General features: G+C 61.3%; 38 protein-coding genes (2 of these 38 only partly in view). 16 read left to right on the top strand and 22 right to left on the bottom strand.

What is annotated here, in order from left to right:
* On the bottom strand, positions 1-193 hold the 5' portion of the coding sequence (locus ACMDB8_RS14445; RefSeq protein WP_056727575.1) for a hypothetical protein. The gene continues 161 nt to the left of window position 1, outside the view; 193 of the gene's 354 nt are visible here — the first part of the coding sequence; its start codon is at positions 191-193; the stop codon falls past the left edge of the window.
* 505 nt (positions 194-698) lie between these two features.
* Between ACMDB8_RS14445 and ACMDB8_RS14440 the strand changes: the two genes are divergently transcribed.
* Positions 699-5,594, top strand: coding sequence for an NAD-glutamate dehydrogenase (locus tag ACMDB8_RS14440; protein WP_409079253.1), 4,896 nt, complete (start codon positions 699-701; stop codon positions 5,592-5,594).
* A gap of 115 nt (positions 5,595-5,709) precedes the next feature.
* Here ACMDB8_RS14440 and ACMDB8_RS14435 read toward each other — a convergent pair whose 3' ends face one another.
* From ACMDB8_RS14435 to ACMDB8_RS14425, 3 genes are all read right to left on the bottom strand, one after another.
* On the bottom strand, positions 5,710-6,276 hold the full coding sequence (locus ACMDB8_RS14435; protein WP_056727571.1) for a hypothetical protein: 567 nt from the start codon (positions 6,274-6,276) through the stop codon (positions 5,710-5,712).
* 341 nt (positions 6,277-6,617) lie between these two features.
* On the bottom strand, positions 6,618-6,911 hold the full coding sequence (locus ACMDB8_RS14430; protein WP_046037161.1) for a putative quinol monooxygenase: 294 nt from the start codon (positions 6,909-6,911) through the stop codon (positions 6,618-6,620).
* 123 nt (positions 6,912-7,034) lie between these two features.
* Positions 7,035-8,468 (bottom strand): PLP-dependent aminotransferase family protein, encoded by a 1,434-nt coding sequence (locus ACMDB8_RS14425; protein ID WP_056727570.1) that lies wholly within the window; start codon positions 8,466-8,468, stop codon positions 7,035-7,037.
* Between the two features lie 205 nt (positions 8,469-8,673).
* Between ACMDB8_RS14425 and ACMDB8_RS14420 the strand changes: the two genes are divergently transcribed.
* The 4 genes from ACMDB8_RS14420 (at position 8,674) to ACMDB8_RS14405 (ending at position 11,381) form a co-directional block, all read left to right on the top strand.
* Complete coding sequence (locus ACMDB8_RS14420; RefSeq protein ID WP_056727569.1) at positions 8,674-9,114, top strand: carboxymuconolactone decarboxylase family protein; 441 nt, start codon at positions 8,674-8,676, stop codon at positions 9,112-9,114.
* A gap of 73 nt (positions 9,115-9,187) precedes the next feature.
* Positions 9,188-10,168, top strand: coding sequence for a LysR family transcriptional regulator (locus ACMDB8_RS14415; RefSeq protein ID WP_056727567.1), 981 nt, complete (start codon positions 9,188-9,190; stop codon positions 10,166-10,168).
* Positions 10,169-10,249: 81 nt separating this feature from the next.
* Positions 10,250-10,771, top strand: a complete 522-nt coding sequence (locus tag ACMDB8_RS14410) for a GNAT family N-acetyltransferase (RefSeq protein ID WP_056727566.1) — start codon at positions 10,250-10,252, stop codon at positions 10,769-10,771.
* A gap of 115 nt (positions 10,772-10,886) precedes the next feature.
* Positions 10,887-11,381 (top strand): hypothetical protein, encoded by a 495-nt coding sequence (locus ACMDB8_RS14405; protein ID WP_223541479.1) that lies wholly within the window; start codon positions 10,887-10,889, stop codon positions 11,379-11,381.
* A gap of 231 nt (positions 11,382-11,612) precedes the next feature.
* Here ACMDB8_RS14405 and ACMDB8_RS14400 read toward each other — a convergent pair whose 3' ends face one another.
* The 13 genes from ACMDB8_RS14400 to ACMDB8_RS14340 all read right to left on the bottom strand — a co-directional run bounded on the left by ACMDB8_RS14400 (position 11,613) and on the right by ACMDB8_RS14340 (position 29,436).
* The gene (locus ACMDB8_RS14400; RefSeq protein ID WP_409079254.1) at positions 11,613-13,973 is read right to left on the bottom strand and encodes a tetratricopeptide repeat protein; all 2,361 of its coding nucleotides are present in this window, start codon (positions 13,971-13,973) and stop codon (positions 11,613-11,615) included.
* 238 nt (positions 13,974-14,211) lie between these two features.
* Positions 14,212-16,725: a fused MFS/spermidine synthase gene (locus ACMDB8_RS14395; RefSeq protein WP_409079255.1), complete on the bottom strand. Its 2,514-nt coding sequence runs from the start codon at positions 16,723-16,725 to the stop codon at positions 14,212-14,214.
* A 183-nt stretch (positions 16,726-16,908) separates the two neighbouring features.
* Positions 16,909-18,489 carry an arylsulfatase gene (locus tag ACMDB8_RS14390; RefSeq protein ID WP_056727559.1) on the bottom strand — a complete coding sequence of 527 codons (1,581 nt, stop codon included), beginning with the start codon at positions 18,487-18,489 and terminating at the stop codon, positions 16,909-16,911.
* Positions 18,490-18,565: 76 nt separating this feature from the next.
* Complete coding sequence (locus tag ACMDB8_RS14385; RefSeq protein WP_409079256.1) at positions 18,566-19,594, bottom strand: HAD family hydrolase; 1,029 nt, start codon at positions 19,592-19,594, stop codon at positions 18,566-18,568.
* Positions 19,591-21,036 carry a hypothetical protein gene (locus ACMDB8_RS14380; protein WP_409079257.1) on the bottom strand — a complete coding sequence of 482 codons (1,446 nt, stop codon included), beginning with the start codon at positions 21,034-21,036 and terminating at the stop codon, positions 19,591-19,593. Before ACMDB8_RS14380 ends, ACMDB8_RS14385 begins: the two co-directional genes overlap by 4 nt.
* Entirely contained in the window at positions 21,033-22,613 is a 1,581-nt protein-coding gene (locus ACMDB8_RS14375) for a VWA domain-containing protein (RefSeq protein WP_056727554.1), read from the bottom strand. The genes ACMDB8_RS14380 and ACMDB8_RS14375 overlap by 4 nt, the downstream gene beginning before the upstream one ends.
* Position 22,614: 1 nt before the next feature.
* On the bottom strand, positions 22,615-23,607 hold the full coding sequence (locus ACMDB8_RS14370; protein ID WP_056727552.1) for a vWA domain-containing protein: 993 nt from the start codon (positions 23,605-23,607) through the stop codon (positions 22,615-22,617).
* Positions 23,594-24,178, bottom strand: coding sequence for a DUF4381 domain-containing protein (locus ACMDB8_RS14365; RefSeq protein WP_056727550.1), 585 nt, complete (start codon positions 24,176-24,178; stop codon positions 23,594-23,596). The genes ACMDB8_RS14370 and ACMDB8_RS14365 overlap by 14 nt, the downstream gene beginning before the upstream one ends.
* A complete protein-coding gene (locus ACMDB8_RS14360; protein ID WP_409079258.1) occupies positions 24,175-25,119 on the bottom strand; it encodes a DUF58 domain-containing protein in 945 nt (314 codons plus the stop codon). The genes ACMDB8_RS14365 and ACMDB8_RS14360 overlap by 4 nt, the downstream gene beginning before the upstream one ends.
* On the bottom strand, positions 25,119-26,099 hold the full coding sequence (locus tag ACMDB8_RS14355; protein ID WP_056727548.1) for an AAA family ATPase: 981 nt from the start codon (positions 26,097-26,099) through the stop codon (positions 25,119-25,121). Before ACMDB8_RS14355 ends, ACMDB8_RS14360 begins: the two co-directional genes overlap by 1 nt.
* A gap of 8 nt (positions 26,100-26,107) precedes the next feature.
* Positions 26,108-27,058 (bottom strand): SphA family protein, encoded by a 951-nt coding sequence (locus ACMDB8_RS14350; protein WP_056727546.1) that lies wholly within the window; start codon positions 27,056-27,058, stop codon positions 26,108-26,110.
* Positions 27,059-27,070: 12 nt separating this feature from the next.
* The gene (locus tag ACMDB8_RS14345) at positions 27,071-28,474 is read right to left on the bottom strand and encodes a DUF1254 domain-containing protein (RefSeq protein WP_056727545.1); all 1,404 of its coding nucleotides are present in this window, start codon (positions 28,472-28,474) and stop codon (positions 27,071-27,073) included.
* A gap of 536 nt (positions 28,475-29,010) precedes the next feature.
* On the bottom strand, positions 29,011-29,436 hold the full coding sequence (locus ACMDB8_RS14340) for a YciI family protein (RefSeq protein WP_056727543.1): 426 nt from the start codon (positions 29,434-29,436) through the stop codon (positions 29,011-29,013).
* A 308-nt stretch (positions 29,437-29,744) separates the two neighbouring features.
* Here ACMDB8_RS14340 and tpx point away from each other — a divergent pair, with 308 nt between their 5' ends.
* From tpx to ACMDB8_RS14305, 7 genes are all read left to right on the top strand, one after another.
* A complete protein-coding gene (gene tpx / locus ACMDB8_RS14335; protein ID WP_409079259.1) occupies positions 29,745-30,245 on the top strand; it encodes a thiol peroxidase in 501 nt (166 codons plus the stop codon).
* 177 nt (positions 30,246-30,422) lie between these two features.
* Positions 30,423-31,739 (top strand): MdtA/MuxA family multidrug efflux RND transporter periplasmic adaptor subunit, encoded by a 1,317-nt coding sequence (locus ACMDB8_RS14330; RefSeq protein WP_056727538.1) that lies wholly within the window; start codon positions 30,423-30,425, stop codon positions 31,737-31,739.
* Entirely contained in the window at positions 31,736-34,831 is a 3,096-nt protein-coding gene (locus ACMDB8_RS14325) for an MdtB/MuxB family multidrug efflux RND transporter permease subunit (RefSeq protein ID WP_409079260.1), read from the top strand. The genes ACMDB8_RS14330 and ACMDB8_RS14325 overlap by 4 nt, the downstream gene beginning before the upstream one ends.
* 148 nt (positions 34,832-34,979) lie before the next feature.
* Positions 34,980-38,087: an efflux RND transporter permease subunit gene (locus ACMDB8_RS14320; protein WP_056727534.1), complete on the top strand. Its 3,108-nt coding sequence runs from the start codon at positions 34,980-34,982 to the stop codon at positions 38,085-38,087.
* Entirely contained in the window at positions 38,084-39,565 is a 1,482-nt protein-coding gene (locus ACMDB8_RS14315; RefSeq protein WP_056727532.1) for an efflux transporter outer membrane subunit, read from the top strand. Before ACMDB8_RS14320 ends, ACMDB8_RS14315 begins: the two co-directional genes overlap by 4 nt.
* A 281-nt stretch (positions 39,566-39,846) precedes the next feature.
* A complete protein-coding gene (locus ACMDB8_RS14310; RefSeq protein WP_223541470.1) occupies positions 39,847-41,964 on the top strand; it encodes a putative bifunctional diguanylate cyclase/phosphodiesterase in 2,118 nt (705 codons plus the stop codon).
* 98 nt (positions 41,965-42,062) lie between these two features.
* A complete protein-coding gene (locus ACMDB8_RS14305; RefSeq protein WP_056727529.1) occupies positions 42,063-42,809 on the top strand; it encodes an SDR family oxidoreductase in 747 nt (248 codons plus the stop codon).
* A 152-nt stretch (positions 42,810-42,961) separates the two neighbouring features.
* Here ACMDB8_RS14305 and mapR read toward each other — a convergent pair whose 3' ends face one another.
* The 3 genes from mapR to ACMDB8_RS14290 all read right to left on the bottom strand — a co-directional run bounded on the left by mapR (position 42,962) and on the right by ACMDB8_RS14290 (position 46,356).
* A complete protein-coding gene (mapR, locus tag ACMDB8_RS14300) occupies positions 42,962-44,371 on the bottom strand; it encodes a GntR family transcriptional regulator MpaR (RefSeq protein ID WP_056727527.1) in 1,410 nt (469 codons plus the stop codon).
* 143 nt (positions 44,372-44,514) lie between these two features.
* Positions 44,515-45,927 carry a cytochrome c oxidase accessory protein CcoG gene (ccoG, locus tag ACMDB8_RS14295; RefSeq protein WP_409079261.1) on the bottom strand — a complete coding sequence of 471 codons (1,413 nt, stop codon included), beginning with the start codon at positions 45,925-45,927 and terminating at the stop codon, positions 44,515-44,517.
* Between the two features lie 195 nt (positions 45,928-46,122).
* The gene (locus tag ACMDB8_RS14290; protein WP_056727524.1) at positions 46,123-46,356 is read right to left on the bottom strand and encodes a DUF3203 family protein; all 234 of its coding nucleotides are present in this window, start codon (positions 46,354-46,356) and stop codon (positions 46,123-46,125) included.
* A 120-nt stretch (positions 46,357-46,476) separates the two neighbouring features.
* Here ACMDB8_RS14290 and ACMDB8_RS14285 point away from each other — a divergent pair, with 120 nt between their 5' ends.
* Positions 46,477-46,974, top strand: a complete 498-nt coding sequence (locus ACMDB8_RS14285; RefSeq protein ID WP_409079262.1) for an MgtC/SapB family protein — start codon at positions 46,477-46,479, stop codon at positions 46,972-46,974.
* A gap of 41 nt (positions 46,975-47,015) precedes the next feature.
* Here the strand turns inward: ACMDB8_RS14285 and ACMDB8_RS14280 are convergent, their stop codons facing one another.
* Complete coding sequence (locus tag ACMDB8_RS14280) at positions 47,016-47,183, bottom strand: hypothetical protein (protein ID WP_409079263.1); 168 nt, start codon at positions 47,181-47,183, stop codon at positions 47,016-47,018.
* A gap of 215 nt (positions 47,184-47,398) precedes the next feature.
* On the opposite strand from ACMDB8_RS14280, the gene ACMDB8_RS14275 reads away from it, so the two are divergent.
* From ACMDB8_RS14275 to glgB, 3 genes are read left to right on the top strand one after another with little or no spacing between them, the layout of a single operon-like run.
* Positions 47,399-49,396, top strand: coding sequence for an alpha-1,4-glucan--maltose-1-phosphate maltosyltransferase (locus ACMDB8_RS14275; RefSeq protein WP_223541468.1), 1,998 nt, complete (start codon positions 47,399-47,401; stop codon positions 49,394-49,396).
* A 56-nt stretch (positions 49,397-49,452) separates the two neighbouring features.
* On the top strand, positions 49,453-52,794 hold the full coding sequence (gene treS, locus ACMDB8_RS14270) for a maltose alpha-D-glucosyltransferase (RefSeq protein ID WP_409079264.1): 3,342 nt from the start codon (positions 49,453-49,455) through the stop codon (positions 52,792-52,794).
* Positions 52,795-52,796: 2 nt separating this feature from the next.
* Entirely contained in the window at positions 52,797-55,028 is a 2,232-nt protein-coding gene (gene glgB, locus ACMDB8_RS14265; protein WP_056727516.1) for a 1,4-alpha-glucan branching protein GlgB, read from the top strand.
* Between the two features lie 116 nt (positions 55,029-55,144).
* Here glgB and ACMDB8_RS14260 read toward each other — a convergent pair whose 3' ends face one another.
* Positions 55,145-57,671, bottom strand: the 3' portion of a protein-coding gene (locus tag ACMDB8_RS14260; protein ID WP_056727515.1) for an autotransporter outer membrane beta-barrel domain-containing protein. 2 nt of this gene lie beyond the right edge of the window; the window shows 2,527 of its 2,529 coding nt (coding positions 3-2,529); its start codon straddles the right edge of the window (only 1 of its three bases is visible, at position 57,671); the stop codon is at positions 55,145-55,147.

Below are 57,671 nucleotides of genomic sequence, written 5' to 3'. Positions count from 1 at the left end.
AAGGGCTCAGGGTAACTTTCACGCCATCAAGGGTCGAAGGTTCGCCATCGAGGGTGATTTCCAGCTCGTCTTCATCCGGGTAGCGGCTCATCAGGAACATTTCGCCCTGTTCGCTGTGGCAGCACAGCATGGCCATGTTGTCTTCTTCGTCGTCGCAAGGGTTGACGATCAAGAGGGCGGTTTTCATTTTCATGGGGAATTCCTGGCTTGACGGGCGTGGTTAACGCAGCAAAGGGCGATTCTGCCAGCCCGCGCACATTTCTGCTCGTCCGGGTGTCAGGGGGATGTGTCGTGACCGAGCAAAGTGTTGCTGGTCATTTCTGGTACGGATGTCCCGTAAAACCGGACGGAAATCCGCCATTTTTCTGTGCGAATGCTAGTGTTGTTCGAGGCGCATGCCTTGAGCTGCGTACCGTTGACCGAATATGTCGCAGCACCGCAAGCACGGGCCTTGCCGCACTGGTTAAGCTGCGCAACGGATGAGCACCCGTAAAGACATTGCGCTGCACGCAGCCCAGTCGTTTTTGCAGATGCCCATTCACGGAAGGTGAATGTGACCTGAGTGTCTCGTCCAGCTTCACCCACCTGTCACCCTGTTTCCTCTGCCCGAGAATCAGGAACGGGGTGACGGGTAGCCCCGAACAGGGGCTTTGCACGCGACGCTTCCATCAATAACAAGCCCAAGCGGAGTACCACAGATGGCGTTCTTCACCGCAGCCAGCAAAGCCGACTTCCAGCACCAACTGCAAGCGGCACTGGCGCAGCACATCAGTGAACAGGCACTGCCACAAGTGGCGCTGTTCGCTGAACAATTCTTCGGCATCATTTCCCTTGACGAGCTGACCCAGCGTCGGTTGTCCGACCTCGCTGGCTGCACCCTTTCTGCATGGCGCCTGCTTGAGCGCTTTGATCACGCGCAGCCACAAGTGCGCGTCTACAACCCCGATTACGAACGCCACGGCTGGCAGTCGACCCACACCGCGGTCGAAGTGCTGCACCACGACCTGCCTTTCCTGGTGGACTCGGTGCGTACCGAGCTGAACCGCCGCGGCTACAGCATCCATACCCTGCAAACCACCGTGCTGAGCGTGCGTCGTGGCAGCAAGGGCGAGTTGCTGGAAATCCTGCCTAAAGGCACCCAGGGCGACGATATTCAGCAAGAATCGTTGATGTACCTGGAAATCGACCGCTGCGCCAACACCGCCGAGCTCAATGTGTTGAGCAAAGAGCTGGAGCAGGTGCTCGGTGAAGTCCGCGTGGCCGTCGGCGATTTCGAGCCGATGAAGGCCAAGGTCCAGGACATCCTGACCAAGCTGGACAACAGCCAGTTCGCCGTCGATGGCGACGAGAAGAATGAAATCAAGAGCTTCCTGGAATGGCTGGTGGGCAACCACTTCACCTTCCTCGGTTATGAAGAGTTCGTGGTCAGCGATGAAGCCGATGGCGGCCATATCGTCTACGACAAGGATTCCTTCCTCGGCCTGACCAAGCTGCTGCGTGCCGGCCTGACCTACGATGACCTGCGCATCGAAGACTACGCCGTGAACTACCTGCGCGAACCGACCCTGCTGTCGTTCGCCAAGGCCGCGCACCCAAGCCGCGTACACCGTCCGGCTTACCCGGACTACGTGTCGATCCGCGAGATCGACGCCAACGGCAAGGTCATCAAGGAATGCCGTTTCATGGGCCTGTACACCTCGTCGGTGTATGGCGAGAGCGTGCGGGTGATCCCGTACATCCGCCGCAAGGTCGAGGAAATCGAACACCGTTCCGGCTTCCAGGCCAAGGCTCACCTGGGCAAGGAACTGGCACAGGTGCTCGAAGTGCTGCCGCGCGACGATCTGTTCCAGACCCCGGTGGACGAACTGTTCAGCACCGTGATGTCGATCGTGCAGATCCAGGAACGCAACAAGATTCGCGTGTTCCTGCGCAAAGACCCGTACGGCCGTTTCTGCTACTGCCTGGCCTACGTGCCGCGTGACATCTATTCCACCGAAGTGCGCCAGAAGATCCAGCAAGTGCTGATGGATCGCCTGAAAGCCTCGGACTGCGAGTTCTGGACCTTCTTCTCCGAGTCCGTGCTGGCCCGCGTGCAGTTGATCCTGCGCGTCGACCCGAAAAACCGCCTCGACATCGACCCGCTGCTGCTGGAAAAAGAAGTGGTGCAGGCCTGCCGCAGCTGGCAGGACGACTATGCCGCCCTGACCGTTGAAAGCTTTGGTGAAGCCCACGGCACCAACGTGCTGGCCGATTTCCCGAAAGGCTTCCCGGCCGGTTACCGCGAGCGTTTCGCAGCCCACTCGGCTGTGGTCGACATGCAGCACTTGCTGAGCCTCAACGAAAAAAATCCGCTGGTGATGAGCTTCTATCAGCCGCTGGGCCAGGTCTCCGGCCAGCGCATGCTGCACTGCAAGCTGTACCACGCCGATACCCCGCTGGCGCTGTCCGACGTCCTGCCGATCCTGGAAAACCTCGGTCTGCGCGTGTTGGGTGAATTCCCGTACCGCCTGCGCCACAACAGTGGCCGCGAGTTCTGGATTCACGATTTCGCCTTCACCGCCGCCGAAGGCCTGGAACTCGACATCCAGCAACTCAACGACACCCTGCAGGACGCCTTCGTCCACATCGTGCGTGGCGAAGCCGAGAACGACGCGTTCAACCGTCTGGTACTGACCGCCGGCCTGCCATGGCGCGACGTTGCACTGCTGCGTGCCTACGCCCGCTACATGAAGCAGATCCGTCTGGGCTTCGACCTGGGCTACATCGCCAGCACCCTGAACAACCACACCGACATCGCTCGCGAGCTGACCCGGTTGTTCAAGACCCGTTTCTACCTGGCGCGCAAGCTGACCGGCGACGATCTGGATGACAAGCAGCAACGCCTGGAACACGCGATCCTCAGCGCACTGGACGACGTCCAGGTACTGAACGAAGACCGCATCCTGCGTCGCTACCTGGACCTGATCAAGGCCACCCTGCGCACCAACTTCTACCAGACCGATGCCAACGGCCATAACAAGTCGTACTTCAGCTTCAAGTTCAACCCGCACTTGATCCCTGAACTGCCGAAGCCTGTACCGAAGTTCGAAATCTTCGTTTACTCGCCGCGCGTCGAAGGCGTGCACCTGCGCTTCGGCAACGTGGCCCGTGGTGGCCTGCGCTGGTCCGACCGTGAAGAAGACTTCCGTACCGAAGTCCTGGGCCTGGTAAAAGCCCAGCAAGTGAAGAACTCGGTGATCGTGCCGGTGGGTGCGAAGGGCGGCTTCCTGCCGCGTCGCCTGCCACTGGGCGGCAGCCGTGACGAGATCGCGGCCGAGGGCATCGCCTGCTACCGCATCTTCATTTCGGGCCTGTTGGACATCACCGACAACCTGAAGGACGGCGCGCTGGTTCCGCCGGCCAACGTCGTGCGTCATGACCACGATGACCCGTACCTGGTAGTGGCCGCGGACAAAGGTACTGCGACCTTCTCCGACATCGCCAACGGCATCGCCATCGACTACGGCTTCTGGCTCGGTGACGCGTTTGCGTCCGGTGGTTCGGCCGGTTACGACCACAAGAAGATGGGCATCACCGCCAAGGGCGCGTGGGTCGGCGTACAGCGTCACTTCCGCGAGCGCGGCATCAATGTCCAGGAAGACAACATCACTGTTGTGGGCGTCGGCGATATGGCCGGTGACGTGTTCGGCAACGGCTTGTTGATGTCCGACAAGCTGCAACTGGTCGCGGCCTTCAACCACCTGCACATCTTCATCGATCCGAACCCGGAGCCGGCGTCGAGCTTCGCCGAGCGTCAGCGTCTGTTCGACCTGCCGCGTTCGGCCTGGTCGGACTACGACACCAGCCTCATGTCCGAAGGTGGCGGCATCTTCTCCCGTAGCGCCAAGAGCATTGCGATTTCCCCGCAAATGCAGGAACGCTTCGACATCCAGGCCGACAAGCTGACCCCGACCGAACTGCTGAACGCCTTGCTCAAGGCGCCGGTGGATCTGCTGTGGAACGGCGGTATCGGTACTTACGTGAAAGCCAGCAGCGAAAGCCACGCCGATGTCGGCGACAAGGCCAACGATGCACTGCGCGTGAACGGCAACGAACTGCGCTGCAAAGTCGTGGGCGAGGGCGGTAACCTGGGCATGACCCAACTGGGTCGCGTCGAGTTCGGCCTCAATGGCGGCGGTTCCAACACCGACTTCATCGATAACGCCGGTGGCGTGGATTGCTCCGACCACGAAGTGAACATCAAGATCCTGCTGAACGAAGTGGTTCAGGCCGGCGACATGACCGACAAGCAGCGTAATGAGTTGCTGGCGAGCATGACCGACGAAGTCGGTGGTCTGGTGCTGGGTAACAACTACAAGCAGACTCAGGCCCTGTCCCTGGCAGCCCGTCGCGCCTTGCCGCGGATTGCCGAGTACAAGCGCCTGATGAATGACCTGGAAGGCCGTGGCAAGCTGGATCGCGCCATCGAGTTCCTGCCGGCCGAAGATGCAATCAACGAGCGCATCGCCGAAGGCCATGGCCTGACCCGTGCCGAGCTGTCGGTGCTGATCTCGTACAGCAAGATCGACCTCAAGGAGCAGTTGCTGGGCTCCCTGGTGCCGGACGACGACTACCTGACCCGCGACATGGAAACCGCTTTCCCGCCGACCCTGGTGAGCAAGTTCTCCTCGGCGATGCGTCGTCACCGCCTGAAGCGTGAAATCGTCAGCACCCAGATCGCCAACGATCTGGTCAACCATATGGGCATCACCTTCGTTCAACGACTCAAAGAGTCGACCGGCATGAGCCCGGCGAACGTGGCTGGCGCTTATGTGATCGTGCGTGACATTTTCCATCTCCCGCACTGGTTCCGTCAGATCGAAGCCCTGGACTACCAGGTCTCCGCCGACGTGCAACTGGAGCTGATGGACGAGCTGATGCGTTTGGGCCGTCGCGCTACGCGCTGGTTCCTGCGTGCCCGTCGCAACGAGCAGAACGCTGCCCGTGACGTCGCGCACTTCGGTCCGCATCTGAAGGAGTTGGGCCTCAAGCTCGACGAACTGCTGATCGGCCCGATCCGCGAAACCTGGCAGGCGCGTTATCAGGCCTACGTCGAAGCCGGTGTGCCGGAGCTGTTGGCGCGCATGGTGGCTGGCACCTCGCACCTGTACACCCTGTTGCCGATCATCGAGGCCTCCGACGTGACCGGCCAGGACCCGGCGGACGTAGCCAAGGCGTACTTCGCCGTGGGCAGCGCGCTGGACATCACCTGGTACCTGGCGCAGATCAGCGCTCTGCCGGTTGAAAACAACTGGCAGGCCCTGGCCCGTGAAGCGTTCCGCGATGATGTCGACTGGCAGCAACGTGCGATCACCATCTCGGTCCTGCAACAGGGCGACGGCACCCAGGACGTGGAAGCACGGCTCTCCCTGTGGATGGCTCAGAACGAGAGCATGATCGAGCGCTGGCGTGCCATGCTGGTGGAAATCCGTGCCGCCAGCGGCACTGACTACGCCATGTACGCGGTGGCCAACCGCGAACTGCTGGACCTGGCATTGAGCGGTCAAGCGGTAGTGCCTGCCGCTGTCGCCGTCGAGCTGGAACCGGCTGCCTGATCAGGCGTTGAATGAAAAACCCCGCATTGAAAGATGCGGGGTTTTTTTTATTCAAGAGCTTGTGATTGGCTTAAATATAAATCGATGCGTCAAGGATAAGTGTCGCGAGCTTAGTTTAGAACGCATGCCTTTTCAGTATGGTTAAATTGAATTTCACAATATCGCCCACACGATCGTGGAAAAAGGAATGGCGTTCTGGATGTTCATGTATTGATTTTCTGATTATTCTCGCATTGCGTGCTTTCAAGTAGACCGTTGGCGTGTCAGTGCTCAAATCATCCAGTGTGATGATGTTGTGGTCGGCATCCAGCAAGTTGAATGATGTAGTATCCCCTCCGGCGGCTGGAAAAGCACCCAGACAGCCTTCGTCGTTCTTGCTGACATACATGTAGCTATAGGGGGTGCTGAGGATTTGCATGTTGTAATAGTCGTCATAACACCAGAAGTGCACAACTAAGGGGTCTATATTTCCAAAAGAAAAACCAAGGTTTTCCATTCTTTTTGTTATAGGGTTGTACGCTTTCGTGATTTTTGGTGAATAGTCACGTTGAACCGTGAGAATATTTTTCGGCACGGCTGCATCTTCGAGGAAGTTACTACGCAGAACTTCCTGGAGAAAAGTAATGGTGTCGCCGTTGCAGGATACGCGGGCTGTAAATGATCGTTCTTCGTTCTTGTTCATAAATAGTCCATTATTTAAGGTGTGGTGTTCCCCTGTACGGGTGCCCAGAATAATGCCAGTTGCATTTGTGGCGTGGTTGGTAATTGTTTCTTGTGGTTTCGCAGTAGAGTCCGGTTGTCCGGCTTGTGTGTTGTGCAATCTTTATTTAAATGGCTGATGTCCGAGTTTTTTGGCGGTCAACAGTTTTGTTTGGTTTAAGAGTTTGCGGTTAATTACGTCGGGAAATTAAAAAGGCCCGAATTCGCGATTCGAGCCGTTTTATTTATAGCCGTACGTTCAGCCATCAGTCAACGGAGAAAAAATGATGGTGAGGGAGCAAGCGCCCTCACCACAGGAAATGATTAAACGATCGGAAAACTGTTGAAGTCCACGGCATTGGCCAGTTGGCTATCGATCAGGCTGATGAAGCCCTGGACTTCCGGGCAATTGAAATGCGATCGCATGGCCGCTTCGGATTGCCAGTGGGCGCTGACGGTCCAGCGATTGGTGTCCTCGGGGCAGCGGTCGACCATATAGGATTCGCAGCCGGGCAATTCACGCAGGGTTTCGACAATCTTCTGCAATTGCTTGCCCAGTTCATCCGAGCGGCCGGCGGCGGCCTGCACCTGTACGGTATTGATCACTTCATGGGACATTGCTCACACTCCTGAATCAGGCCGGACGAATCCTGCTCATTGAGGGATAACGCCTATGCAGGATAGGCCGGGCCCCCGGGACCGCCAATAGCCAATCGCCGGATAAAACCGCATGCCAATCCGTCAGGCCACCTGCTGCAGGATGTCGCGCAAACGGTCCAGGGCGATGTCGATGTCGAGGGTTTCGATGGCGCCAAAACCGAAGAAAAGCCCGGCCCTTGGGGCTTGCTGATAGAAAAAGCTGTCGATGGCATAGAGCCCGACTTCGACTTTTTTCGCCAGTTCGATCACCAATGCAATATCCATCGGCACTTTGCACATCACCACCATGTGGAATCCGGCGGTGGACGGCACCGCCTCCAGCCAGGGCGAAAGATCGCCCGCCATACGCGTCAGGATCCGCTCGCGGCGTCCGGCATAGACCGTATGGCAGCGCCGGATGTGCTTGAGCAGGCAGCCTTCGGCGATGAACTTGGCCAGCGCCCATTGCGGCAGGGTCGAGGTGTGCAGGTCGGTGAGTTGTTTGGCGCGCACCACCGCCTCGAGGATCGCTGGCGGCAGGATGGCATAACCGAGCCGCAGTTCCGGCAACAGGGTTTTGGAGAATGTCCCGACGTACGCGACGATCCCCCGTTCATCCATGCTCTGCAGGGAATCGGTGGGGCGGCCTTCATAGCGGAACTCGCTGTCGTAATCGTCCTCGATGATGATCGCGCCCAACTCATGGGCCTTGGCCAGCAGCGCTTCCCTGCGCGCCTGGCTCATGGGCATGCCCAGCGGGAACTGGTGCGACGGGGTGACATGGATCAGGCGCGTGCCGCGAGGAATCCGGTCCACCACAATGCCTTCGGCGTCCACCGGCACACCAATCACCGTAGCGCCGTGGGTGCCGAACAGCAGGCGCGCCGGCGGGTAGCCGGGGTCCTCCATGGCGACCAGGCTGCCCGGACTGATCAGCACCCGGGCAATCAGGTCCAGCGCCTGCTGCGCGCCGTTGCACACCACCACATCCTCATCCTGACAATTGACCCCGCGGGAGAACGCAATGTGCTGCGCAATGGCGTTACGCAGCGCCGGCAAGCCCTCGGGCAAGCTGTACAAGCCCTTGGAGCCGGCAATCTGGCGCAGTGCGTGAGCGGTGCAGCGCCGCCAGTCATCCTGGGGGAACTGGCCCTTGCTGGTGGCGCCACCAATGAAGTCGTAGCGTAGTGAACCTTCCAGGGTCGGATGACGCAGAAACACCGGCAGGTTGCGCCAGGACTCGATCACCTCGAAGCCGCCAAGCTCGGTGTGGCTCCGTTTACGCTGCACCTTGGACGAGCGTGCGTTGACGTAGGTGCCTTTGCCGACCACCCCGGTGAGGAAGTTTTCGTAGGTCAGCTGGGCGTAGGTATCGGAAATGGTCTTGCGCGAAATACCCAGTTGTTCGGCCAGCAAACGGCTGGGCGGCAGTTGCGTCCCGGCAGTCAGGCGACCGGACTCGATGGCGCTGCGCAGTTGGTTGTACAGCTGGCCGGCCAGGTCCTTGCGGCCGTTGATGACAACATGTAGTTCCATACCGGCGAGGCTCCGGGGCTGTTGAGGCGCGTGTGCGTCGCGCAAGATTACCCCTATCCGCTTGTGGTACAGAAGTTGCGCAGTGGAAAAACCGTCGATTGGCCTGGCGGCGGTGGTCCCCGGGAAAATCGCCTGATTGGATCTGTCATGCCTGTGCGCCAGCGACTACCGTGAAGATCACTTCAGGGTTGCACGAGATCGCTCCATGACCCCCCGACTGGATTACTACAGCGCGTCCCCCAAGGCGATGAAAGCCATGATTGCCATGGAGGCCTTGAGCAGCAGCCTGAGCATTGAGCAGGCGCTGCTGCACCTGATCAAGATTCGTGCTTCGCAGCTCAATGGCTGTGCCTTTTGCACCGATATGCACTCGGTGGATGCACGGCGCCTGGGCGAAAGCGACCGGCGTCTGTATTCCCTTGTGGTCTGGCGCGACAGCAACTTTTTCAATCCCCGGGAAAGAGCCGCGCTCGCCTGGACCGAGGCGGTCACCTTGCTCTGCGAAAGCCATGTGCCGGACGATGTCTATGCCCAGACCCGGGAGCAGTTCAGTGAAAGCGAAATGGTCGACCTGACCATCGCCGTTACCACCATCAACAGCTGGAATCGCCTGGCCGTGAGCTTCCGGCAGACACCCAGCGCCTGAGTCATTGTCACAGCAGGTTCATGAAGGATCCGCAGGATGCAATTGTCAGTGTCAGATCGACAGGGAGTCCTCGATGTCATTCATGCAAACCAGCGCCCGCCAGGGAGCTGCCGAGTATCGCGTAGCCATTGATAAAAACGCGTCCTGGCGCCAGCTGGCAGCGGGTATCGACCCGGAACTGGCGCTGTGTTTCACCGTCAGTGCCCGTTGCGGTTGCTTCATGCAGGCCGCCCGCAGTCTCAATATCAAGGCCACCCGCCTGCGCAGGCAACTGGTGCTGCTGGAATCGCAGCTGCAGTGTTCGCTGTTCAGCCATTCCGACAATGGTTTCAGCCTCAGCCGCGATGGCTTGCGCTTACACGCACAATTGATCGCCCTGGCCCATGAGCGCGATTTGCCGGTGATCGAGCAGCCGTTGATTCGCCTGGCGGTGGCGGATTCGATACTGCATGACATTCTTGGTCGTGACCTGGTTGCACTGCTGCGGCGCAACGCCAGTGTGCGGCTGGACATCATGACCCTCGACAGCGAGTTGGCCTTGCAGGCGGTCAGCGCCGACGTGGTGGTGTGGCTGGGCGAGAGCGGATCGCCGTTACCGGGGCCGAGCTTTGCCATCACCGAACCCCGGCGCCTGGCAGAACTCGATTACCTGCCGCACATTGCCAAGCGCTATTGCCGGGTTGCATCCAGGCCGGAATGCCTGGATGACCTGGCCGATTTTCTCCTGGTGCAATGGCGGCAGGACAGCCAGGTTCAAAGCTTCAGGCCATGGAATGCACTGGTGGATCAGCGCTTGGCCGGGTCGGTGCACTTGCAATCCTGGGAACTGATGCTGGAGATGATTCGTTGCAGTGCCTGCATCGGCCTGCTGCCGCACTACATGAGCCACTTCGACCGCGGGCTGATTGCCTTGCCGGGCCTGTTCGACCAGCCGATGCGGCGTCAGGTGTGGATGGCGGTCAACGCCCATTCCGGGGGCGACGCGCAGGTGCGGATGATCGTCGAATTGATCGAAAACACCTTCAACGAGCGCCGGGAGTGGTTCCAAAGCTGAGCGCTCCCACATTGGTTCTCGCCACAGCCGAAGGTAGCGTTATAGAGTGAACGGCCATGTCTGCTTCAAGGATGATTCACCATGCCAACCACCGAACCTGTCATCACCCTCGAACGTTTCAACGAATCCCATATCGAAGGCATCACGGCGCTGTACAACGATCCGGCAATCGCCCGTCAAACCCTGCAGATGCCGTTTCAGTCCACCGAACTCTGGCGCAGTCGCCTGGCGCTGGATAACGAACGCCTGGTGAAAGTGGTGGCTTTGCATCAAGGGACGGTCATCGGCAACATTGGCCTGGAGCAGTTCTCACGCATTCGTCGCAGCCATGCCGGCAGTTTCGGCATGGGTGTTGCGGTGGCGTGGCAGGGCAAGGGCGTAGGGTCGAAGCTGCTCGTGACAGCGCTGGATATCGCCGACAACTGGATGAATCTGCAGCGTGTCGAGCTGTCGGTGTATGCCGACAACGAAGCGGCCATTGCCCTGTACCGCAAGTTCGGCTTCGAAACCGAGGGTCTGTTCCGTGATTACGCCGTGCGCGACGGCGTATTGGTGGACACCTTGAGCATGGCGCGCCTGCGTCGCACGCCCAAGGCCGGTTGAGTCAGTCGCCCAGGGCAAACCCCAGACGTACCTCCTGGCTGTTAGTCGCACACCGGCTTCACGCTTCTGCCATGCTCAATATCCGTAGTACCGCTGCAACCAAAGGAACACCGCAATGGACGATGTACAGCAACTGGGTGAAATGCTGCGCCACTACGCAGAAAGCGAAGCGCACAAGAAACAACTGTTCGAGTCCCAGTCCGCGGATTGGGCTGCGCGTATTGGTGAGCTGTTCGATCAGATCGGGCAATGGCTGGAGCCGGTGCAGGCGCCGCACCTGCTGGAGGTGAGCCGCGAAGCCTATGTCGCCTCGGGCCCTAGCGTTCCTGTCGAGACATCGACATTCAAGACCGAGAAGCTGTCCATTGTGATTGCTGGCAGAGCAGTGGAGTTTGTCCCGGAAGTGATGGGGGCGGGGGGGCAGATTTCATTGGCGGTGATGGGTTTGACCGCTGCGCGTTTCGGCAGTGTCTCGCTGGTTTGCCAGCCACCTTCCAATAGCTGGCAATGGCGCAAGACCAACGGTTTGAAGGACCCGGATGTGTTTCCCTTCGATGCGAACTTTCTGGCGCAGCAGTTGCAGGGTTTGATTCCCCGGGATCGCGGTTGAGCCTTTGATCAACGACACATGACCCTGTAGCTGGCTTGCCTGCGATGGCGGAGAGTCAGGCGATATTGATGCTGAATGGACCGGCCTCATCGCGAGCAAGCTCGCTCCCACAGGGTTTGTGTCGTACCCAAATGTTGTGGTCGACACCGAACCTGTGGGAGCGGGCTTGCCCGCGAAGACGTCAGTGTTGCCGATAGAAAGCACTGATCAGACAGCGCTTTCAGCCCGGTTTCATTTCAACGCCGGATCCCCCATGTTCATTTTCTTCCAGCCCTGCAACAGCACCTGCGCCTTTGGCTCCTGGCCGTTGTCCAGGTAGTACTGGATCAACGACAAGCGGGCATTGCGGTTGGACGGTTGTTCTTTCAACAGCCGTTCCAGTTCTGCGCACGCCTGGTCAATCTTGCCGCTGTCATGCAGGGCCACCGCCAGCACATAGCCGAATTGTCCGCTCTGTGGTTCCAGTTGCGCGGCCTTGCGCAGGTACGGCATGGCCTGGGCGGCCTGGCCCGCACGAATCAGCGCCAGGCCCTGGGTGTGTTGCAGCAGGCCTGAGTCGGGGTGGTCCTTGAGGCTTTGCGCCAGCAGGGCATGGGCTTCCTGGCTGCGACCGTTGGCCTCCAGCCACTGCACCAGGGTGACCAGCGCCGGGTAGAAGTCCGGATCGCGCCGCAGGGCTGTACGCAGCAAAGCTTCGACTTCGGCGCTGCGGCCATCGGCCTGATAGAGCATGGCCAGGTTCAGGTTGGCCTCTGCACGCTCGGCCAGGTTCTTTTGCACCGCCTCGTATTCGGCAATGGCGGCATTCCAGCTGTCCTGGGCGCTGCCCAGGCCATTGCGTGCCACGCTGAGCAGGTCCCGGGCGACGGCGATGCGCACGGCCCGCACCGGGTCGCTCAACAACGGGGTCAGCAATGGCGCACGCTCTGCTGGCGGCAGGAACGCGCTGATCGCTCGCACCGCGCTCTCGCGGACTTGCGGCGCCGGATTACCCAGGTCCTTGGTGGCCAGTTTCAACGCCTGTTCGCTGGGGTACGCCGGCAGTTCGGCCAGCAGTGTCGCGCGCTGGATCGCCGGCAGGTTGCTGCGTTGCAATTGCTCGAACAAGGCCTCGGCAGCGCCGGCCTGACCGTTGCGAATCAGCCACAGGCTTTCGTCGTAGCGAGGGGCCTGTACCGCGCTGGCGTTGGCGGTGTTCCACAGCTTGAACTGCTCGGTGACCTTGTCGCCGGCCTTGCCTTGGTGGCAGGTCAGGCAGGCGTCAGGCGTCCCCAGTTTTTTCGCCCGTTCGGGGTTGGGGATGCTGAAGCTGTGGTCATGTCGGAAGTCGTTGCCCATGTAGAACTTGCCGGGCATGTGGCAATCCACGCACTGCGAACCCGGCTGGCCCATGGTGTGGCGAGTGTGTTCGATGGAATCGTAGTTTTTTGCTTGCAGGCCCTTGCCATCGACACCCTCCACAGTGGTGTTGCCGGCGGTGTTGTGGCATTGCAGGCACACACCGTTGCCAGGCGCTTTCAACTGCGTGCTGTGGGGGTTGTGGCAGTTGCTGCAACGCACGCCCTTATCGAACATTTTGCTCTGGGCAAAGGAGCCGTGTTCGAACACTTCATCCTTGATCTTGCCGTCCAGCGCGTACAACTCGCGGGTCAGGACGCTCGGCAGGTAGTCGTCCATCAACCGCTTGCCGACCGTGTAGCCATCGTCCAGGGGCGCGCGGCGCGAGTGGCAGCGGGCGCAGGTTTCGTTTTCGACGGTGGCGTTCTTGTCCTTGAGATCGACGGCAAACCCGGCATGGATCAGGTCGGTTTTCTTCGCGGTCCATTCCAGGTGACTGGACGCCGGGCCATGGCAAGCCTGGCAGCCGACGCCGAGGCTGTTCCAGTGGCTGTCGAAGGTGTTTGTCGCCGCATCGAAATTGCGCTTGTAACCGGTGGTGTGGCACTCGACGCACATGAAGTTGGCGTTCTGGCTCGGTTTACTCCAGTGCAGCGGGTTCTTGAAGGTCACGCCCTGGCCCGGATAGAGGTGGAACCAGCGGTGCTTCTCGGTATCCCAGGCCACGGCGAGGGCCTGCAAGCGGCCTTCGCCGACCTCGATCAGGTATTGTTGCAAGGGGGCGATGCCAAAGGTGTAGGCCACCTTGAAATCGGCATTCTTGCCATCGATACCCGGCGTGTTGACCCAGAATTCGTCGCCTTTGCGCGAGAACACCGTGGTCTCCTTTTCGGCCTTGAAGGTGACGTTGTTGAAGTCGCCGAGCAGGGTGTCCGCGTTGGCTTGCTGCATCGCCAGTTGGTGATGGGAGCCTTGCCAATCCTTGACCTGCTCGCCGTGGCAGCCCTGGCATTGTTTCTCGTCGACCATTTTCGCAGGTGCGACGGCGACCGGTTGCGGTTTGGCCGGTTGCACGGCAGGGGCGCTGACCGGGACTGGCTTGAGCTGCGTCGGTGAGTTGTCCAGCAAAAACCAGCCAATACCCGCCACAGCCAGCAGCAGGATGCCGATGGTGACAGGGAACAGGTAACGGTTGATCAGGGTCGGTTGCGAATCAGGGTTTGGGGTTGCAGCTTTATTTTTATGGTTCGGCATTACGACTTCCATGGTCCAGGTGCGATTGCCGTCAGGGCGCGTTCAGGCTGGGTGCAGCTTTGCCGGATGGCCGGTGTGTGTCAAATGACATTGTTTCGAGGCTGATGGCCTCTTCGTCGGAGCGCCGCCCGGAGCAAGCCCGCTCCCACAGGGTTTGGTGTTGTTCACAGCAATTGAGTACGACACAACACCTTGTGGGAGCGGGCTTGCTCGCGAAGGCGGCCGCCAAGGCGCCACATCACTCCCCGACAAACCACCGGTAATACGGATTCCCGGAATCCCCGCGCATCACCTCGCGCATCTCCCGGGCCCAGGCGTCACGATTTCCGTTGTAGGCATGCAGGCTCGCCCGATAGAACTGCATCAGGCGTTGTTGCTGGGTGTTCATGCGCTCGATGAACCCGGCGTCGGCGTTCAACACGGCTGGCGGCTGGTGCAAGTCGAGCAGGGCGGGCAATACGCGGCTGATCTCTTTCGAGCGAACCCAGGGCGCATATTCAATCTTCGGCTGATCGTCCGTCACCGGTTGCGCATCGCCAGCGAAGCGTTCCAGCCCCGCGCGATCAGTCACCCAGGTGGCAAGCAACGCCGCGGCCGAGCCGACGCCGACATCCTGCAAGGCGCTGCGAACGCTGTCCTGCTGGAAGCGTGCGCTGATCTTCGCCGCATCCAGTTCAATCGGCTCCATCGAACCCACCAGCAGCATCTCGTGGAATTCGCTGGTCCACAGGGTCGCGTACGGGAACACGTCGAGGAAGCTGCGCACCAGTGAGCGCGAGTCGTCGATGTTCTGCGTTGGCAGCGGCAGCCATTGGGCAACCAGGCCTTGTTTGTGCAAACGGCTGGCGGCCAGTTGGTAGAAGTCCCGGGAGTACAGGTTGACCACGCCGGCAGCGGAAGGGGGTGGCGGCTCGAGGGTGATCAGGTCGTAGTGCTGCGGATTGCGCAGCAGTTCCTGGCGACCGTCACGCAAGCGCACATCGACCCCCGGATCGGCCGCGGCATCGAAATTGCCCTTGAACAAGGGGGCCGCCTTGACCACCGAAGGCAGCAGTTCGGCGACCACGCGATGTTCCAGGCCGGGGTAGCGGGTCAGGGCGCCTGCGGTGATGCCGGTACCGAAACCGATCACCAGTGCCGAGCGCGGCTCACCGTTGTGGATCAACAGGGGCAGCAGCGCCTGGATCCGCATGTAGCGCAGGGACGGCATGGCGTCGCCGGTATTGGACACGCCCTGGATGTACAAACGCTGGAACGCTCTTTCGCCTTTGCCCTGGGTGACCACGGCGACGGTGCCGCCACGGCCTTCTTCGTAGAACGTCAGCGTGCCATTGCGCGCCCCCGGCAGCAGGCTGGCGAGCTTGTTGACCGGCGTGAACACGGCAAGTGCCAGCGACACCAGGCCAATGGCAACCACCGCCTGACGCCTGCCTTTTTTCACGCCATGGCCCTTGCGCACGGCGAGGCAGGCGATAGCGGCGGCGACCATCGCCAGCAGGCCCAGGGTTCGCACCAGACCCAGCATCGGGATCAGGACAAAACCGCAGAGCATCACGCCGACAATCCCGCCAAGGGTATTGAACGCGACGACTTCGCCGACATTACGCCCCACCTGTTCGCCGCCGACGCTCAAGCGCAGGGCCAACGGGAACGCCGCGCCCAGCAACAGGGTCGGTACAAACACGATGCTCAAGGCAGCCACGGCAAAGCGCGTGCTCATGCCCGCCAGTTCACTGCCGCCCAGTGACAATACCCAGCTTTCCGCCAGGGTTTGTGCAATCACCAGCCAACGTCCGAGCAACGCTACTTCCAGCAAGGCAATCGCGCCGGCTGCGGCAATCAGCAGACCGAACACCCCCCAAGGATCGCGCAGGCGATCGACCCGACGGGCCAGCAGCATGCTGCCCAGGAACAAGCCGGTGAGGTAGGTCGCCAGCACCACGGCAAAGGCATAGGTGCGGGTGCTCATGAATTGCACGATCGATTGCGACCACACCACTTCGTAGCCCAGGGCCACACCGCCGGCAATGGAATACAGCCACAGGGCCAGGCGGTCGGGGGCTTTTTCACTGTGATGTTTCACCGGGGCATCGACGGGGGCCACGCGCTGGCGCTGGAACCACAAAGCCCCTGCGGCGGCCAGCAGGTTCAGCATGGCGGCGGCCAGTGCGCTGCCGCGCACGCCAAGGGTGGCAATCAGCACGAACGCGGCGAGCAGGGTACCGGCGATGGCCCCGGCGGTGTTCGCCGCATACAGTTGTCCGCCGGCCTTGCCCAGGTGTTGCGGTTCAGTGGCCAGGGAGCGAACCAGCACCGGCAGGGTGCCGCCCATCAGCAGCGCGGGAATGCCCACCAGCGCGAACGGCAGCACCCAGGCCAGCAAACCCAAGTGTGCTTCCAGCCAGGCAAACGGGCTGGCCGCCAGGCTCATGGCAAAGGTCGCCGCGACACCGAGCACGGCCACCAGTACTTCCAGCCCGGCGTAGAGCACAACCGGTTGCTGCATCCGGTCCGCCCAGCGGCCGAACAGCAAGCCACCCAGGGCCAGCCCGGCAAAAAAAGCGCTGATCCCGGTGGTGATGGCATAGACCTCGACGCCCACCACCAGCGACAGCTGCTTGATCCACAGCACCTGATACACCAGCGCGGCGGCGCCGGAGACAAACAGCAACAGGGCGGGGATCAACAGCGCCGGGGAGGCGACTTGAGGGGCAGGTATGGCCGACGACTTGCTGGCGACACGTGAGGTCATTGCGGATTGCCTTGTTCCAATTCGAAATAGCCTGTGACTGCACCGGCCCTTCGCGAGCAGGCTCGCTCCCACATTTGCAATGCAGTCCCTGTGGGAGCGAGCCTGCTCGCGAATGAAGTCGATGCGGTCACAGATCGAAAATAAGTCCGCTCGCCAATGAAGGCGAGCGGCGGTCCAGCGGTCTTACTGTGCAGCTTTCATTTTTTCAGCGATTTTGGCGTCTACCGCAGCACGGATCTGGTCGATGCTGAAGCTGGCCGGTCTCTGGCTAGGTGGATACTCGATGAAGGTCTGCAGGAACGTCGCCGATTTTTCGACGGCTACAGCCGCCAGGTAGACGTTCTTGGTTTGCCAGTCGTAATACTGATCGGACACCACGTCGGCACGTTCATACGGGTCCATACGCAGGTTGAAGATCTTCGGTACGCGCAAGCATACGAAGGGTTCGCTCCAGACCTTGAAGCCGCCGGGTGCGCGCTGTTCGCAGAACACGGCTTTCCAGTTGTCGAAACGCATCGACACCAGCACGCCGTCATCGTTGAAGTAGTAAAACTCCTTGCGCTCACCCTTGGGCGCCTGGCCGGTCAGGTAGGGCAACTGGTTGTAACCGTCCAGATGCACCTTGAAGTTGGTGCCGCCGGAAGTCGGTGCCCAACCCTTGAGCAGCTTGGTTTTCACGTCGGCATCGCCAGCGGCGGCCAGCAAGGTCGGGAACCAGTCCATGCCCGAGAACATCTCGTTGGACACTTCGCCCGGCTTGATCTTGCCCGGCCAACGCACAATCGCCGGTACCCGGTAGGCGCCTTCCCAGTTGGAGTTCTTCTCGTTACGGAACGGCGTGGTTGCCGCGTCCGGCCAGGAGAACTGGTTCGGGCCGTTGTCGGTGGTGTAGACGACGATGGTGTTGTCGGTGATTTTCAGGTCATCGAGGGTTTTCAGCAGTTTGCCGACGTCGCCGTCGTGCTCGATCATGCCGTCGGCGTAATCGTTGCCGGGCATGCCGCTCTGGCCCTTCATCGACTCGCGCACGTGGGTGAACAAGTGCATGCGGGTGGTGTTCATCCAGACGAAGAACGGCTTGTCCGCCTTGGCCTGCTTCTCGATGAACGCTTGCGCCGCGGCGGTGGTTTCGTCGTCGATGGTTTCCATGCGCTTGGTGTTCAGCGGGCCGGTGTCTTCGATCTTGCCATCGGCAAAGCTGTGGATCACGCCGCGCGGCGAGTAGGCCTTGACGAATGCGGGGTCGTCCTTGGGCCAGTACGGACGCTCGGGTTCTTCTTCGGCGTTGAGGTGATACAGGTTGCCGAAGAATTCGTCGAAACCGTGGTTGGTCGGCAGGTATTCATCCTTGTCGCCCAAGTGGTTCTTGCCGAACTGACCGGTCGCATAGCCCTGGGACTTCAGCGCCTGGGCAATGGTGATGTCGCGTTTTTGCAGGCCGACCGGGGCACCCGGCATCCCGACTTTCGACAGCCCGGTACGTAGCGCCGACTGTCCGGTGATGAATGTCGATCGGCCGGCGGTGCAACTGTTCTCCGCATAGTAGTCGGTGAACATCATGCCTTCTTTGGCGATGCGGTCGATGTTCGGAGTCTTGTAGCCGACCACGCCCATCGAATAGGCGCTGATATTGGTCTGGCCGATATCATCGCCGAAGATCACCAGAATGTTGGGCTTCTCAGCGGCCCCGACGGTTGCCGAAAAGGCCATGACCGTTGTCGCCACCAGGGCGAGTTTCGGTATCCACTTACGTATGCGAGTCATCTGACTGGCTCCTTATGCTTACTTGCGTCGCGTACTGCGACAAACGTTTATTGCGGTCCTGCGTTACGTCTTCTTTTTATTGCGCTTGCTCGGGTGTGGCGGCATCGAACGGGTAGATCCGGGCCCATTCGGATGCCATGTCGACGACTGTCCAGCCACGTTTGTTCGCTTCGTCCAGGGCTTTGTCCAGGCGACCGATCTGTGACTGCCGGTCGTATGCCCATTCGCGCTTGGCGTCGGTGTGATGCACCAGGCCCATGAAGCGTTTGCCGGGACCGGCGGCGGTCCACTGAAGCATTTGCTGGTCGCCGTCGGAGTTGCCAAAGGCGAGGATTGGCCGACGACCGATCACCGCATCGATGCTGACCGGTTTGCCCGGACCATCGTCGTTGTGGGCCAGTTTCGGCGTGCGCTGGATCGAGGCCTTGCCATCCTTGTAGTCAAACGTTGTGACGAATGTAGTGCCGATGACCTGCTCGGGAGGAATGCCATAGACCTTCTCGGCGAAGGCGCGCATGAACCCGGTGTCCCCGCCGGAGACGATGTAGGTCTTGAAGTCCTTGCCGCGCAGGTAGTCGAGCATTTCCAGCATCGGCTGGAAGACCATCTCGGTGTACAGCTTGCCGGTTTTCGGATGACGGGCCTGGGTCAGCCAGGTCTTGGCATCGTCATCGAAGGCTTCGGTGGTCATCCCGGTGTGGGTGGCTCCGAAAATTTTCATCATGCCTTCAAGGCCACTGGCGGCCAGGGCCTTGTGATCGTTTTCCAGCACGGCCTTGAACGGCTGGGTGGTTTTCCACTCAGGGTGTTGCGCCGCTGTACGCTTGACTTCCTCGAGGGCGAACAGCAATTCGAAGTACATCGGCTGCTCGCTCCACAAGGTGCCGTCGTTATCGAACACGGCAATGCGCTCCTCGGGCTTGACGAAGTCCTTGCTGCTTTGATCGGTGACTGTCTGCACGAATTCGATGATCTGCTTTTTCGACGGCCCGTCGTTCCACGAGGGTAGCGGCTCGGCCGCTTGCACCAGCAGCGGCAGGCTCAAGGCCAGGGTCAGCAGGAAACCGAAGGCGCGATGATGGCGTAGCGATGTCGAATTCGTCATGGAAAGTCCTTCTCGTAAACGGGGTTGAGCGGATGCAGTGCACAAGAGACTGATTCTCTGTTGCGTCCCGCCTGACTATGCAGCGTAGACAAGGATTCCCCGATTTGGCGCAAGGCTTGCTCTTTGTCCGGTTCGCGGCCATAACAGGCGCGCAGGAAGGTTTGCAGGCGCGGGCCGAGGCCGGTCAGTTTCAGGCCGTGGCGGCTGCGCCGGGTCCACAGGTACAGGGCGCTGAGTTGCGCCGGTTTGCCCTCGATTTGTGCCGGGATCTGCCGCCACGCGTAATCGGCGGACTCGAGCCAGGCGGTGTGGCGGGCGCGGCGTCGGGCTTGCCATTTGAGGTGTGCGCGGCGTACGAGCGGGCGACTGAACCAACCGAACGCCACCCCCGCCAACACCAGTGCCAATAGCCCGAACCAGTGCCCGGAAAGGTGCAGGCGATTGTGCTGGCCGAGTTTTTTCAGGTCTTCGGTGATGGAAAATACCGGCTTGTAAGCGCTGTTGGCCGCCGCGTCGAAGGTCACGGCAGGCACCGTGGCCGTGCGGGTTTGCTGACTGCCGGCATCCCACCATTTCAGTTCGACGGAGGGCAGGCTGTAGTGACCTTCGGTGTCGATTCGATAAGTCACGCTGTCGATGCGCTGGCCGCCATTGAAGTTGCCGCGACCGTCATCCAGATTGCGGATTTGCGGTGCTTTCGGGTAGCGGCTCAAGCCCTTGATGTTGTCCAGCGTCGGTGTCGGCAGTGACATGGCCAGGGCACCGTCGGCCTGTAAGGTCAGCTCCCGGGTGATGCTGTCGCCGACCTTGAGCGGCGTGGCCGAATGGATGGTCTTCTGGGTAAACCGCAGCCCTTGGGCCACCAGCACCGACTCGCCGGGCTGGAACCCCGGAGGTTGTGCGGCGTTGAAATGCAAGGGCAGGCTTTGGGCGCTGAGTCCATGGCTGGCCTGACCCGGTGTGGCTTGTACCGTCAGTGCCGGAATGTCGAAGCCCTGGGCCAGGTTCGGGGTGATCAGGTAGCTGTAGCGCATGCCGCTGAAGGATTGACCGTCGAAGGTCTGGTTGATGTGCTCGGCATGGCCGTCCGGTGGCATCACCAAGGCGCCGGGCAGTTTCAGGTCGGGCAGGGTGGGGGCGCTGGTGAACCAGGAGTCGGTGAAGACATCGAGTTGCAACTTGACCAGGCTGCCGACCATGACGGGGTCGGCGGGTTGCAGGCTGGCCTGGACTTTCAGTTGAGGGTCGGCGGCGAATGTGTTGAGGCTGATCAAGCCGATGAGCAGGGCGCCAAGTGTTGTGGTGATTGATCGGGCCCTTTCGCGAGCAAGCCCGCTCCCACACTGGATTTGTGTGCACCACCGCCCCCCTGTGGGAGCGGGCTTGTCTCCGGGCGGCGATCCGACGAAGGCCGCGACACGGTCTACCAGACTGTATGTCATGGTTTGACCCCCGCCTGATCCTGCAAGCTGAATTTCTGCTTGAGAAATTTCGCCGGCGATGTGGTGAGGTTCTGCAGCCATTGCTCATCCGAGGCCGCTTGCCGGGTTTCCACTTTTTTGCTTTGGCCTTTACCCGGCGCCTTGTCCATCTTGATTTCGTCGGGTTTGACCTCTGGCGTGTTTTTCTCGGCGCTTTCAGTGTCCTTTTCCAAGGCTATGGCCAGGGCCAGGTTGGCCGTGGCTTCCGGGAATTGCGGCTGCAATTTCAGCGCTTGGGTATAGGACGCAATGGCCTGATCGAACTTGAAGCGGCGCACGTAGATGTTGCCCAGGTAGAAATACGCCTGCGGTGTGTCGAGCCGCGCGAAGCTGGCCAGTGCCAGGTCGAAATCGGCCGCGTTATAGGCGGCCACGCCTTTCCAGTACGGATCGACGAACAGCGCCGCCGCCTGAGGGTAGTGCTCATGTTCGAAGGCCCAACGACCTTGCTGGTCGCGGGTGAAAAAGGCATCGGTCAGCGCGTTGGCCTGGGCCGGCGCCGGTTGCAGGCCCAAACCCACCGCCAGCAGTAGTGCGGCCATCCAGTTCAGGCTCCAGCCCCTGCGCACGCTGAAGAAGGCGATCAGCAACAGCGGCCAGCACAGCCAGTAACCGGCGTCTTTCCAGTGCAGTTCGCGCTGTTCGTCACTGGCTGCCTGGAAGTGTTGCTCGGCGTGCAGTTCGATCCAGTCCAGATCGTCATCGTTGAGGGTCAGGCTGCCCAGCGGTGCATCCAGCGTTGAGGCAAGCTGCTTGAGGGCGTCCTGATCGAAACTGCCGAGTTGCGGACGACCGTTACTGTCGGTGCGTGGCTGGCCGCTGGCATCGCGGATGATCCCGACGTCGCTGCTGCCAGCGGCCAATATCAGCACTTGCAGCGCACTGTCCGCCAGTTGCTTGTCCAGCCCGGCCAGCGCCGAGGTGTCGGCGCCATCGGTGATCAGCAGCAGGGTGCCGGGGGTTTTCTCGGCGGCGAGCAGGCGCTTGGCCTGATCGATGACCGCGCTGACATTTTTCCCCGGTTTGTTGATCAAGTCGGTGCTCAGGGCCTGAATGAACGTATCGAGCAGCGCCGGGTCGTCGGTGGCGGGCAACACCAGGTGGGCACTTCCGGCGTAGGCAATCAGCGCATTGCGCGAACCGGCGCGGCGCTGGATCAAGTCGTGGAGCTTGTGCTTGACCGCTTCCAGGCGACTGGGTGGAACATCGCTGGCGTCCATGGAGGGCGAGAGGTCGACGGCGATGATCAGCGGCGCACGGTTTTCCAGAAAGTCCGGCCGATCCTGTTCCCAGGTCGGCCCGGCGGCGGCGATGGCGCCCAGTACCAGCAGCGCACACACCAGATGCACCGGACGCAGGCGTTGCCGGTCCTGCGGGGTGATCAGCAGATGGGGCAGCAGGTGCGCGGCGATGTTGCTGCGCAAGCGCCGTTGCAGGTCCTGGTTGCGCCGCCACAGCATCGGCAGCAATGCGCCGAACACCGCGAGCAACAGCCACAGGGGGCGCAGGAAATGGAAATCGCCGAGGTTGATGTCCATGTCAGGCCTCCTGCCGTTGACGGGCGAGCATCAGCCGTGGAAGCAACAGGGCGCCCAGGTGGTATAGCGCCAGCAGTGCGATGGCCGCGCCCAGCGGCCACCAGAACAGATCACGTTTTGGCTGATGGCTGAGGGTTTTCACCTGATGCGGGGTGAGTTTGTCGAGGGTGCTGTAGACCTGATCCAGGGCGTTGCGGTCTTCGGCGCGGAAGAAGCGTCCGCCCGTGGCCTGGGCAATGTCCTGCAAGCCTTGCAGGTTGACCTTGGCTTCACCCTCCGCATTCGGGTCGCCGATGCCAATGGTGTGAATCACCACGCCTTTGGCCGCAGCCATGGCGGCCGCGTGATCAGGGGTGATGGCGCTGCTGGTGTCGTTGCCGTCGGTAAGCAGGATCAGCACTTTTTCCTGCTCGTGGGCCTGGTCCAGCAGTTTCAGGCTCAGGCCGATGGCGTCGCCGATGGCGGTGTTGGGGCCGGCCATGCCGATGCCGGTGTCGTCCAGCAGCAGTGACAGGCTGGGGTGGTCCAGGGTCAACGGCGCCTGTGGATAGGCACCGGTGCCGAATACGATCAGTCCGATTCGATCGTCTTTACGTTTGTCGATGAACCCGTGCACCACTTCCTTGACCGCGGCCAGGCGATTGATTTTCTGGCCATTGGCGTCGGTGAAATCGGTGGTTTCCATCGACTGGGAAATGTCGATGGCCAACATCAGGTCGCGCACCGGCTGCTGGCGTTCGATGGGTTTTTCCACCAACACCGGCCGACTCGCCGCCACCAGCAGCAGCGTCCAGACCAGCAGGTTCAGGAGCAACTGCCAGCGGTTGCTGCGGGTGCCAGCCTGGCTCGGTGCCTGGCCGACAGCACGGCTCATCGCCCCGAAAAACGGCACTCGCACGGCACTTCGCGCCTCACGGTAATCGGGCAGGTAGCGATAGGCGAGCCACGGCAGCGGCAGCAGGATCAACAGCCAGGGGTAATCAAGCTGCCACATGATGTCGCTCCACCCAGGTTTTGCAGGCACTGAACAGCTGCAGGCGCTGTTCAGTGGGCATGGCCCGCAATGTTGCGTCGGGGGCGTAGGCCAGCAGCGAGAGTTGTTGGCTGAAGTCGGCGGGTAGGGGCTGTTTACTGTGCCGCTGCAAAAACGCCTGCCAGTCTTCGTTCCCCAACGCCGCAGGAGACCCCTGTGGGAGCGAGCTTGCTCGCGAAGAGGCCATTGCATTCAATATTGATGTCGACTGACAGGACGCCTTCGCGAGCAAGCCCGCTCCCACAGGTTTCGCGTTCGGCATAGAGATCGCGACCCGCTTGAGCAACTCCGGAAGCTCGCGCAACGCACTCAGGTCATTGCTGCGCTGCTGCAGTTCCTCCAGGCGCATTAACGCCTCGCGCCGATAGCGATCGCGCCGCCATTGCCAGTAGCGCCGCGCACCAAGCACCACCAGTGTAACGATCAACAGCGCCAGCAACGCCCACCAACCCCAGGTTTGCGGTGCGTAACTGACCGGCGCCGGCAGTGCCATTTCCTTGAGTTGGTCGATGCTCGGGATGGCGGGGTTCATCGGCGCCCTCCGGTAAACTTGCCCAGCTCGGCTCGCAGTTGTTCGTGGGCTGGTGTAGCCGTGCTGAACATCATCAACGGCACCTGGCTGCGGCGCAGCAAGGTCGCGACGTCCTTGAGCCGCCCGCCGAGAAAGTCCCCGAGGGGTTGATGCACTTGTTGTCGATCCACCGCCAGCTCCACCTGTAATTGCCCCTGGGTGACCAGCACGCGGCCGTTTTTCGGCAGGTTCAGCGCCAGCGGGTCGTATACCTGCATGGCAATCACATCGTTGTGCGCAGCCAGTTGCCGCATCAGTTTTAAGGTGCGTTCGCCGGCTCCGGCGAAGTCGCTGACGATGCAGATCAGGTGATCGTGACCGGCCACGGCCAGGCAATGCTGCAGGACCTTGTCGAGCTGGTCTTCGCCTTCGGCGTCCGGGTTGGCGGCGTTGAGTGCCTGGTTTTGCTGGGCGATGCGGCTGCACAGCGCTTCGATCCGTTTGCGGCTGCGCAGCGGGGCGATGCTGTCGATGCGTTGATCGTTGAAGACCAGTCCACCGACGCGGTCGCCGGCGTTGAACACCATCCATGCCGCCAGGGCGCCGAGTTCGGCGGCGACGGCGGATTTGAAGCTGCGTTGCGAGCCAAAGAACATCGACATGCGCTGGTCTACGAGGATCAGGGCCGGGCGGTCACGCTCTTCGGTGAATGTCCGCACCACCGGTTTGCCGGTGCGCAGGGACGCGCGCCAGTCGAGGTGGCGCAAATCGTCCCCCGGCTGATAGCGGCGCAGTTCATCGAAGTTCAGGCCCCGGCCACGCAAACGCGAAGCGTGGTTACCGGCCAGGATGCTGCCCTGGGGCTGACGCGCCAGAAAACTCAGGTCACGGGCCTTGAACTCCAGGGCCATCAACTGTGCCAGAGAGACATACACCAGGCCGTCGGCGCGGTTCATGGACATCAGGCTGGAATCGCCACTTTATCGAGCAGGCGGTCGAGCACCTGATCGGCGCTCACGCCGTCGGCCACCGCGTCGTAGCTCAGTTGCAGACGATGGCGTAGCACCGGGTGCACCACGGCGCGGACGTTGTCCGGAGAAACGAAATCCTGGCCCTGCAACCAGGCGTCGGCCCGGGCACAGCGGTCCAGACCGATGCCGCCACGAGGGCTGGCGCCGATGCTGATCCAGCGCCCGAGGTCGGCGTCGTAATCGGCCGGGTGGCGAGTGGCATTGATCAGGTCGATCAGGTAGCGGTCGATGGCCGGGGAGACGTGCACGGCGCTGACTTCACGGCGCGCGGCGAACACCACGTCCTGGGACAGGGAGAAGCCCTGCACGGCAGCGGTCTTGGCGCCCAGGGCCTGTTCTTCTTCGCGCAGCAGGCGCAGTACCTGGCTTTCGTTTTCCGCGCTCGGGTAATCGAGCAGCACTTTCATCAGGAAGCGGTCCATCTGCGCTTCCGGCAGCGGATACGTGCCTTCCTGTTCGATCGGGTTCTGGGTGGCGACCACGATGAACAGGTCCGGCAGCGCATGGCTGTTGCCGGCCACGGTGATCTGGCGTTCTTCCATGGCTTCGAGCAACGCCGCCTGGACCTTGGCCGGCGCACGGTTGATTTCATCGGCGAGTATCAGGTTGCCGAACAGGGGGCCTGGCTGGAAGCGGATTTCGTTCTTGCCTTCGACCTGATGCAGCACCTCGGCGCCGGTGATGTCCGATGGCAGCAAGTCCGGGGTGAACTGGATGCGGCTCATCTTCGCGTCCAGGTGTCTGGCCAGTGATTTGACCGTGCGGGTCTTGGCCAGGCCGGGCAGGCTTTCGAGGAGCAGGTGCCCGTTGGCCAGCAAGCCGACGAGCATCTGTCGGATCACCTGGTCCTGGCCGAGCACCGCTTCGGCGATGCTGGCTTGCAGGGCATTGAGGTCGTTGAGTGCGCTCATGGGGTCTCCTAGAAAAACGCCAGGGTCATGTTGACGCTGAATCCATTGCCTTCAGGGCGGTTTTTGGTGTCGAACTCCGGCACCCAGCGCGCATTGAAGTTGGCCTGGGCGTCGGCGAATTTGCCGGTCCAGCCCACTGTCGGGCCCGCACCCACGGAACGTCCGCGGAAGCCGCTGTCGGCACCCGACCCCGAGTCATCGGTGATCTGCTGGATGTAACCGGCGGCGATACCGGCGTTCCAGCCGTTGCCAAAACCGTGGGTCCACAGCGCATCGAGGGTGTAGATATCGCCGTTGCGATAATCGGTGGCGTCGTTCTCGGTGTAGAACTCCAGGCCGCTCGACAGCGTGAATTCGCCGCCCTTGCCATCCAGATGCGTGAACGCCACGGTCGGCATGAAGGTGTAGTTGTTCTGCCCGGGGTTGGCCAGGCGGTCGTCGTTGTAGGCACCGGTGGGCACGTAGATCGGCAGCGAGAACGCGATGTGGTTGAGCTCGTCGAAGTGATAGCCGGCGGCAATCGGCGTCACCAGCATGTCGGCGAACTGGGTGCCTGAGTCGGAGGAGCCCAGCGTTCGGCCGCGGGGCCCGGTGATGTTGGCCGAGATGTCGGTGTACTGCACCGGAACGCCAACGGCCGATGCGTAGTTCCAGCGACCCTTGCCGGTGTCCCAGACATGGGTGAAGTTGGCCATGGTGTAGGACACCTTCATGTCCAGCCCGGTACTGGCGGCCCCCACCAAAGGCACCTGGGTGCTGCCCTTGAGGTCGCCGTCGTACCAGATGCTGGTCAGGGACATGACCCAGCCCGGCTCCGGCGGCACGATCCCGGCATTGGAGAACACTTGCTGGCCGGTAATCGGCCGTCCGACACCACCTTCAGCCGCCAGTACCAACGGGCTGCCGCTGACCATGCATAGCGCCAACAACAGGGGGCGCACTACAAAAGGCCTGATCATCACTGACTCCACTTATTGCTTTTGATTGACGGGGTTCAACAGCGGCATTTTCCATTCGCCGTTGCGGACTTCCGGTTTTGGCAAATACAGCCGCAATATCCCGTAGAAGGGGCCGTTCGGAGCCGGTAGCCAATTGCTTTGCAGGTCTTTGACCGGTGCCTTGTGCTGCACGTACAGCGTCAGGCCGCCATCGGCATCGAGCTTGAGGTCAGGCAGCATGCGCGAGTTGATCAGGTAGCGATTGAGCGGGTTGGCCACCAGCAGCTTGTTCTTGCCGTCGTACAGGGTCAGGGACCAGAACGCATCGGCCGGGGGCAGGGCGCCTTTGTCGAAATGCAGGGTGTAGTCATTTTTCGAGGCGTCGACCGGTTTACCATCCTTGTCGACGAAATAACCGATGTAGTTCGCCTCTTCGGCGGAGTTACCGAAGATCCCCATGTTGGCGCCGGCATAGCGGTACAGGTAGTTGCCCTTGAGGTGATCGCGGGTGCCGAAGAAATCACCGCTGCTGACCTCGTGGGTATCGACCTTGGTTTTCTTGAATTCGGCAAACCCGGCCTTGGCGTCGCTGATGCCGTCCTCCAGTGCTTTGCGCTGCTCGGTGCTGAGTGTGTTGACGTTGAAAGGCTTGCCGGCCTCAATGCCGATTTTCGCGAAGCGCGCCAGCAGCTCTTTTTCCACGTCCTGGGCCGGGGCGAACGCCAGCATGAAGTTCAGGTAGCGGAACAGGTCCGGGGTTTCGCTCATGGTCGGCGTGGGTTTTGGCCAGTCGATCTTCGGTGCGGCGGTTGGCGCCTTTTGTTTGTCGTAATGACTCAGGGTTTCGACCTTGTAACCCTTCTGGATCTGCTTGACCTTGGCCAGATCCTTCTCATCGAACAGTTGTGTGCGATACAGCGCATAGGCGATGTTGCTTTCACTGCGCAGCAGACGGTCGATGTTCAGCGGTTGCTGGCCCTGCCAGTTGGGTCCGGCGATCATGAAATGCCCGCCGTTGTTGCCGGTGCTGCGGGTGCCCAGGTAGGCAAAGTTCTGCGTATAGGCGTCGATCAGTTGCACCGAGTAATAACGATGTTCTTCGATGGGCGGCAGGGTCAGTACCAGCGGCTCGGCGCGTAAATCCATCCAGACAAAGGAGTAGGGCGTGTCGGCGTTCGGCGTGACAAACGCGGTGTCCTTGGCGGTGAAGGCCTTGGCGGTGTTGCCGATCTGGTTGAACGGTGCCTTGAAGTTCGGGCTCTTCTTGTCCACGGCCTGGGTGTAGAGCGTCTTGTACATCTCTACTACCGGGAATCCATACAAATAGGCTTCCTTGGCGATGGCCCGGGCTTCGTCGGGGGTGGCAGTGAAGTCGGCCCAGGTGCTGGTACTCAGCGCAATCAGGCTGAAGCCGGTTGCGCGAAGGGCAACGTTCATGGATTGGTCCTTATGGCCTGAGCTGCTCGTGCGGCAGTCGTGCGGTGAACACTTTGAGGGAGTCGTGGGCGCTCAATCCGGACGGAGTGGAGCGCAGGAAAGAAAGGCGTGTCAGCCGAGCATCTTTCGGCGGGCGGCAGGTTGGACGGAGTGTTGGGGTGTGCCCGGGTATAAAGGCAAGGCGTGTGCAGACTCGCCAAAAGAAAGGCGCGCATCTCCATATTTTTCGACATGATTCCCCCGATTCCCTGGTGGCTCATTGGATACTCGGCCTTGTTTTTGGCCGTTACTCCGTAATCCGTTTCTGAACGAGCCGTAGGACGCGTCAGATAGAGTTAAGCATCTAAACATGAGTTAGCCAGTCGAATGGGTTAATTCTTTCGTTTTGTGTGCAGGTTCTCGGTGTTTTTTGTGTACTAAGAAGTTAATACGAAACAAGGGGTTGCCGCTTTGAGGTGATAAGGAGGGGGAGGATGCAGGCTTGCGGGTGGGTGCGAATCCGGTGGGAGCGAGCAGGCTCGCTCCCACCGGGAGGTTCAGTTTTTCTTCGCCTGCTCCCAAACCCGCTCTTCCTGCTCGCGCAGTTCCGGTGTGAACTCGGCACCAAAATCTTCGGCTTCAAACACCTGGCGAATCTCGATCTCGGCCTCGGTGCCCGGCATCGGGTTGGGGCAGCGCTTGACCCATTCGATGGCTTCTTCTTTTGACTTCACTTTCCACAACCAGAAACCGGCGATCAGTTCCTTGGTTTCGATGAAGGGGCCGTCGATCACCGTGTGTTTGCCACCGGAAAACTTTACCCGTGCGCCTTTGCTGCTCGGGTGCAGGCCTTCGCCCGCTAGCATGATGCCGGCCTTGACCAGTTCTTCGTTGTAGTTGCCCATGGCCGTCAGCAGTTCCTGGCTGGGCATGACGCCGGCTTCGGAATCCTGGCTGGCCTTGATGATGATCATGAATCGCATGGTGTCGTCTCCGTTGCAGTTGAGTGGCTCGATTTATAGTCGAACGACGGTGGAGCAATTCGACAGAGTGTTAACAAAAGTTTTCGCCGATGACCTGTGCCTTTCGTCATGAGCCGAGGGAGGCGGCGGGCGAAGGCGTACTCTGTACTTTTGCCGGCTTGTTCGGTTAACACAGGGTTGTGGGTTGTATCCAGTTTTATGCCCTGTTACATGACAATTTATGTTTGGCCATAGGTCGTAGGACAATTTCATGGTTAACTTCGGCCTCGCCAAAATTCTCCACCACAACGTTCAGAAGGACTCCGTTCATGGCTCAAGTCACCCTTAAAGGCAATCCGGTTCAAGTCAACGGCCAACTGCCACAAGCCGGTTCCAAGGCGCCAGCCTTTTCCCTGGTTGCCGGCAATCTGTCCGACGTCACCCTGAAAGACTTTGCCGGCAAGCGCAAAGTGCTGAACATCTTCCCAAGCGTTGACACCCCGACCTGCGCCACCTCGGTACGCAAGTTCAACGCCCAGGCCAGCGATGTGGCCAACACCGTTGTGCTGTGCATCTCCGCTGACCTGCCGTTCGCCCAGGCCCGTTTCTGCGGCGCCGAAGGCCTGGAAAACGTACAGAACCTGTCGACCCTGCGCGGTGCCGAGTTCATCGAGAACTACGGCGTGGCCATCGCCGACGGCCCGCTCAAAGGCCTGACCGCCCGTGCCGTGGTGGTTCTGGACGAAAACGACAACGTGCTGCACAGCGAACTGGTTGGCGAAATCGCCGACGAGCCGAACTATGAAGCGGCACTTGCTGTTCTGAAATAAGCGTAGCTTTACACTTATTAACGGCCTGGCTCTGTCCAGGCCGTTTTCATTTGTGTTTCAGTGTCTTGGATAAATCTCCTGCTACGTAAGCCAAAGGTAAATTGCCGGTAAAGGCGCTTTGCTTAAGACACGCCAGTGCTTATCGTTCAGCCTCATGTAAAAAAGCCCACGCGCCCAATGGTTGATCACTCAATGCAATCCTCCGCTTCCCGTAGTCCTCGTCGCTGGCTGTTCGGCCTGCTTGTCTTGTTGGTCATCGCTGGCCTGTGCTGGAAATTCTGGCCCGGCAGCGCTGCACCCAAAGAGGCTGCGGGACAGAAAGCCGTCGCCGGGCATACCGGCAGGTCGGGCGGGATGCGCCCTGGATTCGGTGGCGCGTCCGGGCCGGTACCGGTGCGCGTGGCGCAAGCGGTCAAGGGTGATTTCCCGCTGTATTTCAAGGCGCTGGGCACAGTCACGGCGCTGAACACCATCAATGTGCGCAGCCGCGTCGGCGGTGAACTGGTCAAGATCTATTTCGAAGAAGGGCAGATGGTCAAGGCCGGCGACCTGCTGGCCGAAATCGACCCGCGCCCTTACCAGAATGCCTTGCTCCAGGCCGAAGGCACCTTGCTGCAGAATCAGGCGCAGCTGAAAAACGCCCAGGTCGACGTCGAGCGCTATCGCGGCCTGTACCGCGAAGACAGTATTGCCAAGCAGACCCTGGACACCGCCGAAGCGCTGGTCGGTCAGTTCCAGGGCACGGTCAAGACCAATCAGGCGGCGGTCAACGATGCCAAGCTCAACCTCGAATTCACCCGGATCCGCGCACCGATCACCGGTCGCGTTGGTCTGCGTCAACTGGACGTCGGCAACCTGGTCGCGGCCAACGACACCACCGCACTGGCGATCATCACCCAGACCCAGCCGATCAGCGTGGCCTTCACCCTCCCGGAAAACAGCCTGGACACCGTGCTGGCCCGTTATCGCAGCGGCGCCAAACTGTCGGCTGAAGCCTGGGATCGTGGCGATACCAAACTGCAGGCCACTGGCGTATTGCAGAGCCTGGACAACCAGATCGACGTCACCACCGGCACCCTGAAATTCAAGGCCCGTTTCGAGAACCGCGATCAGTCGCTGTTCCCCAACCAGTTCGTCAATGTACGCCTGCTGGCCGACACCCTCAAAGACGTAGTGCTGGCGCCTTCGGCCGCGATCCAGTTCGGCACCAACGGCACGTTCGCCTATGCCATGGACGGTGACAAGAAGGTCAAGATCCGTCAGTTGAAAGTCGGCGCCAGTGACGGCGTGAACACTGTGGTCACCGAAGGCCTGTCGGCGGGCGACCGGGTCGTATTGGAAGGCACCGACCGCCTGAAGGACGGCAGCGACGTGGAGGTGGTCAACGACAGCCAGGACGTGCCGACCACGCCAACCGAACACCTGCAAGGCAAGTCGGCGGTCAACGCGGCAACGCCCGCGACCACCGACAAGGCGAAAAAGGGCGGCGCATGAATCTCTCGCGGCTGTTCATCCTTCGCCCGGTAGCCACCACCCTGAGCATGCTGGCCATTATCCTGGCCGGCGTCATCGCCTATCGGCTGCTGCCGGTGTCGGCGCTGCCCCAGGTCGATTACCCGACCATTCGCGTCATGACCCTGTACCCCGGCGCCAGCCCGGATGTCATGACCAGCGCAGTGACCGCGCCACTTGAGCGTCAGTTCGGGCAGATGCCCGGCCTGACGCAAATGGCCTCCACCAGCTCCGGTGGCGCGTCGGTGCTGACCCTGCGTTTCAGCCTCGACATCAACATGGACGTGGCCGAGCAACAAGTGCAGGCGGCGATCAACGCCGCGACCAACCTGTTGCCCAAGGATCTGCCGGCGCCGCCGGTGTACAACAAGGTCAACCCGGCCGATACGCCGGTGCTGACCCTGGCCATCACCTCAAAGACCATGTTGCTGCCCAAGCTCAATGACCTGGTCGATACGCGCATGGCGCAAAAGATTGCCCAGATCAGCGGCGTCGGCATGGTCAGCATTGCCGGTGGCCAACGCCAGGCCGTGCGCATCAAGGTCAATCCGGAAGCCCTGGCCGCCAATGGTTTGAACCTGTCGGACGTGCGCACCCTGATAGGCGCCTCCAACGTCAACCAGCCCAAGGGCAACTTCGACGGCCCGACCCGGGTCTCGATGCTCGATGCAAACGATCAACTGACGTCGCCCAAGGACTACGCCAACCTGATCCTGGCCTACGCCAATGGCGCACCGTTGCGCCTCAAGGACGTGGCGGAAATCGTCGACGGCGCCGAGAACGAGCGCCTCGCTGCGTGGGCTAACGAGAACCAGGCCGTATTGCTGAACATCCAGCGTCAACCCGGTGCCAACGTGATCGAGGTAGTGGACCGGATCAAGGCCCTGCTGCCAAGCATCACCGACAACCTGCCGGCCGGCCTCGACGTGATAGTGCTGACCGACCGCACCCAGACCATCCGCGCCTCGGTCAAGGACGTGCAACACGAATTGCTGATCGCCATCGCCCTGGTGGTCATGGTCACCTTCCTGTTCCTGCGTCGCGCCAGCGCCACGATCATTCCGTCGGTGGCCGTGCCGCTGTCGCTGGTCGGTACGTTCGGCGTGATGTACCTGGCGGGCTTCTCGGTCAACAACCTGACCCTGATGGCCCTGACCATCGCCACCGGTTTCGTGGTGGACGATGCGATCGTCATGCTGGAGAACATTTCCCGATTCATCGAAGAAGGCGACAGCCCGCTGAACGCGGCGCTAAAGGGCGCCAAACAGATCGGTTTCACCCTGATCTCACTGACATTGTCGCTGATCGCCGTGCTGATCCCGCTGCTGTTCATGGCTGACGTGGTCGGGCGCTTGTTCCGAGAGTTCGCCATCACCCTGGCGGTGGCGATCCTGATTTCCCTGGTGGTTTCCCTGACCCTGACGCCGATGATGTGCGCGCGGTTGCTCAAACGTGAGCCCAAGGAAGCCGAGCAGGGCCGTTTCTACCGTGCCAGCGGCGCGTTCATCGACTGGATGATCGCCGCCTACGGACGCAAGTTGCAGTGGGTGCTCAAGCACCAGCCGCTGACCCTGATGGTGGCCATCGGCACTTTGGCGCTGACGGTATTCCTCTACATGGTGGTGCCCAAGGGCTTCTTCCCGGTGCAGGACACTGGCGTCATCCAGGGCATTTCCGAAGCACCGCAATCGATTTCCTTCGCCGCCATGAGCGAGCGCCAGCAGGAACTGGCCAAGGTGATCCTGGCCGACCCGGCGGTCGAGAGCCTCTCTTCCTACATTGGCGTTGATGGCGATAACTCGACCCTCAACAGCGGCCGGTTGCTGATCAACCTCAAATCGCATCGCGACCGCGACCTGAGCGCCACGCAAGTGATTGCCCGGCTGCAACCGGAGCTGGACAAACTGGTCGGTATCCGCCTGTTCATGCAGCCGGTGCAGGACCTGACCATCGAAGACCGGGTCAGCCGCACGCAGTACCAGTTCAGCATGTCGTCGCCGGACTCTGAGTTGCTGAGCCTGTGGAGCGGGCGCCTGGTCGAGGCCCTGGCCGACCGACCGGAATTGACCGACGTTGCCAGCGATTTGCAGGACAAGGGCTTACAGGTTTACCTGGTGATCGACCGCGATGCGGCTTCGCGGGTCGGGGTGTCGGTGTCGAACATCACCGATGCGCTGTACGACGCCTTTGGTCAGCGGCAGATTTCCACGATCTACACCCAGGCCAGTCAGTACCGCGTGGTGCTGCAATCGCAGTCCGGGGAGAAGATCGGCCCGCAGGCGCTGGAGCAGATTCACGTCAAGACCACCGATGGCGGGCAGGTGCGCCTGTCCAGCCTGGCGCGCATCGAAGAGCGCCAGGCGCAACTGGCGATCACCCACATCGGCCAGTTCCCGGCGGTGATGATGTCTTTCAACCTGGCGCCCGGCGTGGCGCTGGGGCATGCGGTCGAGATCATCGAGCAGGTGCAGAAGGACATCGGCATGCCGATTGGCGTGCAGACCCAGTTCCAGGGCGCGGCCGAGGCGTTCCAGGCTTCGTTGTCGAGCACCTTGCTGCTGATTCTGGCGGCGGTGGTGACCATGTACATCGTGCTGGGCGTGCTCTACGAGAGCTACATCCACCCGATTACCATTCTATCGACCCTGCCGTCGGCGGCGGTGGGCGCCTTGCTGGCGTTGATCCTGAGCGGCAACGACCTGGGCATGATCGCGATCATCGGCATCATTCTGCTGATCGGCATCGTGAAGAAGAACGCGATCATGATGATCGACTTCGCCCTCGACGCCGAGCGCAACCAGGGCATGGACCCGCAAACGGCGATCTATCAGGCGGCCTTGCTGCGTTTCCGGCCGATCCTGATGACCACCCTGGCCGCGCTGTTCGGTGCCGTACCGTTGATGCTGGCCACCGGTTCCGGCGCGGAACTGCGCCAGCCGCTGGGTCTGGTGATGGTCGGCGGCCTGTTGCTGAGTCAGATTCTGACCTTGTTCACCACGCCTGTGATCTACCTGTACTTCGATCGTCTCGGTCGTCGTTTTGGCAAGGCCGACGCTCAGGAGACGACGGTATGACGCCCCGCAGAACCTGTGGGAGCGGGCTTGCTCGCGAAGGCGTCCGGTCAGTCGACAGGAATGTTGAATGCAAGGCCCTCTTCGCGAGCAAGCCCGCTCCCACAGGGGGGCAGCAGGGCTCGTGGGTTGGTGCGGGGGGCAATCATCGATGAACCTTTCGGGACCTTTCATCAAGCGCCCGGTCGCGACCATGTTGCTGAGCCTGGCGATTATGCTGCTGGGTGGGGTGAGCTTCGGTTTACTGCCCGTGTCGCCGCTGCCGCAAATGGACTTTCCGGTGATCGTGGTCCAGGCCAGCCTGCCCGGGGCCAGCCCCGAGGTGATGGCATCGACCGTGGCCACGCCTCTGGAGCGCTCCTTCGGCAGCATTGCCGGGGTCAACACCATGAGCAGCCGCTCCAGCCAGGGTTCGACCCGGGTGATCCTGCAATTCGACCTGGACCGCGACATCAATGGCGCGGCGCGGGAAGTGCAGGCGGCGATCAACGCCTCGCGCACACTGCTGCCGAGCGGGATGCGCAGCATGCCGACCTACAAGAAGGTCAACCCGTCCCAGGCGCCGATCATGGTGCTGTCGCTGACGTCGGATGTGCTGGAAAAAGGTCAGCTCTATGACCTGGCCTCGACGATCCTGTCCCAGAGCCTGTCCCAGGTGCAGGGCGTCGGCGAGGTGCAGATCGGTGGCAGCTCGCTGCCGGCGGTACGTATCGAACTCGAACCGCAGTCGTTGAACCAGTACGGCGTGGCGCTGGACGATGTGCGCAACACCATCGCCAACGCCAACGTGCGCCGGCCCAAGGGCTCGGTGGAAGACGATCAACGGCTGTGGCAGGTCCAGGCCAACGACCAGCTGGAAAAAGCCAAGGACTACGAATCGCTGATCATCCACTACAACGGCGGCGCGGCCCTGCGCCTGAAGGATGTGGCCAAGGTCAGCGATGGCGTCGAGGACCGCTACAACAGCGGTTTCTTCAACGATGACGCGGCGGTGCTGCTGGTGATCAACCGGCAGGCCGGCGCCAACATCATCGAGACGGTCAACGAGATCAAGGCGCAGTTGCCGGCTTTGCAGGCGGTGCTGCCGGCCAGCGTCAAGCTGAACCTGGCCATGGACCGCTCGCCGGTGATCAAGGCCACGCTGCACGAGGCGGAAATGACCCTGCTGATCGCCGTGGCGCTGGTGATCCTGGTGGTGTTCCTGTTCCTCGGCAACTTCCGCGCTTCGCTGATCCCGACCCTGGCGGTGCCGGTGTCGCTGGTCGGCACCTTTGCCGTGATGTACCTCTACGGCTTTTCGTTGAACAACCTGTCGCTGATGGCGTTGATCCTGGCCACAGGGCTGGTGGTGGACGATGCCATCGTGGTGCTGGAGAACATTTCCCGGCACATCGACGAAGGCGTGCGGCCGATGCGCGCGGCGTACCTGGGTGCCCAGGAAGTCGGCTTTACCTTGCTGTCGATGAACGTGTCGCTGGTGGCGGTTTTCCTGTCGATCCTGTTCATGGGCGGGATCATTGAAAGCCTGTTCCGCGAATTCTCCATCACTCTGGCGGCGGCCATCGTGGTCTCGCTGGTGGTGTCGTTGACCCTGACCCCGATGCTCTGCGCCCGCTGGCTCAAGCCGCACACGCCGGGGCAGGAGAACCGCCTGCAACGCTGGAGTCGGCGGGCCAACGACTGGATGGTCGGCAAATACGCCACCAGCCTCGACTGGGTGCTGCGCCACAAGCGCCTGACCTTGCTCAGTCTGTTTGTGACAATCGGCGTGAACATTGCGCTGTATGTAGTTGTTCCTAAAACATTTATGCCGCAACAGGATACCGGTCAGCTGATCGGTTTCGTGCGCGGCGACGACGGCCTGTCGTTCAGTGTGATGCAGCCGAAGATGGAGATTTTCCGCCGGGCGGTGTTGAAGGATGAGGCAGTAGAAAGCGTCGCCGGGTTCATTGGCGGCAACAACGGCACCAACAACGCCTTCATGCTGGTGCGCCTCAAACCGATCAAGGAGCGCAGCATTTCCGCGCAGAAGGTCATCGAACGCCTGCGCAAGGAAATGCCCAAGGTTCCCGGGGCACAACTGATGCTCATGGCAGACCAGGACCTGCAATTCGGTGGCGGTCGCGAGCAGACCACCTCGCAGTACTCGTACATCCTGCAGAGCGGGGACCTGGGGGCATTGCGCGAGTGGTATCCGAAAGTCGTCACCGCGCTCAAGGCCTTGCCGGAGCTGACGGCGATCGATGCGCGCGAAGGCCGCGGCGCCCGGCAAGTGACCCTGATCGTCGACCGTGACCAGGCCAAGCGCCTGGGTGTCGACATGGACATGGTCACGGCGGTGCTGAATAACGCCTACAGCCAGCGGCAGATATCGACCATCTACGACAGCCTCAACCAGTATCAGGTGGTGATGGAGGTCAATCCGAAATACGCCCAGGACCCGATCACCCTCAAGCAGGTCCAGGTGATCACCGCTGACGGCGCGCGGATCCCGCTGTCGACCATCGCCCATTACGAAAACAGCCTGGAAAACGACCGGGTCAGCCACGAAGGCCAGTTCGCCTCGGAGAGCATTGCCTTCGACATGGCCGAAGGCGTGACCGTGGAGCAGGGCGGTGCCGCCATCGAGCGGGCGATTGCCAAGGTCGGCCTGCCGGAAGACGTGATCGCTAAAATGGCCGGCACAGCCGACGCTTTCGCGGCGACTCAAAAAAGTCAGCCGTGGATGATTTTGGGGGCGCTGGTGGCGGTGTATCTGGTCTTGGGTGTGTTGTATGAAAGCTACATTCACCCGCTGACGATTCTCTCGACCCTGCCGTCGGCCGGGGTCGGTGCCTTGCTGTCGATCTACGCGCTGGGCGGCGAGTTCAGCCTGATTTCGTTGCTGGGGCTGTTTCTGCTGATCGGCGTGGTGAAGAAAAACGCGATCCTGATGATCGACCTGGCGTTGCAACTGGAACGAAGCCAGGGCATGGCACCGCTGGAGTCGATCCGCAGCGCCTGCCTGCAACGTTTGCGGCCTATCCTGATGACCACCCTGGCGGCGATCCTCGGTGCCTTGCCTTTGCTGATGAGCCGCGCCGAAGGGGCGGAAATGCGCCAGCCCCTGGGCCTGACCATCATCGGCGGGCTGATCTTCAGCCAGGTGCTGACGCTTTACACCACCCCGGTGGTTTACCTCTATCTCGACAGACTGCGCCATCGCTTCAATAAATGGCGCGGGGTGCGTACCGATGCTGCTCTGGAAACTCCGCTATGACTGACCGTTCGCTTTTCAACCTGGCTGCACCGCTGCTCACGGCCCGAGGCTCGCGCCTGTTGAGCCTGTCACTGTGCGTGGCGATGCTCAGTGCCTGCGCCGTCGGCCCGGATTACCAGCGCCCGCAAACAGCGGAGCCTGCGCAGTACAAGGCCGCAGAGGGCTGGCGGCAGGCCAACCCCAGCGATGCCCTGGCGCGCGGCGCGTGGTGGGAGTTGTATGGCGACCGGCAGCTCAACGAGCTGATCGAAAAACTCAACAGCGCCAACCAGACCGTCGCCCAGTCCGAGGCGCAGTACCGCCAGGCCCAGGCCTTGGTGCGTAGCGCACGGGGGGCGTTTTTCCCGACGGTGGACCTGAACGTCAGCAAGAACCGTTCTAGCCAGGGCACCGGTAGCAGCAGCTCCAGCCTGAGCAGTTCGTCCAGCGGTATTCGCGACACGTACTCGGCCCAGGCGGGCGTCAGTTGGGAAGCGGATGTGTGGGGCAAGCTGCGCCGAGGCCTCGAAGCCGACACTGCGAATGCCCAGGCAAGCTTTGCCGACCTGGCGGCCATGCGCCTGAGTCAACAGTCGGAGCTGGTGCAGAATTACCTGCAACTGCGGGTGATCGATGGCCAGAAACGCTTGCTCCAGGACACGGTCGAGGCTTATCGGCGTTCGTTGAAGATGACCGAGAACCAGTACCGCGCCGGTGTTTCGGGCAAGGACGCGGTGGCCCAGGCCCAGACACAGCTCAAAGGCACCGAAGCCGATATGATCGACCTGATCTGGCAGCGCGCCCAGTTCGAGAACGCCATTGCCGTGCTGATCGGCCTGCCGCCAGCGCAATTCAGCCTGGCGGAAAGCCAGGACATCCCGCAGTTGCCGCAAGTACCGCTGGCACTGCCTTCGCAGCTGCTGGAACGTCGCCCGGACATCGCGTCGGCCGAGCGCTCGGTGATGGCCGCCAACGCCAACATCGGCGTGGCCAAGGCCGCCTATTACCCCGACCTGACCCTGAGCATGAACGGCGGTTACAGCAGCAGCACTTATTCCAACTGGATCAGCCTGCCGAACCGCTTCTGGTCGGTCGGACCGCAATTGGCCATGACCCTGTTCGACGGCGGCCAGCGCTCGGCGGAAGTCGACCGCAGTGAAGCGGCCTATGACGAAACGGTGGCCAAGTACCGCCAGACCGTGCTGGACGGCTTTCGCGAAGTGGAAAACTTCCTGGTGCAGCTCAAGGTGCTGCAGGACGAAGCTGTCGTGCGCCAACAGGCACTGGATGCGGCCCGGGAATCGTTGCGCCTGACCCAGAACCAGTACAAGGCCGGCTTGATCGCGTATATCGATGTGGTGGTGACCCAGGCGGCGGCGCTGAACAATGAGCGCAGCAACCTCGATCTGCTGCAAAGCCGCTTGTTAGCCAGCGTGCAGTTGATTGCAGCGTTGGGAGGTGGCTGGGACGGGCAGCTTGAGGTGAGCGAAAACCGATAGCGTAATCCCTGTGGGAGCGAGCTTGCTCGCGATGGCTGCGTCACATTCAGCATGGACGTTGCCTGACCCACCGCTATCGCGAGCAAGCTCGCTCCCACAGGTTTTGTCAGGTGCCGGCAGCTTGAAACAAGTTAATGTAAAACCTTAAAACAAGCGTTTCATCGGACTGATGGCCCTTTGCTCATTTTGTGAGTGCGTTCTCATTTGGAATCAGTACAATCGCCGCATTTTCCCCCTGCGAGAATCAATACCAATAAGGGGGGCATTCGCGAGAAGTCTCCATGCTCATCGGCAGCTATTCCCCCACCCTGGTCATCATTTCGCTCTGTGTAGCGATTCTCGCCTCATACACCGCACTCGACCTGACCGGACGCATTGCCACCGCCAAAGGTCGCGCCGTGCATTTGTGGACCGCTGGCGGAGCCGTTGCCATGGGCATCGGCATCTGGTCGATGCACTTTATCGGCATGCTCGCGTTCAAGTTGCCGATCGACCTTGGGTACGACGGCGCCATCACTCTGTTGTCGCTGCTGATCGGCGTGCTCTCCAGCGGTTTCGCGCTGTGGCTGGTCAGCCAGCCGCAATTGCCGGCCTGGCAGCTGGCCTTTGGCGCATTGGTCATGGGGGCCGGCATCAGCGCGATGCACTACACCGGCATGGCCGCCATGCGCATGCAGCCGGGCATCGACTACGACCCGACGTTGTTCGGCGTCTCGCTGCTGATCGCGGTCGGTGCTTCGGGTGCGGCATTGTGGATTGCTTTCCATCTGCGCCAGCACACGCCTCACGTCCGTCTGATCCGTGGCGGGGCCGCTGTGGTCATGGGTATCGCCATCGTCGGCATGCACTACACTGGGATGGCCGCCGCACGCTTTGCCGACGGCAGTTTTTGTGGCGCGGCGGTCAATGGATTGAGCGGTAACGGCCTGGACAACCTGGTGCTGATCACCACGTTGGCGGTGCTGAGCATTGCCTTGCTGACCTCGATCCTCGATGCACGCCTGGAGGCGCGCACCGCGAGCCTGGCCCGATCGCTGACCGAGGCCAACCGTGAGCTGACCCAACTGGCCCTGCACGACACCCTCACCGGGTTGCCGAACCGGACGCTGCTCGCCGATCGAATCGATCAGGCCATGTCCCGGGTCCAGGAGGACGGGGGGTGCTTTGCCCTGATGTTCATCGACCTGGACGGCTTCAAACCGGTCAACGATGCCTTCGGCCACCACATGGGCGATCTGCTGTTGCGCGAAGTGGCCGTGCGCCTGCGCGAAGAATTGCGCAGCCAGGACACCCTGGCGCGGATCGGCGGCGATGAGTTCGTGTTGCTGGTGCAATTGAGCGAACAGAACGACGCCTTGAACCTGGCAGCCCGTCAGGTCGGGCTGATCGCGCGCGCGTTCCGGGTTGCCGAACATGATTTGCACATTTCCGCCAGCGTCGGCATCGCGCTTTACCCGGGTAACGGCCAGTCCGCCCATGAATTGCTGATGAATGCCGACGCGGCGATGTATCACGCCAAAGGCGCGGGTAAAAACGGCTACAGCTTTTTCGATGCCTCGATGAACAGCAACGCTCGCAAACAGCTGCAATTGTTGCAGGACCTGCGCAATGCCGTGGAGCAGCAGGAATTCAGCCTGCATTACCAGCCCAAGTTCGACGCCGCCAATGGCCGGCCAGTGGGCGCCGAGGCCTTGTTGCGCTGGGAGCACCCGACGCAAGGGATGCTGCTGCCGGACAAATTCATTGAAATGGCGGAAAAAACCGGGCTGATCATTCCGATCGGCGAGTGGGTGCTCAACGAAGCGTGCCGCCAGATGCGCGAGTGGTACGTGCTGGGCTACACCGACTGGCGCATCGCGGTGAACCTGTCGGCCATTCAGTTTTGCCATGCCGGGCTGGTCCAGAGCGTCGCCAAGGCGCTGGCGACGCACCATCTGCCGGCCAACAGCCTGACCCTGGAAATCACCGAAACCACCGCCATGAGCGATGCCGACGCGAGCATGACGGTGCTGCAAGAGCTGTCGGAAATGGGCGTTGACCTGTCCATCGATGACTTTGGTACCGGCTATTCGAGCTTGATGTACCTCAAGCGCCTGCCAGCCAACGAACTGAAGATCGATCGTGGTTTCGTCCGGGACCTGGAGCACGACAGCGACGACGCTGCCATCGTTTCGGCCATCGTCGCCCTCGGCCAGGCGCTGGGGTTGCGCATCGTCGCCGAAGGCGTGGAAACCGGCGTGCAGCAGGACTTCCTGACTCAACTCGGCTGTGATTCGTTGCAGGGTTACCTGCTGGGGCATCCGCTGCCCGCCGCAGGATTCATGGTGGAAATCCATCGCGGGGAGCAATTGGTCGAGCAATTGAAAGCCAGTGCCGAGCGCGAGATGTCGATGACATGACAACCGACATGACAGCTGATGTGAAGCAATGCAAAAACCGCCAATGGCAGTTATTCTTGCCCCCGACCGCTTAAGCTTTGATTGGGGGGAAAGCTCGCATGGACAAAGTCATCGTCATCACCGGCGGTAGCCGCGGCATTGGTGCCGCCACCGCGCTGTTGGCCGCCGCGCAGGGCTATCGGATCTGCATCAATTATCAGGCGGACGAACAGGCCGCACTCGGCGTGCTGGAGCAAGTCCGCGCCCTCGGTGCGCAAGCCATTGCGGTACGGGCCGACGTCAGTATCGAAGACGAAGTCATCGCCCTGTTCAATCGGGTAGACAGTGAGCTGGGCCGGGTCACCGCGCTGGTGAACAACGCCGGCACCGTCGGGCAGAAGTCCCGGGTCGACGAAATGTCCGAGTTCCGCATTCTGAAAATCATGAAAACCAACGTCCTGGCGCCGATCCTCTGCGCCAAGCACGCGATCCTGCGCATGTCGCCCAGGCACGGCGGGCAGGGCGGGAGCATCGTCAACGTCTCGTCGGTCGCCTCGCGCTTGGGATCGCCCAACGAGTACGTGGATTACGCCGCATCCAAGGGCGCGCTGGACACCTTCACCATCGGCCTGTCCAAGGAAGTGGCGGGTGAGGGGATTCGGGTCAACGCCGTGCGTCCGGGGTACATCTATACCGATTTCCATGCCTTGAGCGGTGACCCGGATCGGGTCAGCAAGCTGGAGTCGGCGATCCCGATGGCCCGTGGCGGGCGCCCGGATGAAGTGGCGGAGGCGATTGTCTGGTTGCTGTCGGACAAGGCTTCTTATGCGACCGGGACTTTTGTTGATCTTGGTGGTGGGCGTTAACTCCTGAAACCGGCGTTGTTTGCGCTGGCCTCATCGCGAGCAAGCTCGCTCCCACAGTGGATCTCCAGTGTTCACAGATATTGTGTACACCGATAAACCCTTGTGGGAGCGGGCTTGCTCGCGAAGGCGATAGTGCAGGCAACATCCAACCATCAGAACGACCGCACAATCCGCCCCAACGTCTCCATCGCCTTCTCCGATTCCTCGGTCCACGGGCTGCCGTAGTTCAGCCGAATACAATTCCTGAAGCGCTGCGCCGGCGAAAAGATCGGCCCCGGTGCAATGCTGATGCCTTGGGCCAATGCCATCTGGAACAACTTCAACGAATCCATCTGCTCCGGCAATTCAAGCCACAAGAAGTACCCGCCCGCCGGTTGGCTGACCCGCGTCTGCGCCGGGAAATAGCGGGCGATGGCGGCGAGCATGGCGCTTTGCTGGTCTTCCAGGGCATGGCGCAATTTACGCAGGTGCCGGTCGTAGCCGCCGTGTTGCAGGTAATCGGCGATGGCGGCCTGGGCCGGCATCGAGGCGCACAGCGAGGTCATGAGTTTCAGCCGTTCGATTTTCTGCGCATAACGCCCGGCGGCGACCCAGCCGATGCGGTAGCCGGGGGCCAGGCTCTTGGCGAACGAGCCACAGTGCATCACCAGACCTTCGGTATCAAAGGCCTTCGCCGGTTTCGGTGCTTGCTGGCCGTAATACAGTTCGGCGTAGACATCGTCTTCGATCAACGGCACCTGGTGGCGCCGCAACAGTTCCACAAGCTGCTGTTTCCTGGCCTCGGGCACGGTCGCGCCCATGGGGTTCTGGAAACTGGTCATGCACCAGCAGGCCTTGATCGGATGGCGCTCCAGGGTTTGCTCGAGCACGCCGAGGTCGATGCCATCGCGTGGGTGTACGGGAATTTCCACCGCCTTTAGTTTCAGGCGTTCGAGCACTTGCAGGCAGGCGTAGAACGCTGGGGCCTCGATGGCCACCAGATCGCCAGGTTGGGTCACCGCTTGCAGGCACAGGTTGAGGGCTTCGAGGGCGCCGTTGGTGATCAGCAACTCTTCCATGGGCAACATCAGCCCGCCGACCATGTAGCGCAGGGCGATTTGCCGGCGCAGCTGCGGGTTGCCCGGCGACATGTCGGTGACCACCATGCGCGGATCCATCTCGCGGCTGGCGCTGGCCAGGGAACGGGACAGGCGTTGCAGGGGAAACAGCGTCGGGCTGGGGAACGCCGAGCCGAAGGGCACGGTGTTCGGGTCCTTGATCGAGTCGAGCACCGAGAACACCAGTTCGCTGACGTCGACTGCCGTCGACTCGTTGACCTCATTGCTGATCACCGGCTCGGAAAACGGCCGTGGCGCATGGGCGTTGACGAAGTAGCCGGAGCGCGGGCGGGCGCGGATCAGGCCGCGACGTTCCAGCAGGTAATAGGCCTGGAACACCGTGGACGGGCTAACCCCGTAGGTCTGGCTGGCGTAACGCACTGACGGTACCCGCTGGCCGGGACCCAGGACGCCGTTGCGGATCAGTTCTGCGATGTCGTCGGCGAATTTTTCGTAGCGTTTCATCAAAAGCCCGGTTGGGTGTCATTTGGACAAAGGGACGGTCGTACCGCGAAGATCGCAGCCTTCGCCAGCTCCTGCAATGGATCGGCCTGCGTGCGTAGGAGCTGCCGAAGGCTGCGATCTTTAAAGCTCTGCATCTTAAAGGCTCAGCGATTCATCGGCGCAACAAACCGGCTCTTCGCCACGCTGTAGACGCCGGGCTCATCGCTGTCGACCACCTTGAAGCCGATGCTCTGCGAACTGCTGGCCGGACGCTCCGTGAGCATCGCCACCGACACTGGCACATCGACAATCTCCCCCGGCGCCAGGGTGAATTCGGTCCTGCCCTGCAACTGGAAATCATCGGCATCCACCAGGCTCAATTGATAGTCCTGACGCTGCTGGGTCTTGTTGATCACCTTCAGACTGTAGATGTTTTCGATCTGCCCCTGGCTGTTCTCGCGGAACAGGCCCCGGTCCTTGCTGACGTCGAGGGACACCATCGGCCGTTGCACCAATGCCATCACCAGGGCGGCAATCATCACCAGCAGCACGGCGGTGTAGCCGATCAGGCGCGGACGCAGCAGGTGTGTCTTGCCACCCTGCAATTGATGCTCGGACGTGTAGCTGATCAATCCTGGGGCGTAGCCCATTTTGTCCATGATCGAGTCGCAGGCGTCGATGCACGCGGCGCAACCGATGCATTCCATCTGCAAGCCATCGCGAATGTCGATGCCGGTCGGGCAGACCTGTACGCACAGCCGGCAATCGATGCAATCGCCCAGACCGACTTCGGCCGGTTTGACTTCGCGCTTGCGCGGGCCACGGTTTTCGCCCCGGGCCACGTCGTAGGAAATGGTCAGGGTGTCTTTGTCGAACATCACGCTCTGGAACCGCGCGTAGGGGCACATGTGCATGCACACCGCTTCACGCAGCCAACCGGCGTTGATGTAGGTGGCGCCGGTAAAAAACAGCACCCAGAACAGGCTGACCCCACTCATCTGGAAGCTCAGCAGCTCTTCGGCCAACGGCCGGATCGGCGTGAAATAGCCGACGAAGGTCAGGCCGGTCAGCAGGCTGATGGCCAGCCACAAGGTGTGCTTGGCCGAGCGACGCATCAGTTTGTTCAGGCCCCACGGCGCGGCTTGCAACTTGATCCGCTGGTTGCGTTCGCCTTCGGTGGTCTTCTCGCACCACATGAAGATCCAGGTCCACGAGCTTTGCGGGCAGGTGTAGCCACACCAGACCCGGCCCGCGAACACGGTAATCGCAAACAGGCCGAACGCGGCAATGATCAACAGCGCCGAGAGCAGGATGAAATCCTGCGGCCAGAAGGTCGCGCCGAAGATATGGAACTTACTTTCGGAAAGGTCCCAGAGCACTGCCTGGCGGCCGCCCCAGTTCAGCCACACGGTGCCGAAAAACAGCAAGAACAGAAAACCGGCGCCGCTGATGCGCAGGTTGCGGAACAGCCCGGTGAAGCTGCGGGTGTGGATCAGGTTGTCGCTGGATTTGGCCTTCATCTTCAGACGCGAAGGCTCGAATGTTTCTACGGTTCGGACGGGGATTCTTTCGCTCATGGTCTTTCGCTCATCAGCCTCCATCAGGCATGAGCACTATGAGCGGCGAACTGTTTGCATAACAGACTCAGGTATTGCGTTAAAAAGCAGATCAGATGGTCGTGTTTGCACGGCCTGCGACAACTTGAAGCAGCCGTCACTGCCGGGCTCAGGGGCCCTTGCAAAGCAGCAGCGGCAGGTGCGGATCAAACCCGATCAAATCACCGAACCACTGTCGGTGGCTTTCAAGTGCCGGCGTCCATCCACCGCGCCTGCGACGGTCAAGGCGTCAGCCTCGGCTTCAGTGATGTAGATGCGCTCGCCTTCGATGTCCACTGCCGACATGGCCTTGGCACCGTCGGTGACGATGGTCACGTCGGGACACAGACGAATGAGTTCGCCATTTTCAGTGGTGAAAAAGCAGGTCTGGTTCTCGATGCGCACAGTCATGACGGGATCCTTTTTCAGTGGAATCTATAGTTTCAGGCCGCAACCACCGGTCATCGTTCTGTGCAACCGATTAGTGGTCGCTGCGGTCCACCCTCCATGGCCTCTCTCAAGGACAACCCCATGAACGCCTGGTGGCACGAAGTCTGGGTGACCCTGCAAGGCGAGTTCGCCGACATCGGCGATGCCTCGCAGCTGACGCGAGTGACCGTGCGCCTGTTGATGGCTGCGGTGCTGGGCGGGATTCTCGGGTTCGAGCGTGAACACCAGGGCAAGGCCGCTGGCGTGCGTACCCACATGCTGGTAGCGATGGGGGCGGCGCTATTCGTGTTGGTGCCGCAGATGTCCGGTTCGCAGGCCGATGCCATGAGCCGGGTAGTGCAGGGCGTGATTGCCGGGATCGGCTTCCTGGGGGCTGGCACCATCCTGAAAAACCACGACGGCGATGAGAGCCACGTCAAAGGCCTGACCACCGCCGCCGGCCTGTGGATGACCGCCGCCATCGGTGTCGCGGCCGGACTGGGCCGGGAGGCGACGGCGGTGCTCAGTACGCTGCTGGCGCTGGGGGTTTTCAGTGTGATGCCGGGGATTGTGAAGCTGATCGATAAGGATCACCCATGAGATCGTTCCCCCGGCCAGCATGGGGGAACGATCAACTGTCGTCATTCAGGGTTCACAATCACCGGTGGCATCGTCGTTGGCGGTTCTTCCCTTGGCGGCGGGTTCTTTTCGGGCGGATCCTGTTCGGGTACCGGCTGCGGATCGCTCGGCGGTATCACCGGGTTGTCGATGTTGGGGGCGGGGGTTTCAGCCGGGAAAGGATTGTTCATTGTTCAAGCCTCCGGTGGCACATGGCGTGAGTCGTGCTTAAGTAGGTGGACTGGTTGGTTGACCGCAGCGCGTAGGACTTGATTCCGGAAATTGTCGATGAAACTTTCCCGGCGGCTGTCGCTCGGAACCTAAGTGACTTCATCCCGGGGCGGATTGCCCGGCGGGGTGGCGACCAGACACAAGCGCGTCCATGGGGCGTAAGGAGAGAGGCTCGATGACGGCTGAAAAACCGACTGAGTTGAGCTACAACCCGCACATGCCGCTGTCGCAGGCGTTGTTGCTGCCGCGTATCGTCATTGAAAACATCATGCCGACCCTTGAAGGCGGGCAGTTCGCGGTCAAGTCCGTGGTGGGGCAGGACGTGGTGGTGACGGCCAAGGTCTTCGCCGACGGGCATGACAAGCTGGCGGTTCGCGTGCGCTGGCGGGCCGAAGATGGGGACGCCTGGCAAAGCGCGGCCATGAAGGACCTGGGCAATAACGGCTGGCAAGGGCAGTTCCGGGTCAACAGCCAGGGCCGTTATCTGTTCTGTATCGAAGCCTGGATCGATCAATTCGCCAGTTTTTGTTATGAGCTGGAAAAGAAGCATGCGGCGGCGGTGCCCGTCAGCCTGGAATTGCAGGAAGGGCGGATTCATGTCCAGCAGGCCGCCGAACGCAGCGAAGGGCTACTCAGCGAGCAACTGGCGGCCTTGCACCATGAACTGTCAGGGCTGCTTGAAACCGAGCAGATTGCACTGTTTTTGCACCCGCGTAGCGCCGACCTCATGGCCCGCGTCGATCATCGCGCCTACTTGAGCCTGAGCCCGGAGTACCCGCTGGATGTGGAGCGAGAACTGGCGCAGTTTGCCAGTTGGTACGAATTGTTCCCGCGTTCGATCACCGACAGCCCGGAGCGCCATGGCACCTTCAATGACGTGCATTCGCGGTTGGCGATGATTCAGGACATGGGTTTCGATGTGCTGTATTTCCCGCCGATCCATCCGATTGGGCGTAGTTACCGCAAGGGTCCGAACAACTCCCTGACGGCGGGCCCCGATGATCCGGGCAGCCCCTATGCGATTGGCAGCGAGGAGGGCGGGCACGAAGCGATTCACGCGCAATTGGGTACCCGCGAAGACTTCCGCCGACTGGTGGCGGCCGCCGCGGCCCATGGCCTGGAAATCGCCCTGGATTTTGCCATCCAGTGCTCCCAGGACCATCCGTGGCTCAAGCAACACCCGGGCTGGTTCAACTGGCGGCCGGACGGCACGATCAAGTACGCGGAAAACCCGCCGAAGAAATACCAGGACATCGTCAATGTCGACTTCTATGCCCCGGAGGCGATTCCGAGCTTGTGGGTGGAGTTGCGGGATATCGTGGTGGGCTGGGTCGAGGAGGGCGTGAAGATCTTCCGCGTCGATAACCCGCACACCAAGCCGTTGCCGTTCTGGCAGTGGCTGATCGCCGATGTACGGGCGCTGTACCCCGAGGTGATCTTCCTCGCCGAAGCCTTTACCACCCCCGCCATGATGGCGCGCCTGGGCAAGGTCGGTTACTCCCAGAGCTACACCTATTTCACCTGGCGCAACACCAAGACTGAACTGGCGACCTATTTCACCGAACTCAACGAATCGCCGTGGCGCGAATGCTACCGGCCGAATTTTTTCGTCAATACGCCGGACATCAACCCGGCGTTCCTCCACGAATCCGGGCGCCCCGGGTTTCTCATCCGCGCCGTGCTGGCGACCATGGGCTCGGGCCTGTGGGGCATGTACTCGGGTTTCGAGTTGTGCGAGTCGGCACCGGTGCCAGGCAAGGAGGAGTACCTCGATTCCGAGAAGTACGAAATCCGCCCCAGGGACTTCAACGCGCCCGGCAACATCATTGCCGAGATCGCCCAGCTCAACCGCATCCGGCGGCAGAACCCGGCGTTGCACACGCACCTGGGCCTGAAGGTCTACAACGCCTGGAACGACAACATCCTGTACTTCGGCAAACGCAGCCTGGACGGCAGCAATTTCATTCTGGTGGCGGTCAGCCTCGATCCGCACAACGTGCAGGAGGCGAACTTCGAGTTGCCGTTGTGGGAAATGGGCTTGCCGGACTACGCCAGCACTCATGGCGAAGACCTGATGAATGGCCATCGCTGGACCTGGCATGGCAAACAGCAATTCATGCGGATCGACCCGGCGTACCAGCCGTTCGGGATTTGGAGAATTACCGCCTCTTGAGAACACCACAGGGGATACTCCGCCTGTGGCCAAGATGAATTCACCAGGAGTTTCACATGGCGAAGAAACCCAAGGCAGCCACGTTCATCAAGGACCCGCTCTGGTACAAGGACGCGGTGATCTATCAAGTCCACGTCAAATCGTATTTCGACTCCAACAACGACGGGATTGGCGACTTTCCCGGTTTAATTGCCAAGCTCGACTACATCGCCGACCTGGGCGTCAACACCATCTGGCTGTTGCCGTTCTATCCCTCGCCACGGCGCGACGACGGTTATGACATTGCCGAGTACCGTGGTGTGCACAGCGACTACGGCACCATGGCCGATGCCAGGCGGTTCATTGCCGAGGCGCACAAGCGCGGCCTGCGGGTGATCACCGAGCTGGTCATCAACCACACCTCCGACCAGCACCCGTGGTTCCAGCGGGCGCGCAAGGCCAAACCCGGATCGGCGGCGCGGGACTTCTATGTGTGGTCTGATGACGATCAGAAATACGACGGCACCCGCATCATTTTCCTCGACACCGAAAAATCCAACTGGACCTGGGACCCGGTCGCCGGCCAATACTTCTGGCACCGTTTCTACTCCCACCAGCCGGACCTGAATTTCGATAACCCGCAAGTGATGAAAGCGGTGCTGTCGGTGATGCGTTACTGGCTCGACATGGGCATCGACGGCTTGCGCCTGGACGCCATTCCCTACCTGATCGAGCGCGACGGTACCAATAACGAGAACCTGCCGGAAACCCACGACGTCCTGAAGAAGATCCGCGCGGAAATCGACGCCAATTACCCCGACCGCATGCTGCTGGCCGAGGCCAATCAGTGGCCGGAAGACACCCAGTTGTACTTCGGCGACACCGACAAGAAAGGCCTGAACGGCGACGAATGCCACATGGCCTTTCACTTCCCGTTGATGCCGCGCATGTACATGGCGCTGGCCCAGGAAGATCGCTTCCCGATTACCGACATTCTGCGCCAGACCCCGGATATACCCGCCAACTGCCAATGGGCAATCTTCCTGCGCAACCACGATGAGCTGACCCTGGAGATGGTCACCGACAAGGAACGCGACTATCTGTGGAATTACTACGCCGCCGACCGCCGGGCGCGGATCAACCTGGGGATTCGCCGTCGCCTGGCGCCGCTGATGGAGCGCGACCGCCGCCGGATCGAGCTGCTCAACAGCCTGCTGCTGTCCATGCCCGGCACGCCGACCCTGTATTACGGTGATGAGATTGGCATGGGCGACAACATCTACCTCGGCGACCGCGACGGTGTGCGCACGCCGATGCAATGGTCCATCGACCGCAACGGCGGTTTTTCCCGGGCCGACCCGGCGAGCCTGGTGCTGCCGCCGATCATGGACCCGCAATATGGCTACCTGTCGGTCAACGTCGAAACCCAGGCTGGCGACCCGCATTCGCTATTGAACTGGACCCGGCGCCTGCTCGCCGTGCGCAAGCAATCCAAGGCCTTCGGGCGCGGTACGTTGAAAATGCTGTCGCCGAGCAATCGGCGGATTCTGGCCTACACCCGCGAATTCACCGGGGTGGACGGCAAGCACGAAGTCATTCTGTGCGTGGCCAACGTGTCGCGCAGCGCCCAGGCCGCCGAGCTGGATCTGTCGGCCTATGTCGGCATGGTGCCGGTGGAAATGCTCGGGGGTAACGCGTTCCCGCCCATCGGCCAGCTGAATTTTCTCCTGACGCTGGCGCCTTACGGCTTCTACTGGTTTGGGCTCGCCGCGGAAAACCAGATGCCGAGCTGGCACGTGGAGCCCGCACAAAGCTTGCCGGACTTCACCACGCTGGTGCTGAAAAAGCGCATGGAGGAATTGCTGGAGGCTCCGTCACGCACCACGCTGGAGCACAGCATCCTGCCCAACTGGCTGCAGAACCGCCGTTGGTTCGCGAGCAAGGACGCCGCCATCGAACAGGTCGACCTGGCCTATGGCGTGCGGTTCGGCGATCCGCAGCATCCGGTGCTGTTCAGTGAGATCAATGTCACCAGCGCTGGCCAGAGCAGTCGCTACCAGTTGCCGTTCGGCTTTATCTCGGAAGATCAGGTCGGTACCCCGCTGCCGCAGCAATTGGCATTGTCGCGGGTACGGCGCGGACGCCAGGTCGGTCTTATCACCGATGCCTTCAGCCTGGAGACCTTTGTGCATGCCGTCTTGCAGGGCATTCAGGCCGGCACCGTATTGGCCTCCAGCGATGGCGACATTCGTTTCGAGTCCACCGCGGAGCTGGAAAAACTCGGCCTCAATGCCGAGTCGCCGGTACGTTACCTGTCCGCCGAGCAGTCCAACAGCTCGGTGGTGATCGGCAACAGCCTGGTGCTGAAGCTGATCCGCAAGGTCGCCTGCGGTGTGCACCCGGAACTGGAAATGAGCGCGTACCTGACCGCAGCCGGGTTCAGCAATATTTCGCCATTGCTCGGGGCCGTGGTGCGCCGGGACGGGGCGGGTGAAGACAATTTGCTGATGATCGCCCAAGGCTATCTGAGCAATCAGGGCGACGCCTGGGAATGGACCCAGAACAACCTCGAACGGGCGCTGCGCGATGAGCTGGCCGACGCTGTGTCCGAGCAGGAACAACATTACAACGCGCTCGGCGAACTGAAAGATTTCGCCGCTATGCTCGGTCAGCGCCTGGGGGAAATGCACCAGGTGCTGACGGCGCCGAGTGCCAATCCGGACTTCATGCCCCAGGTCACCACGCAGAAAGAGGCGCTGGCTTCGACCAAGGATGTTGCAGCGCAAATCGAGCACGCGCTGAGCTTGCTCAAGCAACATAAAAGTCAATTGAGCCCGGCGGACCAGACCCTGGTCGGCCGTTTACTGGACAACAAGAAGGCCATCCTCGGCCATGTACAAGCGATGGGTAAAAAGACCGTGGGCGGCTTGCGTATACGTGTGCACGGCGACCTGCATCTGGGGCAGGTGCTGGTGATCAAGGGCGATGCCTACCTGATCGACTTTGAAGGCGAACCGGCCCGGCCATTGCATGAACGACGGGGCAAACACAGCCCGTACAAGGATGTCAGCGGCGTGCTGCGCTCTTTCGACTATGCGGCGGCGATGGCGATCAATGTGCAGAGCGTCGACAACACCGCGGCAGCCGATGCTGCGCGCTTGCGGGTCACCGATCGCTACTTGAGCGAGGCGCGGCAAGCATTTGTCGACGCTTATCGGCTGGCGGCAGCTAGTCTTGCCCATGCATGGCAAGATCCCGAAGGCGAGGATGCCGCGCTGGCGTTGTTCGGCCTGGAGAAGGCGGCGTATGAAGTGGCTTATGAGGCGGAAAATCGCCCCGCGTGGTTGCCCGTGCCGTTGCACGGTTTATATGGATTATTGAGTGGGCTTAAACCCTTTTCCGATCTTGGTGGAGAGTAGTCATGAGTTTCTCGAACAAGGAACAGGGTCATCACAAAGAAGCGCTGCTACCCAGGGCGCGGGATATCGATGCATTGGTGCGTGCCGAGCATATCGATCCTTTCGCCATTCTCGGCCCCCACGCCGATGGTGCCGGCGGACAATTCATTCGTGCGTATCTGCCGGGCGCCCTGAGTGTGCAGGTACTGGCCAGGGACTCCGGCGAGGATCTGGGTCACCTTGAGGCCACGCAGACACCGGGTTTGTTCGTCGGGCATTTCGATCGAGCGCAAGCGTACCTGCTGCGCACCCGTTGGGCCGGCGGCGAGCAAACCGCAGAAGATCCGTACAGCTTTGGCCCATTGCTGGGCGAAATGGATTTGTACCTGTTTGCCGAAGGCAATCACCGCGACCTCAGCGCGTGCCTGGGCGCGCAACTGAAAACCGTGGACGGCGTCGACGGCGTGCGTTTCGCGGTGTGGGCACCGAATGCCCGGCGGGTGTCGGTGGTCGGCGATTTCAACGTCTGGGACGGGCGCCGGCACCCGATGCGCCTGCGTCATCCCACCGGTGTCTGGGAATTGTTCATCCCGCGCCTGCAAGCCGGGGACACCTACAAATACGAGATTCTCGGCGCCCATGGCATTCTGCCGTTGAAGGCCGATCCCGTGGCGCTGGCCACCAGCCTGCCGCCGGACACCGCCTCGAAAGTCGCCTCACCCTTGAGCATCGACTGGCAGGACCAGGACTGGATGATGTCCCGGGGTGACCGCCAGCGGGTGACGGCACCGTTGTCGATCTACGAATTGCACGCCGGTTCGTGGCAATGCGAGCTGGATGACCTGGGTGAAGTGGCCCGCCAGTACACCTGGCCGGAACTGACCGAGCGACTGATTCCCTATGTCAAAGACCTGGGCTTCACCCACATCGAACTGATGCCGATCATGGAGCATCCGTTCGGCGGTTCGTGGGGTTATCAGTTGCTGTCGCAATTCGCGCCGAGTGCGCGCTATGGCACGCCGGACCAGTTCGCTGCGTTCATCAACGCCTGCCACCAGGCCGAACTCGGGGTGATTCTCGATTGGGTGCCGGCGCATTTTCCCACCGACACCCATGGCCTGGCCCAGTTCGATGGCACGGCGCTGTACGAGTATGGCAACCCGCAGGAAGGGTTCCACCAGGACTGGGACACACTGATCTACAATCTGGGTCGCACTGAAGTGCACGGCTACATGCTGGCGTCGGCGCTGCACTGGCTCAAGCATTTCCATGTCGACGGCCTGCGGGTCGATGCAGTGGCCTCGATGCTGTATCGCGACTACTCGCGCAAGGCCGGCGAGTGGGTGCCGAACCGCCATGGCGGACGGGAGAACCTGGAAGCCATCGACTTCCTGCGTCACCTCAATGACGTGGTGGCACTCGAGGCGCCCGGTGCGTTGGTGATCGCCGAGGAATCCACCGCATGGCCGGGTGTCAGCCAGGGCACGCAACAGGGCGGCCTGGGCTTCGCCTACAAATGGAACATGGGCTGGATGCACGATTCGCTGCATTACATCCAGCAGGACCCGGTGTACCGCGCCCATCACCACAACGAGCTGAGTTTCGGCCTGGTGTATGCGTGGTCCGAGCGCTTCATCCTGCCGATCTCCCACGATGAAGTGGTGCATGGCAAACACTCGCTGATCGACAAGATGCCCGGCGACCGCTGGCAGAAATTCGCCAACCTGCGGGCCTACCTGAGTTTCATGTGGGCGCATCCGGGCAAGAAGCTGTTGTTCATGGGCTGCGAATTCGGCCAGTGGCGCGAGTGGAACCATGACCAGCAACTGGACTGGTACCTGTTGCAATACCCCGAGCACCAGGGTGTGCAGAAACTGGTGGCCGACCTCAACCGCTTGTACCGCGAAGCGCCGGCGCTGCATGAGCAGGACGATGTGCCGCAGGGTTTCCAGTGGCTGATCGGCGATGACGCGATCAACAGCGTTTATGCCTGGTTGCGCTGGAGCAAGGAGGGTGAGCCGGTGCTGGTGGTGGCCAACTTTACGCCGGTGCCGCGTGAGGCTTATCGCGTCGGGGTTCCGTTTGCCGGGCAGTGGAACGAGGTGCTCAACAGCGACTCCTCCATCTATGCCGGTTCCAATTACGGCAACAGTGGCGGGGCGGTGGCCGAGGAGACGCCGAGTCATGGGCAGGCGTTGTCGCTGGTGCTGAATTTGCCGCCGTTGGCGGTGTTGATGTTAAGGCCGCAGGGCTGATCCAGAGCCGCGTTGCTGCCTTTCGCGAGCAGGCTCGCTCCCACATTGGATGAATGTGGGAGCGAGCCTGCTCGCGAAGGAGCCAGCCTGGTCAAAGCATCTTTTGAAGTATTTCCTCACCAGCGCAGCCGTACACCCAGGTTACCGTAGGTTTTCCGTTGTTGGTTGCTGTCGATATTGTTGGTGTAGTCGAGTCCGGCGTACACGCTGAACGAGTCTGCAACGCTCAGCACCATGCCGATGCCCAGGTCGGCGGACGAGGTTCGTTGCTGGGTTTCGACCTGATCGAGATGGTCAAAGGTGACCGTATCGGTACCTGTGAAGGTGTGCCAGATGTTGGCCCGCAGATAAGGTTCCAGCGGCCGGCCGCCGACCTCGTAGCGACCCTTCAGGCGTGCGCCGACGCGGCCGGTCCAGGCAGTGTCGGAATCGAACGAGACATGGGAAATACCGTCGTCCTGGCTGTCGAGTCTGACTTTCTGGTAAATCGCCTGTGCCTGGGGTTCGACCACCCAGTTACCGGCCACCGGGATCGGGTATCCGACTTCTGCCGATAACGTCGTCACGTGCCCTTCATTGTCGATCTTCAGTCCACTTTCGGAGCGGTTGTCGCCGTTGAGCCGGGTGTACATGGCCACGGTATCGAGATACGCGCCGGCGCGATCGGTCAGGGTCCAGTAAACGCCAAGACTGTCGCCTTCCAACTCGACGTTGCCGGAGCGCTTGCCCGCGAAGCCCTGATTGAAACCGTCGACATCGCCTTGCAGGCGGCTGTGGCCGATGAAGAAACCGCTGCGCTGGGTTTGCCCACCCGCCCACTCTGAGCTGAACAGATCATTGCCGACCTGAAAACCGTTGAGCGAGCCGTCCAGTCTTGGGGTGACGGTGCCGGCCCAGGTCTGCTCGAGGTTCTTGCCGTAGACCCGGCCCCAACCGGCGCTCAAGACACCGGTTTCACTCAGCAGGCTCTGATCGCCCTGACGGTCATGGAAGGTGCCCAACGCGGCAAGGCTCAACTGTGCTGCAGCTGGCGGCACCACCGACCAGGTAGGTACGGCCTCGCGATACAAGGGGATTGGTGCTGCGCCGGGTACGGCGGCCGGTAGCACCGGGGCTTCGACGATTGCAACGCCTTCAGCCGCGGTGGCCACAACCACCGGTGCGGCCACCGGCACTGCCACAATGGGCACCAGCGTCGGCGGCAGCGCGGGATCAGGGTTGGCGACGGCAACGACTGGCGGCGCCACCACCTGGGAGCGCAAATACCAACTGTTTTCGCTGCCCGGTGTGATACCGCCTTTGAACAGGCGGTAATCGAAGGCGCCAACCGACACCGGGGCTTTGAGGGCGAACGCGGTGCTGTCGCTGACCGCCGTGCCTTGGGCCTGTACCAGCTGGATTCCGTTTTCCCGGGTCAAGGCGCCCACGCCGCCAAGGTTGGTGACGCTGATCAGGGTGCTGCCGGTCAATGTCCCGTTGTTGACCACCAGCTTGTCACTGGGAGAACTGTCATCGCCCACGGCACTTTGCAACAACAGCTGGCCACCGTTACCCACGTAATTGCCTTCAACCGTCAGGCTGTCATTGGTGCGCGAGTTGCCACGAGTGAGGTCGATGATCCCGCTGTTGTTCAAGGTAACGAGCCGACCTGCGGTCAATGGCACGATGCTGCCTTGCGCCGACGTCAGGGTGCTGCTGCCATCGAGATTGAACACGCCCGTGCCGCTGGTGCTGTCCCCCAATTGAAAGGTGCCATCGAGATCAAAGCGCGAGCTGTTAGCGAGATTGACCGTTTCCCAGTTGATATACCGGGCGGCGCCTGACGAGGTGGTGTGATCGAAGGTCAGCAGGTCATTGCCGACGCCGCCATTGATGCTCGGGGTGAGGGCGAGGGTGCTTTCGCTGAGGTTGCGCAGGGTGGCGCTGTCGTTGCCGGCCTCCAGCAGGATTTGCGAGCGGATGATCCCGTCGCCGTCCCATACCAGGGTGTCATCGCCATTGCCGGCGCGGATCTCGCCGACGATTTCCCCGCCGGTGACCGTGATGCTGTCGTTGCCATTGCTGACACTGATGTTGCCACCGATCCTCCCCCTGGAAACGATAATGGTATCGGTGCCCAAACCGGTCACCAGGTTGCGAAGTATCTGCCCACCCGACATTTCGAAGAGATTGTTATCGAGCTTCATGTCAACCCGGCCGATGGAGCCACCGGTCATCCTGGCGACGTCGCCGTCCTCGAAAGCGCCGACGATGGTGCCGCCGGTCATCAGGAAGGTATCGCGACCATCCCCTTGGGCCAGTGACTGAACAGTTCCGCCAGACATGACGAAGTCATCGATGCCATTGCCTTGGCTGAGTGCCCCGGCTACGGTGCCCGAAGCAATGGTCACGGTGTCGGCGCCGGTACCGAAGGTCACGTTACCGTTGATCCTGCCGGTGCCGTTGGCAGGAAAGGTCAGGGTGTTGTTGCCCGACAGGTCGGTCAACGGTCCACTGGTGGCGCTGTCGCAGACGAAGTTGTCGTTACCGACGGTGGGGATGAGTGTGCAGGCGGCGTCGGCAGCCTGGGGCCAGTTCGCGCATAACCAGATCGAGAACAGGCAGGCGCTTAAACGGTATTTGGGCAGATCTGTCGAAAACTCC

The sequence above is a fragment of the Pseudomonas monachiensis genome, assembly GCF_047345015.1.
Taxonomy (GTDB): Bacteria; Pseudomonadota; Gammaproteobacteria; order Pseudomonadales; family Pseudomonadaceae; genus Aquipseudomonas; species Aquipseudomonas monachiensis.
The sequence above is the reverse complement of the archived record's forward strand: the minus strand, read 5'-3'. Positions and strand labels throughout refer to the sequence as shown.

Coding starts and splice junctions, on each gene's coding strand:
- ACMDB8_RS14440 (WP_409079253.1), top strand. CDS start 699: ATGGCGTTCTTCACCGCAGCCAGCAAAGCCGACTTCCAGCACCAACTG.
- ACMDB8_RS14280 (WP_409079263.1), bottom strand. CDS start 47,183: ATGAACAATCCTTTCCCGGCTGAAACCCCCGCCCCCAACATCGACAAC.
- tpx (WP_409079259.1), top strand. CDS start 29,745: ATGGCTCAAGTCACCCTTAAAGGCAATCCGGTTCAAGTCAACGGCCAA.
- ACMDB8_RS14340 (WP_056727543.1), bottom strand. CDS start 29,436: ATGCGATTCATGATCATCATCAAGGCCAGCCAGGATTCCGAAGCCGGC.
- ACMDB8_RS14425 (WP_056727570.1), bottom strand. CDS start 8,468: ATGGAACTACATGTTGTCATCAACGGCCGCAAGGACCTGGCCGGCCAG.
- ACMDB8_RS14275 (WP_223541468.1), top strand. CDS start 47,399: ATGACGGCTGAAAAACCGACTGAGTTGAGCTACAACCCGCACATGCCG.
- ACMDB8_RS14355 (WP_056727548.1), bottom strand. CDS start 26,099: ATGAGCGCACTCAACGACCTCAATGCCCTGCAAGCCAGCATCGCCGAA.
- ACMDB8_RS14385 (WP_409079256.1), bottom strand. CDS start 19,594: ATGACGAATTCGACATCGCTACGCCATCATCGCGCCTTCGGTTTCCTG.
- ACMDB8_RS14405 (WP_223541479.1), top strand. CDS start 10,887: ATGGACGATGTACAGCAACTGGGTGAAATGCTGCGCCACTACGCAGAA.
- ACMDB8_RS14350 (WP_056727546.1), bottom strand. CDS start 27,058: ATGATCAGGCCTTTTGTAGTGCGCCCCCTGTTGTTGGCGCTATGCATG.
- mapR (WP_056727527.1), bottom strand. CDS start 44,371: ATGAAACGCTACGAAAAATTCGCCGACGACATCGCAGAACTGATCCGC.
- ACMDB8_RS14415 (WP_056727567.1), top strand. CDS start 9,188: ATGTCATTCATGCAAACCAGCGCCCGCCAGGGAGCTGCCGAGTATCGC.
- ACMDB8_RS14320 (WP_056727534.1), top strand. CDS start 34,980: ATGAACCTTTCGGGACCTTTCATCAAGCGCCCGGTCGCGACCATGTTG.
- ACMDB8_RS14395 (WP_409079255.1), bottom strand. CDS start 16,725: ATGACCTCACGTGTCGCCAGCAAGTCGTCGGCCATACCTGCCCCTCAA.
- ACMDB8_RS14325 (WP_409079260.1), top strand. CDS start 31,736: ATGAATCTCTCGCGGCTGTTCATCCTTCGCCCGGTAGCCACCACCCTG.
- ACMDB8_RS14430 (WP_046037161.1), bottom strand. CDS start 6,911: ATGTCCCATGAAGTGATCAATACCGTACAGGTGCAGGCCGCCGCCGGC.
- ACMDB8_RS14380 (WP_409079257.1), bottom strand. CDS start 21,036: ATGACATACAGTCTGGTAGACCGTGTCGCGGCCTTCGTCGGATCGCCG.
- ACMDB8_RS14400 (WP_409079254.1), bottom strand. CDS start 13,973: ATGCCGAACCATAAAAATAAAGCTGCAACCCCAAACCCTGATTCGCAA.
- ACMDB8_RS14330 (WP_056727538.1), top strand. CDS start 30,423: ATGGTTGATCACTCAATGCAATCCTCCGCTTCCCGTAGTCCTCGTCGC.
- ACMDB8_RS14290 (WP_056727524.1), bottom strand. CDS start 46,356: ATGACTGTGCGCATCGAGAACCAGACCTGCTTTTTCACCACTGAAAAT.
- ACMDB8_RS14410 (WP_056727566.1), top strand. CDS start 10,250: ATGCCAACCACCGAACCTGTCATCACCCTCGAACGTTTCAACGAATCC.
- ccoG (WP_409079261.1), bottom strand. CDS start 45,927: ATGAGCGAAAGAATCCCCGTCCGAACCGTAGAAACATTCGAGCCTTCG.
- ACMDB8_RS14365 (WP_056727550.1), bottom strand. CDS start 24,178: ATGAACCCCGCCATCCCGAGCATCGACCAACTCAAGGAAATGGCACTG.
- ACMDB8_RS14315 (WP_056727532.1), top strand. CDS start 38,084: ATGACTGACCGTTCGCTTTTCAACCTGGCTGCACCGCTGCTCACGGCC.
- ACMDB8_RS14390 (WP_056727559.1), bottom strand. CDS start 18,489: ATGACTCGCATACGTAAGTGGATACCGAAACTCGCCCTGGTGGCGACA.
- ACMDB8_RS14375 (WP_056727554.1), bottom strand. CDS start 22,613: ATGGACATCAACCTCGGCGATTTCCATTTCCTGCGCCCCCTGTGGCTG.
- ACMDB8_RS14285 (WP_409079262.1), top strand. CDS start 46,477: ATGAACGCCTGGTGGCACGAAGTCTGGGTGACCCTGCAAGGCGAGTTC.
- ACMDB8_RS14360 (WP_409079258.1), bottom strand. CDS start 25,119: ATGTCCATGAACCGCGCCGACGGCCTGGTGTATGTCTCTCTGGCACAG.
- ACMDB8_RS14420 (WP_056727569.1), top strand. CDS start 8,674: ATGACCCCCCGACTGGATTACTACAGCGCGTCCCCCAAGGCGATGAAA.
- ACMDB8_RS14370 (WP_056727552.1), bottom strand. CDS start 23,607: ATGTGGCAGCTTGATTACCCCTGGCTGTTGATCCTGCTGCCGCTGCCG.
- ACMDB8_RS14435 (WP_056727571.1), bottom strand. CDS start 6,276: ATGAACAAGAACGAAGAACGATCATTTACAGCCCGCGTATCCTGCAAC.
- ACMDB8_RS14310 (WP_223541470.1), top strand. CDS start 39,847: ATGCTCATCGGCAGCTATTCCCCCACCCTGGTCATCATTTCGCTCTGT.
- ACMDB8_RS14345 (WP_056727545.1), bottom strand. CDS start 28,474: ATGAACGTTGCCCTTCGCGCAACCGGCTTCAGCCTGATTGCGCTGAGT.
- ACMDB8_RS14305 (WP_056727529.1), top strand. CDS start 42,063: ATGGACAAAGTCATCGTCATCACCGGCGGTAGCCGCGGCATTGGTGCC.
- treS (WP_409079264.1), top strand. CDS start 49,453: ATGGCGAAGAAACCCAAGGCAGCCACGTTCATCAAGGACCCGCTCTGG.
- glgB (WP_056727516.1), top strand. CDS start 52,797: ATGAGTTTCTCGAACAAGGAACAGGGTCATCACAAAGAAGCGCTGCTA.